Origin of the sequence: Nocardiopsis tropica, from assembly GCF_042660575.1 — a bacterium.
GTDB classification, from domain to species: Bacteria; Actinomycetota; Actinomycetes; order Streptosporangiales; family Streptosporangiaceae; genus Nocardiopsis; species Nocardiopsis tropica.
Genome location: NZ_JBHSUF010000008.1, coordinates 227,586 through 279,391, shown reverse-complemented (window position 1 = coordinate 279,391; position 51,806 = coordinate 227,586). Strand labels below are relative to the sequence as shown.

General features: G+C 69.6%; 65 protein-coding genes, 5 tRNA genes and 2 pseudogenes (2 of these 72 cut by a window edge). 13 read left to right on the top strand and 59 right to left on the bottom strand.

The window, feature by feature from the left end; all coding sequences use genetic code 11:
- The 37 genes from ACFQBR_RS15435 to ACFQBR_RS15255 form a co-directional block, all read right to left on the bottom strand.
- On the bottom strand, window positions 1-314 hold the 5' portion of the coding sequence (locus ACFQBR_RS15435; RefSeq protein WP_344176877.1) for a hypothetical protein. The gene continues 43 nt to the left of window position 1, outside the view; only the first 314 of its 357 coding nucleotides appear in the window; the start codon lies at window positions 312-314; its stop codon lies off the left edge, out of view.
- A 26-nt stretch (window positions 315-340) separates the two neighbouring features.
- Window positions 341-697: a hypothetical protein gene (locus ACFQBR_RS15430; RefSeq protein ID WP_344176875.1), complete on the bottom strand. Its 357-nt coding sequence runs from the start codon at window positions 695-697 to the stop codon at window positions 341-343.
- Entirely contained in the window at window positions 694-1,104 is a 411-nt protein-coding gene (locus ACFQBR_RS15425) for a hypothetical protein (RefSeq protein WP_344176873.1), read from the bottom strand. Before ACFQBR_RS15425 ends, ACFQBR_RS15430 begins: the two co-directional genes overlap by 4 nt.
- Window positions 1,101-1,814, bottom strand: coding sequence for a hypothetical protein (locus ACFQBR_RS15420; RefSeq protein ID WP_344176871.1), 714 nt, complete (start codon window positions 1,812-1,814; stop codon window positions 1,101-1,103). Before ACFQBR_RS15420 ends, ACFQBR_RS15425 begins: the two co-directional genes overlap by 4 nt.
- A complete protein-coding gene (locus ACFQBR_RS15415) occupies window positions 1,811-1,969 on the bottom strand; it encodes a hypothetical protein (RefSeq protein WP_344176869.1) in 159 nt (52 codons plus the stop codon). The genes ACFQBR_RS15420 and ACFQBR_RS15415 overlap by 4 nt, the downstream gene beginning before the upstream one ends.
- A complete protein-coding gene (locus ACFQBR_RS15410) occupies window positions 1,969-2,157 on the bottom strand; it encodes a hypothetical protein (protein ID WP_344176867.1) in 189 nt (62 codons plus the stop codon). The genes ACFQBR_RS15415 and ACFQBR_RS15410 overlap by 1 nt, the downstream gene beginning before the upstream one ends.
- The gene (locus tag ACFQBR_RS15405; RefSeq protein WP_344176864.1) at window positions 2,154-2,504 is read right to left on the bottom strand and encodes a hypothetical protein; all 351 of its coding nucleotides are present in this window, start codon (window positions 2,502-2,504) and stop codon (window positions 2,154-2,156) included. Before ACFQBR_RS15405 ends, ACFQBR_RS15410 begins: the two co-directional genes overlap by 4 nt.
- Window positions 2,501-2,716 carry a hypothetical protein gene (locus ACFQBR_RS15400; protein WP_344176862.1) on the bottom strand — a complete coding sequence of 72 codons (216 nt, stop codon included), beginning with the start codon at window positions 2,714-2,716 and terminating at the stop codon, window positions 2,501-2,503. Before ACFQBR_RS15400 ends, ACFQBR_RS15405 begins: the two co-directional genes overlap by 4 nt.
- Window positions 2,713-3,189: a hypothetical protein gene (locus ACFQBR_RS15395; RefSeq protein ID WP_344176859.1), complete on the bottom strand. Its 477-nt coding sequence runs from the start codon at window positions 3,187-3,189 to the stop codon at window positions 2,713-2,715. The genes ACFQBR_RS15400 and ACFQBR_RS15395 overlap by 4 nt, the downstream gene beginning before the upstream one ends.
- A complete protein-coding gene (locus ACFQBR_RS15390; protein ID WP_465264165.1) occupies window positions 3,186-4,268 on the bottom strand; it encodes a zinc finger domain-containing protein in 1,083 nt (360 codons plus the stop codon). The genes ACFQBR_RS15395 and ACFQBR_RS15390 overlap by 4 nt, the downstream gene beginning before the upstream one ends.
- A 5-nt stretch (window positions 4,269-4,273) precedes the next feature.
- The gene (locus ACFQBR_RS15385; RefSeq protein WP_344176855.1) at window positions 4,274-5,182 is read right to left on the bottom strand and encodes a DUF5131 family protein; all 909 of its coding nucleotides are present in this window, start codon (window positions 5,180-5,182) and stop codon (window positions 4,274-4,276) included.
- Window positions 5,179-5,511, bottom strand: coding sequence for a hypothetical protein (locus ACFQBR_RS15380; RefSeq protein WP_344176852.1), 333 nt, complete (start codon window positions 5,509-5,511; stop codon window positions 5,179-5,181). The genes ACFQBR_RS15385 and ACFQBR_RS15380 overlap by 4 nt, the downstream gene beginning before the upstream one ends.
- Entirely contained in the window at window positions 5,508-5,894 is a 387-nt protein-coding gene (locus tag ACFQBR_RS15375; RefSeq protein ID WP_344176850.1) for a DUF6248 family natural product biosynthesis protein, read from the bottom strand. Before ACFQBR_RS15375 ends, ACFQBR_RS15380 begins: the two co-directional genes overlap by 4 nt.
- The gene (locus ACFQBR_RS15370) at window positions 5,891-6,130 is read right to left on the bottom strand and encodes a hypothetical protein (RefSeq protein ID WP_344176848.1); all 240 of its coding nucleotides are present in this window, start codon (window positions 6,128-6,130) and stop codon (window positions 5,891-5,893) included. The genes ACFQBR_RS15375 and ACFQBR_RS15370 overlap by 4 nt, the downstream gene beginning before the upstream one ends.
- Entirely contained in the window at window positions 6,127-6,309 is a 183-nt protein-coding gene (locus tag ACFQBR_RS15365; RefSeq protein ID WP_344176846.1) for a hypothetical protein, read from the bottom strand. Before ACFQBR_RS15365 ends, ACFQBR_RS15370 begins: the two co-directional genes overlap by 4 nt.
- The gene (locus ACFQBR_RS15360; protein WP_344176843.1) at window positions 6,306-6,575 is read right to left on the bottom strand and encodes a hypothetical protein; all 270 of its coding nucleotides are present in this window, start codon (window positions 6,573-6,575) and stop codon (window positions 6,306-6,308) included. Before ACFQBR_RS15360 ends, ACFQBR_RS15365 begins: the two co-directional genes overlap by 4 nt.
- On the bottom strand, window positions 6,572-7,141 hold the full coding sequence (locus tag ACFQBR_RS15355) for a hypothetical protein (protein ID WP_344176840.1): 570 nt from the start codon (window positions 7,139-7,141) through the stop codon (window positions 6,572-6,574). The genes ACFQBR_RS15360 and ACFQBR_RS15355 overlap by 4 nt, the downstream gene beginning before the upstream one ends.
- A complete protein-coding gene (locus ACFQBR_RS15350) occupies window positions 7,138-8,175 on the bottom strand; it encodes a dihydrolipoyllysine-residue succinyltransferase component of 2-oxoglutarate dehydrogenase complex (RefSeq protein ID WP_344176838.1) in 1,038 nt (345 codons plus the stop codon). The genes ACFQBR_RS15355 and ACFQBR_RS15350 overlap by 4 nt, the downstream gene beginning before the upstream one ends.
- Window positions 8,176-8,260: 85 nt before the next feature.
- Window positions 8,261-8,935 (bottom strand): hypothetical protein, encoded by a 675-nt coding sequence (locus tag ACFQBR_RS15345; RefSeq protein WP_344176836.1) that lies wholly within the window; start codon window positions 8,933-8,935, stop codon window positions 8,261-8,263.
- 425 nt (window positions 8,936-9,360) lie between these two features.
- Window positions 9,361-9,897: a hypothetical protein gene (locus ACFQBR_RS15340; protein ID WP_344176834.1), complete on the bottom strand. Its 537-nt coding sequence runs from the start codon at window positions 9,895-9,897 to the stop codon at window positions 9,361-9,363.
- A gap of 5 nt (window positions 9,898-9,902) precedes the next feature.
- Window positions 9,903-10,418 (bottom strand): hypothetical protein, encoded by a 516-nt coding sequence (locus ACFQBR_RS15335; RefSeq protein WP_344176832.1) that lies wholly within the window; start codon window positions 10,416-10,418, stop codon window positions 9,903-9,905.
- The gene (locus tag ACFQBR_RS15330; protein ID WP_344176830.1) at window positions 10,415-10,723 is read right to left on the bottom strand and encodes a helix-turn-helix domain-containing protein; all 309 of its coding nucleotides are present in this window, start codon (window positions 10,721-10,723) and stop codon (window positions 10,415-10,417) included. Before ACFQBR_RS15330 ends, ACFQBR_RS15335 begins: the two co-directional genes overlap by 4 nt.
- The gene (locus ACFQBR_RS15325; protein ID WP_344176827.1) at window positions 10,723-10,860 is read right to left on the bottom strand and encodes a hypothetical protein; all 138 of its coding nucleotides are present in this window, start codon (window positions 10,858-10,860) and stop codon (window positions 10,723-10,725) included. The genes ACFQBR_RS15330 and ACFQBR_RS15325 overlap by 1 nt, the downstream gene beginning before the upstream one ends.
- A complete protein-coding gene (locus ACFQBR_RS15320; protein ID WP_344176825.1) occupies window positions 10,857-11,348 on the bottom strand; it encodes a RusA family crossover junction endodeoxyribonuclease in 492 nt (163 codons plus the stop codon). Before ACFQBR_RS15320 ends, ACFQBR_RS15325 begins: the two co-directional genes overlap by 4 nt.
- Window positions 11,345-11,605 carry a hypothetical protein gene (locus ACFQBR_RS15315; protein WP_344176823.1) on the bottom strand — a complete coding sequence of 87 codons (261 nt, stop codon included), beginning with the start codon at window positions 11,603-11,605 and terminating at the stop codon, window positions 11,345-11,347. The genes ACFQBR_RS15320 and ACFQBR_RS15315 overlap by 4 nt, the downstream gene beginning before the upstream one ends.
- Window positions 11,602-11,835 carry a hypothetical protein gene (locus ACFQBR_RS15310; protein WP_344176820.1) on the bottom strand — a complete coding sequence of 78 codons (234 nt, stop codon included), beginning with the start codon at window positions 11,833-11,835 and terminating at the stop codon, window positions 11,602-11,604. The genes ACFQBR_RS15315 and ACFQBR_RS15310 overlap by 4 nt, the downstream gene beginning before the upstream one ends.
- A complete protein-coding gene (locus ACFQBR_RS15305; RefSeq protein WP_344176818.1) occupies window positions 11,832-12,281 on the bottom strand; it encodes a hypothetical protein in 450 nt (149 codons plus the stop codon). The genes ACFQBR_RS15310 and ACFQBR_RS15305 overlap by 4 nt, the downstream gene beginning before the upstream one ends.
- Entirely contained in the window at window positions 12,278-12,493 is a 216-nt protein-coding gene (locus tag ACFQBR_RS15300) for a hypothetical protein (RefSeq protein ID WP_344176816.1), read from the bottom strand. Before ACFQBR_RS15300 ends, ACFQBR_RS15305 begins: the two co-directional genes overlap by 4 nt.
- Complete coding sequence (locus tag ACFQBR_RS15295) at window positions 12,490-13,152, bottom strand: hypothetical protein (protein WP_344176814.1); 663 nt, start codon at window positions 13,150-13,152, stop codon at window positions 12,490-12,492. Before ACFQBR_RS15295 ends, ACFQBR_RS15300 begins: the two co-directional genes overlap by 4 nt.
- On the bottom strand, window positions 13,145-13,930 hold the full coding sequence (locus ACFQBR_RS15290) for a Rad52/Rad22 family DNA repair protein (protein WP_344176811.1): 786 nt from the start codon (window positions 13,928-13,930) through the stop codon (window positions 13,145-13,147). Before ACFQBR_RS15290 ends, ACFQBR_RS15295 begins: the two co-directional genes overlap by 8 nt.
- A 207-nt stretch (window positions 13,931-14,137) precedes the next feature.
- Window positions 14,138-14,701 carry a hypothetical protein gene (locus ACFQBR_RS15285; protein WP_344176809.1) on the bottom strand — a complete coding sequence of 188 codons (564 nt, stop codon included), beginning with the start codon at window positions 14,699-14,701 and terminating at the stop codon, window positions 14,138-14,140.
- The gene (locus ACFQBR_RS15280) at window positions 14,698-15,168 is read right to left on the bottom strand and encodes a hypothetical protein (protein WP_344176807.1); all 471 of its coding nucleotides are present in this window, start codon (window positions 15,166-15,168) and stop codon (window positions 14,698-14,700) included. Before ACFQBR_RS15280 ends, ACFQBR_RS15285 begins: the two co-directional genes overlap by 4 nt.
- Window positions 15,165-15,545, bottom strand: a complete 381-nt coding sequence (locus ACFQBR_RS15275) for a hypothetical protein (RefSeq protein WP_344176805.1) — start codon at window positions 15,543-15,545, stop codon at window positions 15,165-15,167. Before ACFQBR_RS15275 ends, ACFQBR_RS15280 begins: the two co-directional genes overlap by 4 nt.
- Window positions 15,545-15,721, bottom strand: coding sequence for a hypothetical protein (locus ACFQBR_RS15270; protein WP_344176803.1), 177 nt, complete (start codon window positions 15,719-15,721; stop codon window positions 15,545-15,547). The genes ACFQBR_RS15275 and ACFQBR_RS15270 overlap by 1 nt, the downstream gene beginning before the upstream one ends.
- On the bottom strand, window positions 15,721-16,275 hold the full coding sequence (locus ACFQBR_RS15265) for a hypothetical protein (RefSeq protein WP_344176801.1): 555 nt from the start codon (window positions 16,273-16,275) through the stop codon (window positions 15,721-15,723). Before ACFQBR_RS15265 ends, ACFQBR_RS15270 begins: the two co-directional genes overlap by 1 nt.
- 98 nt (window positions 16,276-16,373) lie before the next feature.
- Complete coding sequence (locus ACFQBR_RS15260) at window positions 16,374-16,616, bottom strand: hypothetical protein (RefSeq protein ID WP_344176799.1); 243 nt, start codon at window positions 16,614-16,616, stop codon at window positions 16,374-16,376.
- Window positions 16,616-16,897, bottom strand: coding sequence for a helix-turn-helix domain-containing protein (locus ACFQBR_RS15255; protein WP_344176797.1), 282 nt, complete (start codon window positions 16,895-16,897; stop codon window positions 16,616-16,618). The genes ACFQBR_RS15260 and ACFQBR_RS15255 overlap by 1 nt, the downstream gene beginning before the upstream one ends.
- A 210-nt stretch (window positions 16,898-17,107) precedes the next feature.
- On the opposite strand from ACFQBR_RS15255, the gene ACFQBR_RS15250 reads away from it, so the two are divergent.
- Window positions 17,108-17,650 carry a helix-turn-helix domain-containing protein gene (locus ACFQBR_RS15250; RefSeq protein WP_344176795.1) on the top strand — a complete coding sequence of 181 codons (543 nt, stop codon included), beginning with the start codon at window positions 17,108-17,110 and terminating at the stop codon, window positions 17,648-17,650.
- 284 nt (window positions 17,651-17,934) lie between these two features.
- A complete protein-coding gene (locus tag ACFQBR_RS15245) occupies window positions 17,935-18,222 on the top strand; it encodes a hypothetical protein (RefSeq protein WP_344176792.1) in 288 nt (95 codons plus the stop codon).
- A 58-nt stretch (window positions 18,223-18,280) separates the two neighbouring features.
- Here ACFQBR_RS15245 and ACFQBR_RS15240 read toward each other — a convergent pair whose 3' ends face one another.
- From ACFQBR_RS15240 to ACFQBR_RS15215, 6 genes are all read right to left on the bottom strand, one after another.
- Window positions 18,281-19,660 carry a hypothetical protein gene (locus ACFQBR_RS15240; RefSeq protein ID WP_344176790.1) on the bottom strand — a complete coding sequence of 460 codons (1,380 nt, stop codon included), beginning with the start codon at window positions 19,658-19,660 and terminating at the stop codon, window positions 18,281-18,283.
- Window positions 19,661-20,112: 452 nt separating this feature from the next.
- On the bottom strand, window positions 20,113-21,096 hold the full coding sequence (locus tag ACFQBR_RS15235) for a tyrosine-type recombinase/integrase (protein ID WP_344176788.1): 984 nt from the start codon (window positions 21,094-21,096) through the stop codon (window positions 20,113-20,115).
- A gap of 79 nt (window positions 21,097-21,175) precedes the next feature.
- Window positions 21,176-21,249: transfer RNA gene (locus tag ACFQBR_RS15230), tRNA-Phe, on the bottom strand.
- A 25-nt stretch (window positions 21,250-21,274) separates the two neighbouring features.
- Window positions 21,275-21,349: transfer RNA gene (locus ACFQBR_RS15225), tRNA-Asp, on the bottom strand.
- 88 nt (window positions 21,350-21,437) lie between these two features.
- Window positions 21,438-21,510: transfer RNA gene (locus ACFQBR_RS15220), tRNA-Glu, on the bottom strand.
- 107 nt (window positions 21,511-21,617) lie between these two features.
- Complete coding sequence (locus ACFQBR_RS15215; RefSeq protein WP_344177044.1) at window positions 21,618-23,150, bottom strand: metallophosphoesterase family protein; 1,533 nt, start codon at window positions 23,148-23,150, stop codon at window positions 21,618-21,620.
- Between the two features lie 107 nt (window positions 23,151-23,257).
- Between ACFQBR_RS15215 and ACFQBR_RS15210 the strand changes: the two genes are divergently transcribed.
- Both ACFQBR_RS15210 and ACFQBR_RS15205 read left to right on the top strand, forming a co-directional pair.
- The gene (locus tag ACFQBR_RS15210) at window positions 23,258-23,608 is read left to right on the top strand and encodes a metallopeptidase family protein (protein ID WP_267947004.1); all 351 of its coding nucleotides are present in this window, start codon (window positions 23,258-23,260) and stop codon (window positions 23,606-23,608) included.
- Between the two features lie 332 nt (window positions 23,609-23,940).
- Window positions 23,941-25,266: an MFS transporter gene (locus ACFQBR_RS15205; protein ID WP_344176786.1), complete on the top strand. Its 1,326-nt coding sequence runs from the start codon at window positions 23,941-23,943 to the stop codon at window positions 25,264-25,266.
- Window positions 25,267-25,443: 177 nt separating this feature from the next.
- On the opposite strand, the gene ACFQBR_RS15200 is transcribed toward ACFQBR_RS15205, so the two are convergent.
- The 5 genes from ACFQBR_RS15200 to ACFQBR_RS15180 all read right to left on the bottom strand — a co-directional run bounded on the left by ACFQBR_RS15200 (window position 25,444) and on the right by ACFQBR_RS15180 (window position 30,084).
- Window positions 25,444-25,704: a PspC domain-containing protein gene (locus tag ACFQBR_RS15200; protein ID WP_267947006.1), complete on the bottom strand. Its 261-nt coding sequence runs from the start codon at window positions 25,702-25,704 to the stop codon at window positions 25,444-25,446.
- 254 nt (window positions 25,705-25,958) lie between these two features.
- Window positions 25,959-27,596: an MDR family MFS transporter gene (locus ACFQBR_RS15195; protein WP_344176784.1), complete on the bottom strand. Its 1,638-nt coding sequence runs from the start codon at window positions 27,594-27,596 to the stop codon at window positions 25,959-25,961.
- A gap of 53 nt (window positions 27,597-27,649) precedes the next feature.
- Window positions 27,650-28,264, bottom strand: a complete 615-nt coding sequence (locus ACFQBR_RS15190; protein ID WP_344176783.1) for a TetR/AcrR family transcriptional regulator — start codon at window positions 28,262-28,264, stop codon at window positions 27,650-27,652.
- Between the two features lie 145 nt (window positions 28,265-28,409).
- Entirely contained in the window at window positions 28,410-28,796 is a 387-nt protein-coding gene (locus tag ACFQBR_RS15185) for a PPOX class F420-dependent oxidoreductase (RefSeq protein ID WP_330161284.1), read from the bottom strand.
- A gap of 217 nt (window positions 28,797-29,013) precedes the next feature.
- A complete protein-coding gene (locus tag ACFQBR_RS15180; RefSeq protein ID WP_344176782.1) occupies window positions 29,014-30,084 on the bottom strand; it encodes a sensor histidine kinase in 1,071 nt (356 codons plus the stop codon).
- A gap of 327 nt (window positions 30,085-30,411) precedes the next feature.
- Between ACFQBR_RS15180 and ACFQBR_RS15175 the strand changes: the two genes are divergently transcribed.
- Complete coding sequence (locus ACFQBR_RS15175) at window positions 30,412-31,170, top strand: class I SAM-dependent methyltransferase (RefSeq protein WP_344176780.1); 759 nt, start codon at window positions 30,412-30,414, stop codon at window positions 31,168-31,170.
- Between the two features lie 67 nt (window positions 31,171-31,237).
- On the opposite strand, the gene ACFQBR_RS15170 is transcribed toward ACFQBR_RS15175, so the two are convergent.
- On the bottom strand, window positions 31,238-31,693 hold the full coding sequence (locus ACFQBR_RS15170) for an NUDIX hydrolase (RefSeq protein WP_344176777.1): 456 nt from the start codon (window positions 31,691-31,693) through the stop codon (window positions 31,238-31,240).
- Between the two features lie 30 nt (window positions 31,694-31,723).
- On the opposite strand from ACFQBR_RS15170, the gene ACFQBR_RS15165 reads away from it, so the two are divergent.
- Together ACFQBR_RS15165 and ACFQBR_RS15160 are read left to right on the top strand one after the other, a co-directional pair.
- Window positions 31,724-32,503 (top strand): GntR family transcriptional regulator, encoded by a 780-nt coding sequence (locus ACFQBR_RS15165; protein ID WP_344176775.1) that lies wholly within the window; start codon window positions 31,724-31,726, stop codon window positions 32,501-32,503.
- A 274-nt stretch (window positions 32,504-32,777) separates the two neighbouring features.
- A pseudogene (locus ACFQBR_RS15160) lies at window positions 32,778-33,035 on the top strand (hypothetical protein); the annotation flags it as partial.
- Between the two features lie 81 nt (window positions 33,036-33,116).
- Here the strand turns inward: ACFQBR_RS15160 and ACFQBR_RS15155 are convergent.
- Window positions 33,117-33,674 (bottom strand): nuclear transport factor 2 family protein, encoded by a 558-nt coding sequence (locus ACFQBR_RS15155; RefSeq protein WP_344176773.1) that lies wholly within the window; start codon window positions 33,672-33,674, stop codon window positions 33,117-33,119.
- A 60-nt stretch (window positions 33,675-33,734) separates the two neighbouring features.
- Entirely contained in the window at window positions 33,735-34,070 is a 336-nt protein-coding gene (locus tag ACFQBR_RS15150; protein ID WP_344176771.1) for a hypothetical protein, read from the bottom strand.
- A gap of 167 nt (window positions 34,071-34,237) precedes the next feature.
- Between ACFQBR_RS15150 and ACFQBR_RS15145 the strand changes: the two genes are divergently transcribed.
- A complete protein-coding gene (locus ACFQBR_RS15145; RefSeq protein ID WP_344176769.1) occupies window positions 34,238-35,035 on the top strand; it encodes a helix-turn-helix transcriptional regulator in 798 nt (265 codons plus the stop codon).
- 162 nt (window positions 35,036-35,197) lie between these two features.
- On the opposite strand, the gene ACFQBR_RS15140 is transcribed toward ACFQBR_RS15145, so the two are convergent.
- Window positions 35,198-35,286, bottom strand: a tRNA-Ser gene (locus tag ACFQBR_RS15140).
- A 729-nt stretch (window positions 35,287-36,015) separates the two neighbouring features.
- On the opposite strand from ACFQBR_RS15140, the gene ACFQBR_RS15135 reads away from it, so the two are divergent.
- On the top strand, window positions 36,016-38,211 hold the full coding sequence (locus ACFQBR_RS15135; RefSeq protein WP_344176767.1) for a DNA cytosine methyltransferase: 2,196 nt from the start codon (window positions 36,016-36,018) through the stop codon (window positions 38,209-38,211).
- 70 nt (window positions 38,212-38,281) lie between these two features.
- Here the strand turns inward: ACFQBR_RS15135 and ACFQBR_RS15130 are convergent, their stop codons facing one another.
- From ACFQBR_RS15130 to ACFQBR_RS15115, 4 genes are read right to left on the bottom strand one after another with little or no spacing between them, the layout of a single operon-like run.
- Window positions 38,282-40,309 carry an AIPR family protein gene (locus ACFQBR_RS15130; protein ID WP_344176764.1) on the bottom strand — a complete coding sequence of 676 codons (2,028 nt, stop codon included), beginning with the start codon at window positions 40,307-40,309 and terminating at the stop codon, window positions 38,282-38,284.
- A complete protein-coding gene (locus tag ACFQBR_RS15125; RefSeq protein ID WP_344176762.1) occupies window positions 40,299-41,303 on the bottom strand; it encodes a PD-(D/E)XK motif protein in 1,005 nt (334 codons plus the stop codon). Before ACFQBR_RS15125 ends, ACFQBR_RS15130 begins: the two co-directional genes overlap by 11 nt.
- Window positions 41,300-44,125: a Z1 domain-containing protein gene (locus ACFQBR_RS15120; protein ID WP_344176759.1), complete on the bottom strand. Its 2,826-nt coding sequence runs from the start codon at window positions 44,123-44,125 to the stop codon at window positions 41,300-41,302. Before ACFQBR_RS15120 ends, ACFQBR_RS15125 begins: the two co-directional genes overlap by 4 nt.
- Window positions 44,122-45,618, bottom strand: coding sequence for an ATP-binding protein (locus ACFQBR_RS15115; RefSeq protein WP_344176757.1), 1,497 nt, complete (start codon window positions 45,616-45,618; stop codon window positions 44,122-44,124). The genes ACFQBR_RS15120 and ACFQBR_RS15115 overlap by 4 nt, the downstream gene beginning before the upstream one ends.
- A gap of 352 nt (window positions 45,619-45,970) precedes the next feature.
- On the opposite strand from ACFQBR_RS15115, the pseudogene ACFQBR_RS15110 reads away from it, so the two are divergent.
- Window positions 45,971-46,330 (top strand): annotated as a pseudogene (locus ACFQBR_RS15110) (transposase); the annotation flags it as partial.
- A 284-nt stretch (window positions 46,331-46,614) separates the two neighbouring features.
- Here ACFQBR_RS15110 and ACFQBR_RS15105 read toward each other — a convergent pair.
- Both ACFQBR_RS15105 and ACFQBR_RS15100 read right to left on the bottom strand, forming a co-directional pair.
- Window positions 46,615-46,687, bottom strand: a tRNA-Lys gene (locus ACFQBR_RS15105).
- A gap of 407 nt (window positions 46,688-47,094) precedes the next feature.
- Window positions 47,095-48,627 carry a serine hydrolase domain-containing protein gene (locus ACFQBR_RS15100; protein WP_344176756.1) on the bottom strand — a complete coding sequence of 511 codons (1,533 nt, stop codon included), beginning with the start codon at window positions 48,625-48,627 and terminating at the stop codon, window positions 47,095-47,097.
- A gap of 226 nt (window positions 48,628-48,853) precedes the next feature.
- On the opposite strand from ACFQBR_RS15100, the gene ACFQBR_RS15095 reads away from it, so the two are divergent.
- Window positions 48,854-49,690, top strand: coding sequence for an alpha/beta fold hydrolase (locus ACFQBR_RS15095; protein ID WP_344176755.1), 837 nt, complete (start codon window positions 48,854-48,856; stop codon window positions 49,688-49,690).
- A 56-nt stretch (window positions 49,691-49,746) separates the two neighbouring features.
- On the opposite strand, the gene ACFQBR_RS15090 is transcribed toward ACFQBR_RS15095, so the two are convergent.
- Window positions 49,747-50,367, bottom strand: a complete 621-nt coding sequence (locus tag ACFQBR_RS15090) for a TetR/AcrR family transcriptional regulator (protein ID WP_344176753.1) — start codon at window positions 50,365-50,367, stop codon at window positions 49,747-49,749.
- A 69-nt stretch (window positions 50,368-50,436) separates the two neighbouring features.
- On the opposite strand from ACFQBR_RS15090, the gene ACFQBR_RS15085 reads away from it, so the two are divergent.
- Together ACFQBR_RS15085 and ACFQBR_RS15080 are read left to right on the top strand one after the other, a co-directional pair.
- Window positions 50,437-51,015, top strand: coding sequence for a GNAT family N-acetyltransferase (locus tag ACFQBR_RS15085; protein ID WP_344176751.1), 579 nt, complete (start codon window positions 50,437-50,439; stop codon window positions 51,013-51,015).
- Between the two features lie 11 nt (window positions 51,016-51,026).
- Window positions 51,027-51,806 carry the 5' portion of an amidohydrolase family protein gene (locus ACFQBR_RS15080; RefSeq protein ID WP_267947022.1) on the top strand. 603 nt of this gene lie beyond the right edge of the window, so 780 of the gene's 1,383 nt are visible here — the first part of the coding sequence; it begins with the start codon at window positions 51,027-51,029; its stop codon lies beyond the right edge, outside the window.

The following is a 51,806-nucleotide window of genomic DNA, read 5'->3' as shown; positions in this document are numbered from 1 at the left end:
CCGACGAGCCCGAACACGGCGAGCAGCGCGCAGGCAACGGCGGCGAGCGCCCACCACCCTCCGAGGGTGAACAGCCAGACGGCGAGTCCGCCGAACAGGGCGGTGACCCCTGCGCCGAGCGTGACGCCCGCCGGGTCGCGGCGCACGATGCGAGCATCGTCGGCCTGGGCGCGGATGTCGGCGGGGGTGCGGTGGTCGACCCAGGCGCGGTACACGGTGATCCCGGAGTCGTGGAGGGCGTCGACGGCGCGTCGGCGCATGTCCTCGTTGTCGGCTTCGTCGGGCAGGGTGATGGTGATCCACAGTGCGGACACGGGTTCCTCTTTCGGTCGTGTGGTGGTCAGCGGTCTTCCTCGAAGTGGCCACCGGGTGAGAGCCACACCGCGATGTCGTCCTCGCCTGGGTGGCGCGGTTCGGTGATGAGTCCGCCTTCGGCGTGGCGGGGCAGGGTGATTCCGCAGCGTGCACAGGCCCACCGGACCAGGCGCTTGCCCCAAGAGGTGATCTCGATGGTCTCCTCGTGCGAGCACGCTTCCTGGCGGGCCCGTGCGGCGCGGCGGGCGGCGAACTCCACCCCGAAGTCGGCGGGGAGCTGGGCGTCGCAGTCCGGGCACAGGTAGGCGAGGGTGGTGCCGGTGACGGCGGATTCGACCGGTAGGGCGTCGGTGTGCTCGCAGGGCGCTCGTGTGGCGGTCACGGCCTCCTCCCGGTGCGTGCGGGGACGCGGCGGACGCTGATGCGCCGGGGGTCGGGGCCGCGGCGGCGGTGGGCTCGCGAGTGAAGCGCCGGCCTGTCGGTGAACGCGGTCCACGCCTTCGGGTCGGGGTCTTGTGGTGGGTGCGGGCACAGGGCCCACTGGGCTGTGCGGACCTGTCGGTAGGCAGTCCTCACGGCTTCGCGTGCTTGCTCGAAGACGGGCCGCATGGCCTCCCGTGCCTCGGTGATCTGCGTGCGGAAGTGCTCGAAGGACACCTCGACGGACAGGGTCGCCGCCCCTTCCGGCGGGGTGTTGGTCGCGGGGGCGCTGCGCATGGCGTCGGGCCCGACCGTCCAGTCGTTCAGGGTGGTGTCGATGAGGTCCAGGACCTCGTCGGCGCCGCTCATGAGGCGGCCCGCTGGGTGCGGTCGGCGACGATCGCGTCGTACTCGTCGGTGGACATGACCCGGCCGCAGTCGGCGGCCTCGCAGCGGACCAGGTCGCGGTCGATCTCGTGCACGAGCGTGCGGCGGTCGCAGCGCGGGCACGGGACGGGCTTCCTGCGCCCCTCGGGGCGGGCCTTGGCGAGGGTCTGCAGGTGGCGCTGCCACCGCAGGACGCTCTGCCCGAATCCGACGCTGCCGGGGTCGGCGAGGATGTTGTCCAGGTGGGCGCCGAGCCAGGACACGACGATGGTCAACGCCGGGGCCCCACGGGAGCGTTCGGGCCGGGCCCCGTACCCTCGTGCTTCCCGCCACTGGGCTTCGATGCGGGACAGGTACCCGTACAGCTCGTCGAGGACGTCGGCGGCCGGGCTGGGCGAGGGGGCGGTCTGGGAGGTGCGGACCCGGTCGGAGTCGTCGGCGCGGGTGCGGTATCCGTCGGACGTCGCAGCGACCAAGGGTGCGAGGTTGTCCAGGTCGGCCAGGGCCCGGCGGATGCTGCCCGCGCACCCCCGGCACCACACGGGCTCTCCGGGGGTGGGGATGACGTCGGGTGGGATGGGGCGGTCGCCACGCTCGTCGGGGGTGGTCTCCTCCCAGGCGGTCAGGGCAGCGACGAACGTTTCCCTCCCCTGACGCCAGACGCGGTTGCAGGGGCCTTCGCACACGCTCACGTGTGGTCTCCCTTCGGGTTCTCCGAGGTGAGCGGCAGGCCGCTGTGGTCGATGGCGGCGACGGCGTCTGACCGCCACGCCATGGCGTCGCTGCGCCGCTCCCACATCTCCACGGTCGCGTCGATGCTCCGCAGGGTGTCGTCGGGTTCGGGCATCAGCGGGTCACCTCTTCCTCGAACGCACTCGCTGCGGCTTCCGCCATGCGGGTGACGAAGGTTTGGCTACCGGACGCGGACGCGCGCATCTGCTCGTTCTCACGGTCAAGGCGAGTGAACGACACCTCCATGAGGAAGGTGGGCAGCACCTGGGCGGGCCGGTCTTCGAGGGTCGGGTGGGTGCTCATCGGGTTCCTCCGAGAAGTCGGTGCCACCAGCGGGCGGCGGGGGGCGGGTTCAGGGACGCTCCGGGGACCCGGTGCGGCAGGGAAGTGCGGGCCGTAGTGGCCTGGCGGGCAACGTCGGTGCCGAAGAAGAGCGCGAGGGAGTCCGCGTCGACCGGGTGCACGCTGATCCGGGGCGCCGTGGCAGCGGCGGCTGCGGCCCGGCGCGGGCTGTCAGGCGGCGGCGCCCCGGTCAGGGTCGTGTGGTCGCTGGTGTAGGTGTGCCACCCGTAGGGGTCGGCGTAGACGAGGCCGTTGCGGTGGGGGCCGTGGTCGGCCTTGGGCAGGCGGCAGATGCGGCAGTGACTCACGTGTCGGCCTCCGTGCTCGTGTCGGCCAGGCGCAGGTCGATGCCGACCCAGTCGCGGTCGTCGTCGCCCAGCAGGAGGCCGACACCGCCGTCCACGGGTTCGTAGACGAGCCCGTGCCCCTGGTCGTCGATGTCGGTCAGGAGCACCCGCAGGTCGCCTTTGCCCGCCTCGATGACCGCGCGCAGGTCCTCGTACAGCTCATCGGCGGTCATGCGGCATCGCCTCGGGGACCGTCGGGCAGGTCGTCGGCGCGGGCGACGGTGCCGAGGATCTCGCCGAGGGCCTCGTCGTCGCCGAGGAGCGCGTTCTCCAGTGGGCCGGGCTCGCGGTCGGGGTCGGCTGGTTGGACGGGCAGGACCCCGGTCATCCAGGTGCCGCACCGGGTGCAGTGCCCGCAGCCGTTGGCGTAGCCGCGGGCCTCGAACGGGCCGTGGGGCTCACCGGTGCCGTCGCAGTCCCGCCAGGTCAAGTACTTCTTCCAGCAGGCGTCTTCGGCGGCCTCGATGGTGGGCCCCTCCCCGCGCAGGAACGTCCCGAGAGGGAATATCTCGACGAACGCCGTCGTGTAGGGACCGCCTGCGGAGTCGGGGCGCATGACGACGCCGTGCTCCCCGCCCTGCAGGTAGACGTCGTCGGGCCAGGGGTGGCAGGCCGTGGCAGTGGTGTGGTCGATCAGGCGGGTCATGCGGTGGTACCTCCGGTGGTCTCAGGGTCGTCAGCGGCTTCGGCGTCGCAGCGGCGGCAGTCGCCGCCGTGGTCCGCAGGCGGGAAATCGTGTTCGGGCCAGACGACGCCGTGGCGGTCCACGCAGTCGTCGTCGGCGACCTCCCGAGCGCGGTAGGCGGCGGTCCGGTCCTGGTGCACGCTGGTCCGGCGGACGCGCGTGCCGGAGTGGCTGGTGCACAGGTCTCCGGCGGCGGCCCCGCAGTAGGGGCAGGGCACGGCGAGCGCGGGCAGGGTCGCGGCCGGTTCGGGTGTGGCGGTCACGTCAGGGTCCTTTTGGGTGTCGGCGGCCTTGCGGCGCGCGTATTCGGTGGCGGCGGCCTTGATGCGTGGGGACAGGTCGCGGCCCGTGTAGCGGGCTTGGCGGGCAGCGGCGAGTTGGTCGGTGTCCATGTCCGCGGCGAGCGCGGCGAGCTTGGCCTGCAGCTCCTCTTCCGGAAGGTCGATGTCCTCGTCGTCCCACCCGGCTGCGGTGGGCCACCCGGCGGCGCGGGCGCGGGCGCGGGCCTCGCGGACGGCGCGCTTCTGCCGGGGGGTGTCCTGGGGCGGTGCGACGTCCCACAGCTCCTCGAGCAGGTCGCGCACGGCGAGCGCGGTCCGGCACTCCACACGGGTCCGGTGCAGGAGGATCGGGCGCAGGTTGGGTGCCGCCACGCCCAGTCGGCGGGCCAGCTCGGCGGTGGACCACCCGGCGGCGATCAGCGCCCACAGGCGACGGCGGGTGCCCGGGGAGTCGATGACGGCCCCGGGGGCGGCCAGGAACGGGTCTGCGGGGACGGAGAGAATCGCGGCGGCGATCGTCGCCTCGGTGCGGCGCGAGGGGGCACGGCCGGTGCCCCACAGGATGTGGTGGATGGTGGCGACGGGCACCTCGGACAGCTCCGAGAGGCGCTTGGGGCCGATCCCGATGTGCTGGAGCTGCTGGATGTGCGCGCGGGCCGCTGCGGAGTCGATCTTGGTGGTGGTCGGTCGTCCTTCGGCGATGGCCCGGCGGCGGGCGCGGCCTCGGGCGGCGTGGATCCGGCGTTCGGCCGGGGTCATGGGCGTCACACCGCCCTCCCCCGGCCGCCCCGGGGTGGCATCTGCCGGACCCGCAGGTCCTGCGGCCAGTCAGCGGGGTGGGTGCCTTTGCCCTGGGCGCCGGCCTGGCGGGCCCATCCGCTCCCGAGCTGCTTGACGAACACCGCAGCGCTCACACGGCGGGCCTGGTCACGTAGGTCGCGCACCCATTCCAGGTCGAGGGGTCGGGCGCCGGGCCCGGACTCGCCGCCGATGATCACCCAGTCGGGGGTGCGGAGGTCGGAGCACGAGCCCGAGCAGCGTCCTCCTCGGGTGTCGTGGGTCGGGCAGTGGGCGTGGCCACGGTGCAGGCTCAGGGGTCCGATGAGGGGTTCGGCGGAGACGAACCGAACCGCGGCCGGGGTCTGCATCAGGGCGGGGATGCGGATGTCCGCCCACTTCTGATCTTCGGCGGACACCCCGACCCACACGTTCGGGGCGGGCCACAGGGGTGGGAACAGCTCGATGCCCGCGTACTCGCGGTGGGCGGCGTAGAACGCCACCCGGAACCTCTCTGAGGTGAGCACGGACCGCAGGCGGGCGTGCCGTTTGGTGAGGACCTGGTAGGTGTGGCGGGGGGTGGCGGCCATGACCGCCCACACCCGCGCGATGAACTCGAGCGGCACCCGGTCGTGGAACAGGTCGGACATGGAGTTGACGAAGACGGTGCGGGGCGCGGTCCAGTGCAGGGGCGCGGTGAGCGTGTCGGGGTGGACGGTGAGCTCGAACCCGGGCCCGGACGTGCGAGCGTCCCCGTCGGCCTGGTACTTGGGTGAGCCGATGGCCTTGAGGCGTCCGGCCATCGTCAGGGCGTAGCAGCGGTCGCACCCGGGGCTGACCCGGTCGCATCCGGTGGTGGGGTTCCAGGTGACACCGGTCCACTCGATGGAGGTCATGAGCCGCCTCCCCGCCGGTCGAGGTGGGCGTACCAGGCGGCGCACACGGCGGCGACCTGGACCAGGCCGGTGCGCAGCTCCTCAGGGTCGGAGGCGGCGAACACGCGCCAGGCCGCCTCTTCGAGGTGGTGTGTCCAGGTGGTGTGGCCGTGGCGGGCGGCCGTCTCGCAGTCGGCTCGGGCCAGCGCGAGGCCGGTCTGGGCGGCCTGCCCGCCGGTGCCGTCGGGGAGGTCGTGTTCCCCGCGCTGGGCGAGCTGCCGCTGGCGTTCGGCGTCCACGGCGGCGGCGAACGCGGCGAGGTCGGGGGTGTTCAGGGTGGGGTGCGTCAACGGATCTCCTCGGTCAGGTCGAACAGGCTCATCTGGATGGGGCCGGTGTGGCAGGTACAGGGGCAGGTCCAGCGACACACCCGGTCGGCGAGCCAGACCTGTGCAGCGCTGGTCCGGTAGGGGCCGGTGGCGCTGGTGTCCGTGGCGTGGCGGAACAGCTCGGGCAGGTTGGTGACCAGCCCGTCGGGTGTGCACACGTAGGTCTCCACCGAACGGAGGGGGGTGCCGCGCCCGCACGCACGGTGGCGGCCCTGCGAGCAGTGCCCGGTCTGGGCCCCCTCACAGGCGCACCGGGTGTACACGCCCGGGGTGGTCAGGTAGGTGCGGCGCATGGGGGGTGTCCACGCGTGCTCGCGCACCCACGCGGCATGGTCGGGTTTCATCGCCGCCTCCACTGGGCGGAGTCGGTCTCGCGTGGCCGCCAGGCGGGCCACCCGTCGGGGACGGGACCGAACAGGTCGGGGCGGTCGATGTTGCTGACCGGTCGCGGCGGCGGCCCGGCGTGGATGTCGGCCTCCCACGCCTCGATGTCGCCGTCGTCCTCCAGCTCTTCGAGGTACTCCCACATCTCGTCGGGCCAGTCGCCGGGATCCCCGAGGGGTTCGTCGGGGTGGATCACCGGTCCTCCTCGAGCTGGTCGGCGTGGCCCTGGGCGCGGCGGAGGTCCCGGTGGCACGCGCGCAGGTGGGCGTGGTCGCCTGTGCGCAGCGCTTCGGCGAGGTGGCCCATGGCGTCGGCGGCGGCGGTCACCGCTGCGAGCACGTGGGCGGCGGGGGCGGGCTGGTGGTCTGCGGTCATGGCTGCTCGCGTGGGTGGGTGATCTTGCGGCGGGCGGTGTCGGCGTAGGCGCGGGCCTGCTCCGGGGTGGCGGGCGGTGTGTCAGCCCGGCCCGGAGGGCGGAGGGCGGGCACGTACCGGAACCCGATCGCGGCCAGCTCAGCGAGCACGGACGCGGCGAACGGCTCCGCGTCGGCGCGGTCCCCCCGGCCGGCGCGGTCGCGTTCGGAGACCCGGGAGGCGATGAGCTTGACGGCCTGGGCGCGGGCCTGGTCCCGGGTGGTCATGCCGCCCCCGGTGGTGAGGTGTCGGGCCCGCACACGGGGCAGGGCACGCGCACCAGCTGGCGGTCGACGACCCGCGTGCGGGTGCGGGTGGTGTCGTGGCACTTCCCGCACCAGGGCGTTGACGAGGCGACGGTGATGGTCGGCGGGGTGGGTGCTTCCCGGTGCGGGGCGTGCGCAGCGCGGGCGGCCGTGTACTCCTCCGTGGGACCGGTGGTGGTGCGGGCCCCGGGCATCAGGGCAAGCCCGACCTGCTTGCCGTCGGCAAGGGCGCGCAGGTGCCGTTGGAAGCGGGCGGAGTAGTCCTTCGCGTCGGGGTCGACGGCGGGCAGCATCCGGTCGGCGTTGCGCAGGCGTTCGCGGCGGATCATCCGCACGTGGTGGCGGATCTCGGCCGGGGACACGAACGGCTTCTCACGGGCGGCCCGCCACAGGCCCTGCAGGGCGTCGGCGAAGGGCAGGTCGGCCAACAAGGAGAACCAGGCGTCGGGTGTTTCCTCGTTGAACCGCTGCTGCGGGCAGCACGCGGCGGCCTTCTCAGCGAGCGTGACGGCCTCGTCCGGGGTCATGGTGCACCTCCAGGTGTTGCGGCGTTCAGGCGCTGGCGGGCTCGGTCGAAGACCGTCTCGCGGGGTGTTGATCCGGGTGTGCGGGGTTGGCCTCGAGAGGCGCGGCGTTCGTGTTCGCGTCGCATCCAGTTCCGCCAGGTCGCGATCCAGTCGGTTTTCCGGCCGTCCTTGCCGGGCTTGGCCCGCCAGTAGTCGCAGAACGCGGCATGGTCCTCAGAGCCGCACGAGGGTGCCTTCTCTCGCGCCCACGCGGCCATCTCGTCGGTGACGGCGAAGTCATCAGGCAAGCGGGTGCCGCTGCCTCGCCGGGCCTTCTTGGCCGGATCGGGGTCGGCGTGGGGGCCCGGGTCGGGTTCGGGCGCACCACCCCCCGCACCCCCCTGCTCCCTGCTCCCTGCCACCTGCTCCCTGCCACCTGCTAAAGCGACATTCCGCTCGGACTCGTCTGCGTCGCGCGCAAACTCGTCGGGGTCCTCCTGCGTAGGGGCGTTGACCTGGGGTGCCCTCGCTGCAGGGTCAGGTGTGCCCTCGCGTTCCCCTGAGGGGTCCTCAGAGGGCGTGTCAGGGGCGTGAGGGTCCTGCTCGCCCTCGCTCGACGTGCCCTCCGTATCCCCTGCAGGGGGGTCCTGGGCTCCTCCGATGTCCGATTCGCCGCGCGCGGACTCGTCTGCGCGGATCTGCGCGGGGTCGGCGTCGGCCGGGGAGGGGAGGCGGGACGGGACCTTCGCCGCTTCCAGCCGCTGGTGCTTGTCGAGCTTGGGCAGGAACAGGTACGGGTCGCCGTCCACCGTGTAGCGGACGATGCGGCCTGCGGTGGCCAGCTCGTCCAGGAGGTCGTCGACGGCTTCCTCGTCCAGGTCGTCCTCGTAGGGGAAGACCCGGCCCTTCACGAACCTCGGGTCGCCCTGGACGCGGGCGTGCTCGTCGGCGTGGTTCCACAGGCCGATGTAGAGCAGGCGGCCGTCCCTGGACACCGACCGGGCCAGCTTGCGGTCGTCCCACATCTCGGGCTTGACGCTCCGGATACGCGGCATCGGGGTTCCTCCTCGATGAGGACGGACGGGTGGGGTGGTCGCGTCGAGGCGCGGGCTCGGTGGCTCGCCGCGCCCCGGCGCGGGTCTATGCGGCGGGCTGGGCGTCCCAGCGGGTGACGGTGTAGCGGCCGAAGCCCTGCGAGCGGGACGCGCCGATGCCCTGCTGTTCGCCGGTGAGCCAGATCAGCGCCCACTGCTCGGCGGTGAAGTCGTGGTCGGTGATGACGGTGAAGTCCACACGCGCGTCGGAGACGTACTCCTCGTACTGGATGCCGGTGCCACGGAAGGTGTGGACAAACCGCTGCATGATCCCGGTGGCCTCGAAGGTCCCGAGGTGGAGGCGGTCTTCGACAACGACCACGTGCTCGGCCAGGTACGACAACAGGCCCTTGTTGGTCTTGCCCCAGCCCCGGGCGGTGAGCTTGCCGCTGGCGACGGCGACGGACGCGGCTTCCTTGAGGGCGGCCTTGAGCTGGCGGCCCTCGATGTAGAGGCCGTTCTCGTCGCGCTTGAACCCGTTGAGGTGCTTCAGGGTGTCGACCTCGCGCGCGGCCTCGTCGGCGGTGATGCCGCGCTCGATCATCACCTCGGCGACCTTCTCTCGGATCAGGTCGTCCTTGTCGGCGAGCTTCGTCTTGAGCCACCCCTCGGCAACCTTCGGGTCTGAGGGGGTGCCTCCGGCGATGGTGGTGATGCGCAGGCTTCCAGCGAAGCGGTACGGCCACGCCTTGTCGGCGTAGGAGGCGAAGACGCTGGTCATCGGTGGTCCTTTCGGTCAGTGGGTTGTCGGGTCGGGGCGGGGGGAGCGGGGATGGGTAGTCGGGCAGGCTCGGGCAGACCAGGGGCAGGCGGGGGTTGGGTAGTCGGGTGGTTCGGGCTCGGGCGGCGCAGGTGTGGATCGGGACGTCGGGCAGGGACGCGGGTGGGCAGGCATGGGAAGTCGGGCAGGGACGCGGGTGGGCAGGGAGGGGAAGTCGAGCGGGCAGGAGAGCGCTGACAGGCACAGGGCTGGGGTGAGATGGGCAGTCGGGCAGGGTCGGGGAGGGCCGGTTGGCGGCGGGGTGGGTAGTCGGCCCCGGGTCGCTACGGGGTGGGCTGGGTAGTCGGTGTGCACTGGGGAGCTGAGGGCGTGGCTTGGATGGGATAGTCGACGCGGGTCGGATGGGGCAGTGCCAGGGCGGGTAGTCAGGCGGCGGCAGCCTCCGGGGCGGCGGGCGGGCGGGCGATAGAGCGAAGCAACCGGTCGTACTCGGCTTCGCTCATCACGTCAGCGGTCCGGCGACTGCCCACCTTGCGGGCGACCACCTCGTGGAACGTGGCGAGCATCCGCGCCCGGTTCGCCGACTGGGCGTAGGCGTCGGCGACGAACCGGTGGTCGGCCCCCGTCATGTCGGCGACCCGGCGCCTGGTGTGCTGCTCGTCGACGGCGTAGGTGATCGCGAACGACCGCAGCTGCTCGTCGTCCCCGGCCGCGGCGGCATCGGCGAACTCGTGCGCCCCTGCCCGACGTCGGGACGTGGCGCGAAGGCTGCGCTCGCGGGTGGTGATCATGTCGGTCACCAGGTGCGGGGCCATCGTGTGAAGCCACCCCGACAACAGGTCCGGGTCGGACGCCTGCAGGTGGTCGACGAGCTGGGCGGCGACCAGGGCCGGAACCCAGTCGCTCCCCCGCGTCTGTGCGTCCACGGCGGCGGTCATCTCCGCCACGTAGTCACGGTTCATCGCGCTCACTCCCCCTCGGCCGGGGCGTCGAGGGCGTGCCCCTGCAGGGTGGTCAGCCCGTCCGCGACGGTGTCCAGTTCGTGCCGCATCTCCGTGAGGGTGAGGTCGCCGCTGCGCATCAGGCGGCGCATGTACCCGGCCCAGTGGTCCAGGCCGGCGCGCAGCCGGGCGGTCTCGACGGCGTGGAGCATCCCGGCCGTCAGGCGCAGCGTCTCGTCGGACAGTTCGATGTGCCCGTCCTCGGTGAGGGTGCCGCGCGCGGTCCGCTGTAGGTACAGGGCGCGCATCGCCTCGCGGATGATGCTCTCCTGCTCCTCCCCCGGCACCTCGAGGTGCGTCACCTTCACCTTCACCCACCGGGCGGCGTCGGAGTCTGCTGCCGGACCGTTCTTGTCGTCCTGCTTCAGCTCGACGATGGCCATCATGCGCAGGCCCTCGGTGGCGTACAGGCGGGGGATGTGCGGCTCGAGCGCGGCTTCGGCGGCGGCGCCCACCTTCGAGATGATCTTGAGTTGGATCATGCTGCGGTGGTCCCTTCGTGCTGCGCGCGCCGGACGGCGGCGAGCTGGTCGTCGGTGAGGCGGGTACGGGCGAACATGTCGTGGGTGGCCGCACCCGTTGTTTCGGTGGGCTGCACGGTCACGGACATGCCGACGACGGCGGCGTAGTCCTGCATGACGTCGATGGACGGCGAGGTGCGCCCCTTCTCCCAGTACAGGAGGGCGCTCGTGGAGTAGCCCATGCGTCGGGCCATCTCCGCGCGGGTGAGCCCCAGGGCTTCGCGTGCTTCGATGAGCTGGACGAAGAGCGGATTTGGGGCGGACATCAGGGCCTCCCGAACTGCAGGGTGACGGTGGGCAGGTCTGCGGGTGCGCATCCCTCCGTGACGAGGAGCGTGACGGTGAGGGACAGCAGGGCCCACATGACGAGGGCTCGGGGGCTGTCGGGGTGGAAGCGGGTCACGTCGCCTCCCGGGGGTCCCAGGCGCGCAGCAGCACGCCGGGGCGGTCGAGGGAGTCAGAGAGCTGGTCGGGGTAGGTCTTGCGGACCCGCCCGTCGACGATCTGGGAGTCGTCGGCCCACAGCACCCCGGACAGTGCGTCGGAGAGGGCGCGGCCGTGGTGGTCCCAGTCGAAGCTGCTGCGGGTGAGCGGCCAGGCCCGGTCGGGGTCGGAGGGCACCGGCGGGAGCGTGACGACGGCGGCGAAGGCCACCGGCCCCAGGAACACGGCGTGCTCGCGGGCCCGGATCCCGCACCGTGCGCACGGGGCCTTGGCGGTCTTCCACGCGGCGTGTAGGTGACGGCCGGTCGCGTGCAGGGTCACGTCCCGCACCGTGTCGCGCCAGGTGTCGAGCACCCGGGCGTTGCGGTGGTAGCCCTTGCCCTGCTTGTTGTAGGAGATGGCTCCCTGCCCCACGGGGGTGCCGTACACGGTCACGGTGACGGTCATCGCGACCTCCGCAGGATCCGGAACTGCTGCTGCAGGCGGTCGACGACGGCCGCCGCGGCGCCGGGGTCGAGCCCGCACCCGGTGACGGCGGCGACCAGGTCCTCACGGTCGACGTACCCGTGGCGGCTGATCAGGTGAAGGCGGGCCTGCGCGACGGCGTCCTCGGGGCTGAGCCCGGAGTACCTGAAGCACCCGGAGCAGACGAACCCCTTCGTGCCGACCTTGATGTGGGCGGGCCACTCGGGCGGGGCGGTCACCGCGCCCACCCCGTGCGCAGCATCAGGTAGAACAGGCGGGCGTCGAGGACGTCCATGCACAGGTCGTCGAACTCGTCTTGCGCCTCCGGGTCGATGTCGCGGATCTGCTCGGGGTGGCCCGGCATGTCCTCGTGGATCGCCGTGCTCAGCAGGTGGCGGCGCAGGCGGGCGACCCGGTCGTGCACGGCGATCTCCACGACCACGACCAGAGCTTGCAGTCGGGTGCTCATGACGGCCGTCCTCGCAGGACGGCGCAGGTGCCGTCGCAGCGGGGGCAGTGCCCGTCCGTGGGCTGGTGCTGGGCGCGGTCGATCTCGTCGGCGACCACCCACAGCAGGCGCAGCACGGTGGAGTCCATGGGCTGGGCGTGCGCGACGAGCACGGTGCCCACGTGCGAGGCCATCGCCAGGAGCGTGGTCGACGCCTCGTCGGCGGCCACCCCCGCGTCGCCGACGATCATCTCGGCGATGTGGCGGGCGTGGTCGTCCATGTGCTCGTCGGTGCGCCCTTCGGCGGCGTCGCGGGCCCGCTTCTCCCTGACGATGTCGAGGGCCCGCTCAGGCGTCCACTCCTCAGAGGTGAGGACGACGGCGCTGTGAGCGTCGGCCCTCTGTCGGAACAGGGCCTCGAGCAGGGCGTCGGCCAGGGCGTCGGATTCGGGGTCGAACTCGGTCATCGGGGGCCTCCGGGGGCGGGCAGGGCGCGGGCGGTACCGCAGTGTCCGCAGTGCTGGGACAGGCGGGCGTTCTGCTCGCGCAGGGTCGCCACCTCGCGGTGGATGTGGAATTCGTGGAGCTGACCGACGTCCTCACGGCGAGCGGCGACCATGCGGGTGGCGACGACGCCAGCGATGACGCCGACCACGGCGGCGGCGATGGCGGTGATCACGACACGTCTCCCTTCTGGGGGGTGATGTCGGAGGGCGGGGGACCGGCCTCCGATGCGGCGGTGACGGGTTCGGGCTGGTCGTGTTCGAGCGCGGGCACCAGGGAGCTGCCGACCCCGGCGAGCTCTCCGGCGTGCCACGCCTCCAAGACGGCCTCTTCGGCCCGGTCGCCCGGGGCGAAGGTGAAGCTGCCGGTGGGCGGGGTGATCTTCACGTCGGCGACCTTGACGATTTCGCCGGTCGTCGAGTCGGTGAGGGTGCCGTCGGCGGACAGCAGCTCGGCGAGGTTCTTGCGGTGGGCGGGCTGCACGGTGCGGCGGATCAGGTCCGGGCGGGTCTCCTTCAGGACGGCGAGCAGATCGCGGTCCGTGAGGGCGGCCGGGGCGATCTCCTCGACCAGCTCGGTTGGGGCCACCCGTTCGACCAGGTCGACGAGCGCCGGTTCGTCCCAGGTGATCGTGCGCTTGGGGCCGGTGATGGACAGGGATCCGGCCGACTCCCCGGAGGGCATGAGCACGTCCAGGGACTTCACACCCAGGGTGGTGCGCATCTCCTTGAACGCCTGCTCAGCCTCCCTGCGGGCGGCGGTGTACTCAGCGCCCACCCGGTCAGACAGGACTCGTAGGGCCGCTACCTTCGCGGCGGGTGTCAGTTCAGGCACGTCGGCCTCCTCTGATGTGGGGTGGGATCTGCGGTGCCTCGGCGGCGGCATCCTGCTCAGCAGCGACCTGTTCCGGGTGGGGGTCGCGCGGCAGTGCCGCGTACCGGTGCTTGGCGGCGGCGTGGAGCTGTTCAACCCACTCGTCAGCCAGGCCGGCGCGGGCCTCGTCGTTGACGCGCCGGGTGAGGGCATTCAGCTCTTCGGCGCTGTCGGCGGAGGCAATGGACGCCATGAGGCCGGTGACGAGTGCGTCGTCGGTCGTGTTGTCGTCGACGGGGCCGGTGTCCTCGGGGAGGTCCGTGTCCTTCGGCGGGTGGGCGGCGGACCACAGGACGACGGCTTCGGCCTTCTGGTTGTCGGCGACCTTCCGGTAGAGGCTGATACCGAGCTGGTCGCCCAGATTCACGGCGGCCCGCTTGAGCGCCCCGGTGACCGCTGCTTTCGCAGCGAGGTCATGGGCGGCCCCGTGGGTGGTCTGCTTGGAGGCTTCCTCCACGGCGACGTCGTCCCAGAACCCCAGGGTCTGGCCGTCGATGGCGCGGACGATGAGCCGTACCTGGGCCCGGTAGGTGACCCACCAGCGGAGCCCGCCTTCGGACGTCTCGGACGGGGGCACCACAGCGGTCTGCTCACGTAGGCACGTCAGCTCGAGCACCTGGTCGGACCACCCACCGAACCCGAAGATCCGTGTCAACGCCCGGCGCGTGTCCCACCCCTGCAGGTGGGCGTGGCCCCGGTGCAGGCGGACCCGGCGCGTGTCGAGCTTCCGGTAGAGCACCGTGAGCTGGTGTTCGGTCAGGTCGGCGGGCCCGGCCGTGACGTGGGGGGAGGCCGGGGCGGGAGGGTGAGCGAGAGTGCCCCCCGCCCCAGCCGGGGAAACGGACGCAGGTCCGACGGGGCGGCCCCCCTGGACACCCCGTGGTGCCTTGGCCCCCGCTGCAGGCCCCCCGGTCTCAGCGGATGGCCGTGACGTCCGTGTCATGGTCTATCTCCCGGTAATGAGGTTCAGGGCGTCGCGAGCCACCCCGGTGGTGATGGTGCGGATGCGCAGCGGGGCGGTCGGCCACACGAGGACCACGCCCTCGTCGGCGAGAGCCAGTTCGTAGTCGGTGCCTCGTGCCCACACCTGGAAGTAGGTGTCGGCGGGCCGTCCCGCTCGAGCGGCGGTGTCCGGCGCGGACACCAACCGATGGCCTTCCGGGGAGGTCCGCTCGGACAGGTCTGCCGGGCGGGCCCGGTAGTGGTCCAGGTCCCCGGAGAGCATCGGGCACGCCTTCGCCGAGTAGGCGGCGCACTCGGGGTGCATGGCCGGTTCGACCACGTACCCCCGGGCCCGGCCAGCGGTCCGCCCGAACACCACGAACTTGTCGCGGTCAAGCGGGTCACCGCAGATCTGGCACAGCCGGGTGTACAGGGCGCGCTCCCGCTTGGGCTCGGCCACCTGTCCGAAGTGATGGCCACGGTCTGTCTCGAGCGACACCCACGGGACCACTCGCCCGCCCACGGTGGGCCGGTGGGCGAGCCGGACGGGGATCGGCGGGGCGCTCACCACGGCCTCCTGATCATCTGGATGGTGGGGGCCGGGGCAGTGCGGACTGCGTCGGCGTGCGCCCGCAGTCCTCTCGCCCACGGCGTGTCGTGGATGACCCCGGTCGGGTCGGGGTCGATGGCGAGCGCGATCCGGACCGTGTCGATGGCGTTCTCGATGCGGGCGGCGTCCACGTCGGTGATCTCGTCAACGGGGTCCCACCCGGTGATGAGGACCGGGCCCGCGTAGGGCAGGGGTGCGGCTCCCAGGGTGGCGAGCACGCAGCTCCCGAACACGTTGCGCGGGTACGTCTCCGGCTTGATGTGGCCCATGTCGTTGACCCATCCGCGTGCGGCGAAGTCGGCGCGCAGGCGCACCTGCGCGGGTCCCTCCTCCCCCAACTCGGCGGTCAAGTCGAGGTCGCGGTCATGGAGCATCCACGTGCCCTGTTCACTGGTGTCGATGACGACGAACTCCACGAGGCTCACCGGTCCCGTCGGGAGGACTTGCGGGAGCGGCGGCGTCCCGTGGGCTTGGGGGCGGTGGTGCGCAGCAGGAAGTCGGTCCGCACCCACACCACGTCGTGGGTGTCGAGCTCCACCGCAACGGCGGCGCCGCGGCCGGGGATGCGGGACTGGCTGCTGCCGATCTGCCAGTCCCCGGTCACCTTCGAGGGGAGGAGGCACCACGCGGACGCTTCCCCGGGCAGGGCGGTGCCGAGTACCCGGTCGGGGTCGACGAGGGCGACCACCCCAGAGGTCCCGGTCTCGATGTGGGTGACGCGAGTGCCCAGCGGCCACAGCTCGCGCAGGCGGGTGATGGACTCGCGCACGGTCGGCACGGTCTTGGTGGCGATGGGGATCATCAGCAGGTTCCTTCGGGGGACAGGCACTCGTCGATGCCGGAGAGGACGTCGTCGGTGTCGGCCAGGACCTCGGTGGTCTGCTCGTCGACCTCGACCTCGACGGCGGCGGCCTGTTCGGTCTGCTCGGCGTGCGCGGTCTGCTCGCGGCGGGTCCGGTTGGCGTGGATGCGGCGCATCAGGCGGCGCTCCTCTGGGTGCTGGGCGAGGTGGTGGAGGAGGCAGGGGCGGCGTCGGCGTCTCGGGGGCGGTCTGCGCGCAGCCACACCCGGACGCCCTCGACGTCGATCACGACCCGGTAACTGTCCCGGCCGGGGACGGGCAGGACCGTGTCCTCCTCGACGGGGGCGTTGTACGCGGCGGCCCACGCGGTCAGGGCGTCGACGGCATCGGGGCCCCAGAAGGTCCCGGCGAGCTGGTCGGTGCTGGGGGACCACGTCGGCTGGGGCAGGCCCGGATGGGCGGCGACGATGCGCGCGCCGACCCGGAAGATGTCGGCGAGCTGGTCGGCGTCGGAGCGCTGAAGGCGGGGCAGCTCGGTGCCGGTGGCGAGCGCAGTGAGGATGCGCCAGTCCAAGGCAAGCGCGTCTTGGCGGGCGGCCTGGCCCCTCAGTTCGGCGGCCTGCTGCTCCAGCTCGTATGCCCTGGTTCGGGCCTCTTCGGCGTGCTGGGAGAAGGTCTCGGCCTGTGTCTCCAGGTGGGTGGCGGTGGTGCCGCTGATACCGTGATGCACGGTCTCGTGCTTTCTCTGGGAAGGGATGAGACAGGAAGCCCTTCGCCCGGTGACAGCGGGCGGGGGCTTTCGCATGGCCGGGGTCAGGCGGTCACGGGTCAGGCGGTCTTGCGGCGTGCCTTCGCGCTGGCAGCGGCCAGGCGGAGCATGTAGGCGCGGTGGGCCTCTTCGCCTGCCTTGCGCCTCTGGTGGGGGTCGGTGATGGCGTCGTCGACCCGGTCGATCCAGTAGTCGACGGATGCCGGTGACGCCTTGCGCGCCTTGGCAGTGCGGGCAGCGCGGTCCGTTGTGCGCGACCACGACTCGAGTGCGCCGATGCGGCCGTTCAGCTCGTGGCCCATCACGCCGCGTCCTTGCGGGGTGGTGCGGGGTCGGCGGGGACTCTCAGCGATCCTTCGCCGAGGCGCAGGTGGGTGATGATGATCCGGTACACGTGGGGTGAGGGCTGTCGGGTGCCGACGGCGATCTTGCGGAGACCCGAGTACGAAAGTCCGGTGAGTTCGGAGAAGTCGAGGATCGAGAGACCCTTGTCGTCGAGCAGCTCCCGGAACGTGTGCCGGTCGAAGACGCGACTGGCGGGGCGTTTTCTTGGGCTGGTCGTCGGTGACCTTCGCTCCTTCATGATCCCACTTTACCCCGCAAGACCCCACTTTGTACACGCACTTGCGGGGTACTTGCGGTACACAACTGCATCCCCAGCACCACAAGGCAGCCTTTACCAGGACTTATACGACAGCAGATGTGGGATTCGAGTTGGACGCCCGTTCAAAATGGGGTCTTAGTGGGGTCCAAGTGGGGTCCCTGTGGGGTCCACAGGTGTACCGTGGTGGCCATGTCTCGGCACCTTCCCCACGACGACCCAGAGCAGCCGCCCGAGCGCGTGGCGCTGCGGACCCACATCGACGAGCGCGTCGACGAGCGCGGAATGAACCTCGACGAGCTGGCCGACGCCTCCGGCCTGCACCCGGAAACGATCCGGCGCGCCCGGAGGGGGACCGCCCGCATCAGCACCTCCACCCGCAAGAGCATCGAGACGGCCCTGGCCTGGGCCCCCGGCTCGATCAACGCCATCCTGGCCGGCGGTCAGCCCATGCCCCTGGCCGAGGAGAGCCCGCAGGCGCACGTGCGCACGCTTCCCAACGGCGCCCACCAGCTCTGGCTCAGCGTCCGCAGCGCGGACGGGCAGCCGCAGCAGATGATGATCCCCCTGGACCTGGAGTCGGTCCCCGGCCTGGACGGGCTGTCACCCTCGGAGGTGGACATGCTCACCCACCAGATGCTCGGGGTGATGGTGCACGCGGGCAGGGCGTTCCTGGAAGAGCAGGGCCGCCAGCGCACTGCGAGAGCCACGCAGGGTGATCCTACGATCCGGTAGAAAATCGGTCGACTCAATTTGTGGCATGAGTCACATAAGGCACGTACGATGTGTTCCCCGCCTCGACTACCAGGTGAAACGTACGTCAAAGGGGATGTGCGATGCCCCCATCCGAGCCCGAAACCCATGCGCCACAGGGGATTCCCCGCCCGCGCACCGGGCGATGCCTCACTGACCGCACCGGCTACCGACACACGGCCCCAGCCCCGGCCGCCCATTCCGCCCCCGAGCGGACCCGCTACCGTCTGTACAGGCCCGGCCTCGACGAGCCCACGATGTCAATCGTGATCGACGACACCCCCCAGGGCCCGTCCGGCTTCACCCTCTACCCCACCCCCACCGGCTACCTCATCACCGTCTGGGAAGCAGCCACCAACCTCGGCGTGATCCGGGGGTACGACCGGTACCTGTGGGGTGAGCCCCGAGACCTCATTCTGCAGGTCTGGGGCTACCGGACATGGGAGGCACTGCCCGACGACGGCACAGGCTTCTGGGGCGAGGGAGACGCCCCGGTCGACCACCGTGTCGTGCGCGGCCTCGAAGCCGCCGGGCTGCTCGTGCCCCACCACTAGCCGCGCACACGAAAAAGCGCCTCGGCGGGAGGGCCGAGGCGCTGTCGTGTGGAAGGGGTTAGACGGGTGCCGTCTCCTGCTGCCCCTGGCGGGCCGCCTCGAGCGCCTCGGACGTCAGACCCGGGAACAGGTTCGGGTCGGCTTCCTCCAGGCTCTGCGCACCGGCCGCGCTGCTGTCGATCACGGTGACGGGGTTGGAGGACAGCGGCGGGTAGGCGCGGCCCACGTAGTTGTTGGTAGGGAAGGCCAGGCCGGTGGTGACCACCACCGATCCGTCGCCGCGGATGGGGATGAGCTCGTGCTCGTCGGTCCACAGCGCCCCGGCGTGGTTGGCGGGCACCTCATACTCAACCGTTACGGTGCGTTCGCGCATGGTGGCCACGTTGTAACGGCTGCTGTAGCCAGTCTCGATGGACTGCGAGGTGGTGGTGCTGGCCGAGGCCGAGGCGCCGATCCCGAAGATTCCGGCCGAGGCCTCCACGCCCACCGTCTCGCTCACGGTGATCCCGGTGGTCTCGGTGAAGGTCTCCTCCTTCTCCTCGGTGACGCCCTCGCTGACGGCCTCGGAGATCTTGCCGCTGCCCGCTCCCTGGTAGTCCACGTGCTTGACCAGCTCGAAGTGGCGCTTGCGCTGGAGCTTGTAGAAGGGGGAGTTGGCCACCTTCCACGCCTCGTCACGGCCCGCGTCCTTGACCATGAAGTACGGGATGGTCACGGTGCGGTCGATAAGCACCTGCTCCTGGGGCGGTGGGGCGTAGGAGGTCAGCTGCGGGGTACCGGGAACGTCCAGCTTGTCCACCACGGCGGGCAGGTCCAGGGTGTAGGTCGAGGCAGTGGGGGAGGGCTTGTCGGCATGGCCCACCACCGTGAAGGTGCCCACGGGCAGCAGGAGCCGCTCGCCCTGGTCGTCACCGGGCAGCAGCGGCGCTCCGATCTCCCACATGCCCACGGCACCGGAGGAGAAGTTGGCGTCCTGGGAGTGGATCCTGCTGGCGATCTCCGAGGCGCGCACGTAGGAACGCCCCTGGTAGGACTTGGACACCACCGCGATCCGGCTCAAGTCCGGTGCCGGAACGTCCGGGTAGAACATGGAGCTGAGGTTGGTGAAAAAGTCGCCCATGGCGGCGTAACCGCTCGGCGCGACGGGCCGCACCATGTCGTACAGCTTCATGCTGCCAAAGGATGCGGACCGGATGGTTTCGAGCTGGGTGACCGGTTTGAGGATCTGCCCGCCGGTCAGGTCGCGGGCGATGACCGCGCCGCGTTTGCCGTTGGGATCCTCGAAGCTGTGGGTGGCCATCTCACCGAAGCAGAACCAGCCCTGGGGGACGTTGGGCCGCCACACGGCGGGCCAGGAATTGTCCTCTACCTTGTTGAAGACCTTGGTGAAGCTGGTGGTGAAGGCAATCTCCAGATCGCCGTACTGCTGGGTGATCAACACGTGCTCCTGTCAAGGGGAACCCGGGGCCGGGAAGAGCGACCCGGGTGTGCCTACCACGCCCGGGGGCGGCGCGAAGGCGGTTCGGGCGAACCGGTTCGCAGCCAGGGCAGCGGTAGGCGGACAGGTCATGGCCCCGCCCGGAGGGCACCAAACCCGTGTGATCGAGAACGGGTGAATCCGGGGGCACACGCAGGGGCAAAAGCCACACAAGCCCTGGATCGATGCACGTTACGGTCTGCCGCGTCCGCCGGTGGCGGCAGAGTAGAAACCGAACGTTAGAAGACAGCTCCTGAGGCACGCACGAACCTGCGGGGTGACCAAGCAGAAAGGCGCCCGGCGGAGAAGTCCCAGCCGAGCGCCTCGCCAAGCCGCTCAAAGTGAGCAACTGACCTAATGCGTTGCCGCGCCCCTCAGGTTCACCGGAAGGCCAGGGGACTTCATGTGTCGGGTCAGTTCCCCATGATGCGGTCGTAGGAACGGCGGGCGCGGGCGCCGGCCGCGGAGCGTCCGTACCGGCGGAGCATCTGGTCGGAGGACCAGCCGTTCAGCTCTTTCAGGTCGCCCTCCGCTCCTCCTTTGTCGAGCCAGCGGTGGGAGAAGTGGTGCCGGAACTTGTGCGGGTGCACCTCGACACCGGCCTCCGAACCTCGCCGGGCGACCATCTGGTAGACGCCGTTCGCGGTCATCGGGGGGCGGTTGCGGATGCCCAGCCACACCTGGGGGCGGCGGGACTCGCGGTGGCGGGCCCTCTCGCGCAGGTACCGGTCCAGGGCGCGGGCGGCGTCGTAGGAGAACCGGACGGTGCGCTGCTTGCCGCCCTTGCCGGTGACCAGGGCCTCGCGCGCCTTCAGGTCGATGTCGTCGAGGGTGAGACCCGCCAACTCGGACAGTCGGACTCCGGTGTCGCAGAAGAACATCATGATGGCGGTGTCGCGGCGCTGCTGGAAGGTGCGGCCCCGGCAGGCAACGATGAGCGCGGCCAGCTCGTCGTCGGTGAAGATGGGGACGACGGTCTCGTCGATCTTGGGCGGCTTCATGCCGACCATGGGGTTGGGCAGGTCCTCCTCGGCGGCGTACCACTTGAAGAACTGCTGCAGCGCGCGAAACTGGTTGTTGGCGTAGGAGTCGGAGTAGTGCTGCAGGAGCCAGACGATCCAGCGCTGGATGTCCATGCTCGTGACGTCGGCCCAGTCGTCCTTGCCGACCCCGAGGCCGGTGGCGGGCTTGGCCCGGCCCTTGCCCTTGGGGGTCTTGGCGGCGGGCGCGAGAATGTGGGTGGCGGCCATCCATGCTGCGGCTTCGCAGTACGTCCGGATGGTCTTCGGGGACTTCTTCTCGGCGTTCAGGTGGAGCTCGAAAGAGCCGATCTCGGGGGCCAGGGGCCCGGCATCGAGATCCTTGGGGGCGCGAGAGGCCCGTTGGGGAGATCCCATAGTTTTCCTCTGATCCAGCGGTGTAGCCAAAGCTACGCAGTGGTCCGCTTGGGCGCTACCGCTGGTCAGAGTGGATTTGTGGCTAGGGGCGGGGTCGAACCGCCGACCTTCCGCTTTTCAGGCGGACGCTCGTACCAACTGAGCTACCTAGCCGCACTCGCCGATCGCTCGGCGACGGCGGTCCTGACGGGATTTGAACCCGCGGCCTCCACCTTGACAGGGTGGCGAGCACTCCTAACTGCTCCACAGGACCTTGTTCTGTTGTCGCGCCCGGTACGTGCCCCGGCGCGTTGTCGCGGTTCTTATTCTGCCAGACGCCCGGCAGTGCTCGAACCGCGTCGTACCCCCAACGGGATTCGAACCCGCGCTACCGCCTTGAAAGGGCGGCGTCCTAGGCCGCTAGACGATGGGGGCCCGTGTGACAGGTCAAGCATAGGGGAGATTCCCACCAACACCAAAGCGATTCCCCCACCCGGGCCAGACGTCCGCCACCTGCGGGAACGCCGATCCTGGCCCGGGCGCTACGGTGTGCGGCCGTCCCCGTCGCCCTCCGTCGCCGGTACCTGCGGGGGGTCCCCGACCGGGCGGTCCGGTTCTCCCTCGATGTGCCGTTCGACCTGGGCCGACGTGAGGCCGATGCCGCCCAGGTCGATGTCGTCGCGCGCCTGGAGGCGCCCGCTCTCGGCGTCGAAGTACAGCACCGACGCCTGGTAGGGGGTCGGCCGGTCCGGACCGTGATCAAGGCCACGCAGCCCCGCGCCCCCGGTGGAGCCCTGGACGAGGAACCTCGTGCCGAGGTCGGTCAGCTCGGTGGATCTCAGGTGGTCGCCGCCGGTCAGCACGAGGGGCGCCACCCCGTCGAACGCCTCGGCCTGCGTGCGCGTGTGCATGAGGACCACGTCCACGTCCTCGCGGGAGCCGATGACCTCGCCGGCCTCCTCCTCGCCCTGCGCGGCCACCCCGGCGGCGTCGGGGTTGAGGCGGGTCGCGTCGGGGGAGAACCGGGGGTCCCCCGAGCCGTAGAAGGTGAGCCCGCCCACCTCCTCGACGGCGCCGTCGAGGACCACGCTGTTCGACTGGGCCTCCACCGCGCGCTGGGTGCCCATGGAGTCGTGCTGTCCGCGCACCCACACGTACGGCACGTCGAGCTTGCCGATCTCGTCGGCGAACACGTCCTCGGTGGCGCTGCCCCGGTCGGTGATGTCCCCGGAGTCGACCACCATGTCCACCCCGTACTGCTCCCGGAGGGTGCGGATGATGCTCCACGACGCGGGGTTGAGCTGGATGTCGGACACGTGCAGCACCCGGATCACCGTCTCGTCCTCCTCGTACACGGGGAGGGTCGAGGTGGCCTCGTAGAGCATCGCGACGTTGCCGACCAGGCCCGCGAGCTGCTCCTGGTACTGGCTGAAGCGGCCCACCACCTCCTCGGCGCTGCCGACCACCTGCGGGGCCCCCGCGATGAGGCCGGTGTAGCGGGGCTCGGCGATGGCGCTGGGGTTGAAGGTTCCGGCGGCGGCGGCGCCCGAGGCCACGAGGACGGCGAGGGACGCGGCAGCGCTGCCCGCGGCACGCCCGGCGCTCCTGAAGAGCAGGAGGCCCATCAGGGCCGCGCCCAGGGTCGCCGCGAGGGCCGCGCGGACCAGCAGCGCGACCACGCCGTCGCGCAGGTCCGATCCGATGCCCGCGGCCATCCGGTTGATGGCCTCCGGGTCGGCGAACATCTCCTGGGCCGCCGACAGCCGGATGTCGGAGATCGTCGCCTCCAGCTTCAGGGGCGCGCTGTGCGTGTCGAAGGCCAGCTGGCCCAGCGGGGCCACGTCGACGACGGTCTCGCCGCGCCACTGGGGGGTCAGACCCAGGGTGACGTCGGCAGGGCCGATGGGGGTGACCACCTGCCCGCCCAGCGCAAGGCCGAGCCACCCCCCGACGAGCCCGGCGGCGACGACGCACCCCCACCGCCACGCGCGTCCGGCGCGCACCCGGTCGAGGGCGGCGCGGAGCCGCGCGAGGGCCCCACGGAAGTCGTGACCGCGGATCGCTTCCCAAGACAACACACCACCATCATGCCGCTGACGGGGGTCGATCCCAATATTTCCTCCCTTTCCAGAGTGTTATGCCGCCCGGGGGCCGCTTCCCTCCCCCACCGGCAGGCAGCACAATGGCAGGCGTGGTGGAACTGACACGCAGGGCCTTCGAGGAGCTGGTCGCCGACGCCCTGGACGAGATCCCGACCGAGTTGTCCCGGCTGATGGACAACGTGGTGATCAGCGTGGAGGACGAGTCCCCCGACGGCCTGCTCGGCCTGTACGAGGGCATCCCGCTGACCGAGCGCGGCGACACCTACTTCGGCGTGCTCCCGGACCAGATCTTCATCTACCGTCGCAACATCTGCGCGATCTGCGAGACCCCCGAGCAGGTGGTGGAAGAAGTCCTGGTCACAGTGGTGCACGAGATCGCCCACCACTTCGGGATCGACGACGCCAGGCTGACCGAACTGGGGTGGGGCTGAGCGGGGCCGCCGGAATCCGAAACTCCGGCCGCTTTTTTCGGTACGGGGTCCCATTTTCGGTGCTCTGCGTACACATCCGGGAACGACTCGCCCGCGCCCGACACGCCGGGCCGCCACGGGGATCGCCTGTGTACATATTGTCACCAGCAAAAACGTTCCGTACACGACTTGGCCGGGAGATTGCTGAATCCACCCGTCGTTCATTACCCGCAGCAACGAATCAGACACGAATTTGCCCAAGTGGCTTGCGAGGAAGCCCGCCTTCCGGAACGGTTGGTTATTGAGACACGACACAGCGTGATTTCAACCCTGTAACAGTAAGGGAGTGCCGGGTGGCCAATCCGCGCCTCGACAACACACCTGACAACGGAGACCACGAGTCTTCGAGCGCCCCCGACAACGCGACCCCCGCCGGCCCGGGCAAGGACGACTGGCGGAGCAGCTACCGCGACGTCATGGCGATCGGCGAGTTCCGCGCCGTCTGGCTCGCCCACGCACTCTCGATGATCGGCAGCAACCTGCTGAACATCGCGACCAGCATCCTCGTCTTCCAGGTGACGGGCTCCGCGCTCGCCGCCGGCGTCACCCTGGCCCTCACCTTCCTGCCGCCGATCATCAGCCCCCTGATCGCGGGGCTCGCCGACCTCTTCCCGAGGCGCAGGGTGATGGTCATCTGCGACCTCGCCCGCGCCGCGGTCATCGTCCTCATCGGCATCCCCGGCATGCCGATCTGGGCGATCTGGCTCCTGCTGTTCTGCTCGGTGCTGCCGTCGATCCCCTTCGCGGCGGCACGCGCGGCCATGATGGCGGAGATCATCCAGGGCGAGCGCTACGTCGCGAGCACCGCGATCATCCAGCTGACCTCGCAGATCGGCATGCTCGCCGGGCTCGTCGCCGGCGGTGTGATCGTGGCGCACGTCGGGCCCAACATCACCGTGATGTCGACCGGGATCCTCTTCGTCCTGTCCGCGACGGTCGTGCTGATCGGCGTGAAGGCCCGCCCGGCGCCCCGGGGCGAGAAGGAGGAGCGGCCCGGGTTCGCGGCCATGACGCGCGACGGGGCCAAGCTCGTCTTCGGCGACCCGCGGCTGCGCACACTGGCGCTGCTCGCGTGGCTCGCCGGCCTCTACATGATCCCCTACGGGCTGGCCAACCCCATGGCCGCCGAGATCGGGGCGGGGGCCGCCGCCGCGGGGTTCATCATGGCGGGCTCGTCGATCGGCGCGTTCCTCGGCGGGTTCGTCCTCACCCGCCTGGTCCCGCCGCCGACCCGGATGCGCCTGCTCGGCCCCCTGGCCGTCCTCACGTCGGTACCGCTGCTGCTCTGGCTGTTCGACCCGCCGCTGTGGCTGATGGTGACCGCACTGGCCCTGTGCGGCGTCGCGGGGTCCTACCAGTTCGTGGCCAACGCGGCGTTCGTGCTGTGCGTGCCCAAGGAGGGCCGGGGACTGGCCTTCGGGCTGGTCGCGTCCGGGCTCCAGGCCGCGCAGGGCGTCGGCATCCTGATCGCCGGGTTCTTCGCCGAGTTCTTCGGCACCGGCGTCGTCATCGTCTCGGCCGGTGTGCTCGGGGTGGGCTTCGCCGTGCTCCTGGCGATCCCCTGGTCACGGCTCTCGGGGGAGACCATCGCGCGGATGGACGCCACCGAGCGGCCCTAGGGCGTCCTCCGGCGGGTGCCGCCCGTCTCTCTCGGCGGGGCGGGCGTCGGCCGGACGCGCCCTAGCGCTCGCCGCAGCTCTCCACGGAGGGTTCGCGGGCCTCCTCGGCCTCGCGTTCCTCCCGTGGGGTGCGGAGCTCACGTCGTTCCCAGCCCGGGTGTGCCCTGAGGGTCCACATCAGTTCTCGCTCGGCTTTCCTTGGAAGTTGCGGATGATCTGCTCCAGCATGGAGCGCTGCTCGTTCGCGGCCGGCATGACCAGCCAGGCCAGGATGTACACGAAGACACCGCTGAACCCGAAGAAGGTCAGTACCACGAGGACCAGCCGGACGAGGTTGGAGTCGACCTTGAGGAACTCGGCGATACCGCCGCAGACGCCGGCGAGGTAACGGTCGGTCCCGCTGCGCCGGAACCGCTTGCTCTGGTAGTTCTCGTTCATGTATCCACCATGCCCGCTCCCCACGACGATTCCCATCGGGGACAGCCCTGGCCCTCCCCTGACATCCCCCCGACCCCCTTGGAGGGGCGGCCGGGGGTGTCCGGACACCCCCGTGAAGGGTTCGACGGGACGGAGTCCCACGGCGTTCCTGAGGCGTGGGGCACATTCGGCCCGAACGGGGCCGGGCCGACCCGTACGGCGGCCCCCGAGTGCGGCGCGGCCGCCCCGGGGAGAGACCGGGCGTTCCCCGGAGGTCAGTCCCTGCCGGTGGGCAGCTCCTCGGCGGTTCCCTCCGCCCGGCCGGACGTGCCGGGATCCCCGGCGCCCGTGTCCCCGCCGTCCCCGGCCCCGGCGTCCGGCCGGGGCCCGACGGACTCCGCGGGGTCGTGACCGGGAAGGCTGGTGCCCAGGGGCTTCTCCGAGATGAACCAGGAGAGCACGAAGCCGGCCAGGGCCACGGGCACCGCGTAGAGGAAGATCGGCGGCAGCGCCCCCGCGAAGGCGTCGACGATGAACTCGCGCTGCGGCGCCGGAAGGCCCCGGAGCAGCTGGGGGGTCATGGAGCTGATCCCGGCCTCCCCGCCCGCGAACTCCACGCCGCCACCGGGCGCGCCCTCCATCCGCCGGTCGAGGCGGGACACGAAGACCGAGCCGAACACGGCGATGCCGAAGGACGCGCCGATCTGGCGGAAGTAGTTGTTCGCCGACGTCGCGGCCCCCAGGTCGCGGCGGGGGGCGGTGTTCTGGACGATCAGCACGAGGTTCTGCATCACCATGCCCACGCCCAACCCCAGGACCAGCATCGCCGTCCCGTTGAAGGCGTAGGGGGTGTCGGCGGTCATGCGGGACAGCAGGACCAGGCCCACCGTGATCAGGGCGGTGCCGATGACCGGCCAGTGCCTGTAGCGGCCTGTCCTGGAGATGAGTCGTCCGGTGGTGATGGTGCTCGTGAGCATCCCGGCCACCATCGGGAGCATGAGCAGGCCGGACTCGGTGGCCGACGCCCCGCCGACCATCTGGAGGAACGTGGGCATGTAGGCGACCGTCGAGAACATGGCGATGCCGACGGTGATCCCCACCAGTGCCGTCAGGACGAAGTCCCGGTCCCGGAAGAGGCGCAGCGGGATGACGGGGTCGGCCGCGCGCCGTTCCACGAGGACGAACAGCAGGCCCGCGACGAGGGCGCCCGCGCCCAGGCCGATGATCTGCGGGCTGAGCCAGGCGTAGGCGTGCCCGGCCCAGCTCGTCGCCAGCACCAGGCAGACGCTCGTGGCCGCGAGCAGTGCCGTGCCCGCGTAATCCAGGCGGGGCCGGGGGCCGGCCGGCCGGGGCAGGTGGACCACCGCCAGCGCCGTGACCAGCGCCACCGCCCCGAGCGGCAGGTTGATGTAGAAGATCCAGCGCCAGTCGAGCTGGTCGGTGAAGAACCCGCCGAGCAGCGGTCCCGCGATGGCGGAGACGCCGAACACCGCGCCCATGACCCCCATGTACTTGCCGCGCTCGCGGGGCGGGACCACGTCGGCGATGATCGCCTGGGCACTGATGATCAGCCCGCCCCCGCCGATGCCCTGCACGGCGCGGAAGACGATGAGCTGGGTCATGTCCTGGGCCAGGCCGGACAGGACGGACCCCAGCAGGAACACCGCGATCGCGAAGACGTACACGTGGCGGCGGCCGAAGACGTCCCCGGCCTTGCCGTAGACGGGCATGCCGACCGTGGCCGCGAGCATGTAGGCGGTGACGACCCAGGAGAGGTGTTCCAGGCCGTCGAGCTCTCCGACGATCGTGGGCAGGGCGGTGGCGACGATGGTCTGGTCGAGCGAGCCCAGCAGCATCGTCAGGATGATCGTCAGGAGGATCCAGCGCAGCCGGGTGGGTCCGGGGGTGGCCATAGAGGGTTCCGTTCGCCTTCGGGAGACCTGGGAGGGACGGCTCGCCCCGGAGCTCAGTCCTCGCGCGACGGGGGCGCGAAGGCCTCTCCGAGGTGGCGGAGCGCCTCGCGGATCTTGGCGCGGACGTCCGCGGGCTCCTCGCTCTCCGAGTAGTGGAGGCGCTTCATGGTGTGGCGCATCACCGCCATGCCGGCCGCCGCGAGGAGCTGCGGCCGGTCGTCGTCGGGGCCGGCGCCGGTGCGCTCGGCGATGGCCCCGGCCAGTTCCACCTCCACGTTGTGGAAGCGGGCGAGCAGCCCGCGCACGAGCTGCGGTTCGCGTTCGGTGAGCTTCTTGCGCAGGAGCATGTCCGCGCGCTGGGTGGCGAGGTCCTCGGTGCTGACCAGGAACGTGATCAGGACGGTGATGAGGTCCTCGACGAAGTCCCCCGTGGGACCGCCGTCGACGAACGCCTGCCGCACCTGCTCGTCGGGGGTCGCGGGGACGTCGCCGAGGAGGGCCTCCTCCTTGGTGGCGAAGTAGTTGAAGAAGGTGCGCGTCGAGACGTCGGCCTCCAGGGCGATCTCCTCGACCGTCACGTTCTCCAGCCCGCGTTCCAGGGTGAGGCGTATCCCCGCCTCCTGGAGTGCGCGGCGGGTCGCCTGCTTCTTCCGTTCCCGAAGTCCCATGGTGGTCCTCCCCGTACACGGCCAATCCTTGCGGACCGTGCAATATTCCTCAACGAGTGTGCTCCTGGGCGGCGCGGACGCCGCACGCGTCGGGGAGCGCGCGACCCCGCCGGAGCGGGGCCGCGCCCGTGTCCTGCCGACCGCCCTACCGGCCCACGAAGCGTTCGGGCCGGACGTAGACAATGACACGTTTCTCGGAGGGGTCGCCCCAGGGGTACGGGGTGCCCATGTACTTCTGGGACATCTCGTCGATGAAGGCCTTGTCCGTGTCCTCCTCGATCCGCTCCACCTCGCCGCGGACCTCCACGTACATGTAGGGGTCGTCGGGGTCGGTGGCCGACACCGCGATCCGCCCGTCGCGCCGGAGGTTGTGCAGCTTCTGCCGGGTGGTGGTCTGGCTGAACCTCAGGAACTCGCCGTCCCAGTCGATCCACACCGGGCTCGACTGGGGCTGCCCCTCGGGGCCGAGTGTGGCCACGTGCCCGAACGCGGGCTTGCGCAGAACCGCCTGCTGCTTCTCAGAGAACGCCATGCCGCTCCTTGGTCGTCGATGCTCGGCAGGTCTTCCGACTGTCCGAGTACACCAACAGTGCCCGTCCCGCGCGCGGCGACGCGCCCGGGACGGCGGGTCCGCGCCCCGCCGGAGGGCGTCACCGCCGGCCACGGCGACGTCGGCCAGAATGTCCGGGGCCGCGCCCGACCCGGATCGGACGACCGGCTCGCCGTCCTCCACGGCGACGCCGGTCCGCTCAGGCGTCGGCCGTCTCCAGAGGCACCGCGGCCAGGACACGGAACCCGCCGTCCGCGGTCGGTCCGGCGTCCAGCTCCCCGCCCAGCGCGTCCGCCCGGGCCCGCATGCCGACCACGCCGAGCCCGGTCCCCGCCCCCGCCGCGCCGGGCCGCGTACCGGGTCCGTTGACCACCTCCAGCAGCAGCCGCCCGGTGTCGCGGTCGGCGGCGACGGTGAGCCGGACCGGCGCCCCGGGCGCGTGCCTGCGGGCGTTGGCCAGGGATTCCTGCACGACGCGGTAGACCGCCGCCTGCACCGGCCCCGGCAACTCCTCCGGCCCCGCGTCGACGCGCGCCTCGGCCGTTCCCCCCGCCGCCCGGTGGCCGTCCAGCAGGGTGTCCAGCTCCCCGAGCCCGGGCAGCGGGCACAGCGGGACCGCGTCCGCCGGGTCACGCAGCATCCGCAGCATCTCCCGCAGTTCACCTCCGCTCCGGCGACCCGCCGCGGCCAGTCCGTCGACCTGGGCGCGCGCCCATGCGGGGAGTTCACCGCCGCGGGCGCGCAGGGTCTCCGCGTGCACCACCAGCAGGGTCAGAGAGTGCGCGGCCACGTCGTGCATCTCACGGGCGATCCGCGCCCGCTCCCGCAGCGCGGCCTGCTCCTCCCGCAGCCGCCTCGCGCGCGTCGCCTCCGCCGCCCGCTCCCCGGCGGCGGCCAGCAGCTCGCGACGGGTGCGCGCGGCGAAGCCCGTCGCCCACGCCAGCGGCATCAAGGCCAGCACGGAGAGGACGTCGAAGCCGCCGGCGCCGACCGCCAGCCGGTCCACCGACAGGCCGGCCAGGACCATCACGCTCCCGGCGCCCACCGCCAGCACCGTGCGCCTCCAACCGGCGCAGCGGCTGCCCAGGCCGTGGAGCAGCACCGCGAGCGGCAGGAGGACCAGCGGGGTCAGCTCGACGCCCTCGAGCGAACTCCCCACCAGCGCCGCCACCAGCGTGCCGAGGGCGGCGACGAAGGCGGTGGCCGGCAGCCGCCGCCCCGCCACCACAGAGGCCCGGCCACCGCCCCGCAAACGGCGAACCAGGCCCACGCCGCGTCCGTCGTGTCCGTGTACACCTGCGACACCAGCGGCGGCGCCAGCGCCAGCACCACGAGACCGGCGTCGGCGCCCCACGTCGGCCGGCGACCGAGTATGTGCTTCATCCCGCGACTGTAGAACGCGGCACGGCCGGATCCCGTGACCCCTCGCAAGGGCTTCCGTCCCGGTGTCGTCCCCGGGTACGGGCCACCGGGGGCGGGGACCGGGCCGCGCACCGGCGGCGGGCCCGGGGCGGCCCCGCCCGGAGACCGTGTCCGGTCCCGGCCGAACCGCGGACAGGACCTGTCCGACGGGTCGGGGGACCACTAGGCTCCGGCCATGGACCGAGGAACCGGCACCCCCGAGACCCCCGCCCTGCCCGGTGTTCCGGGCAGGGCGAACGACTACGACGGCTTCGCCGAGGCGTACGCGGCGGAGAACGAGAACAGCCTCCAGAACGCCTACTACGAGCGGCCCGCGATGGTGGCCCTCGCCGGAGACGTGGCCGGCCGACGGATCCTGGACGCCGGCTGCGGCGCGGGCCCCCTGTCGGCCGCCCTGCGCGACCGCGGCGCCGTCGTCACCGGCGTCGACGCCAGCGCCGGGATGCTGGCGCTGGCCAGGCGGCGACTCGGGGACGGCGTGGACCTGCGCGTGGCGGACCTGGGCGACCCCCTGCCGTTCGACGACGGCGCGTTCGACGACGTGGTCGCGTCGCTGGTGCTGCACTACCTGGAGGACTGGGGGCCGACGCTGGCCGAGATGCGGCGCGTGCTCAGGCCGGGCGGCCGGCTGATCGCCTCGGTGCAGCACCCGTTCGTGGACTACGCGATCCAGGACCCCCGGCCCGACTATTCCGCGACCACCAGCTATTCCGACGAGCTCTCGTTCAGCGGGCGGACCGTCACGCTGAAGTTCTGGCGCCGACCGCTGCACGCGATGACCGACGCCTTCACCGCCGCCGGCTTCCGCCTCTCCGTCATCAGCGAGCCGCAGCCCGACCCGGCCGCCCGTGAGCTGTTCCCCGACGACTTCCACGCCCTGTCCACGCAGATCGGCTTCCTGTTCTTCGTCGTCGAGGCGCCGCCGTCGCCCTGAGACCGGTCGGCGACCGCCCCCGGGTGAGTTCCCGCCCGGGGTGGCAACAGGCCCAGCTCTCGCAGAATCACCTGGTCGGGATCAGGCGGTGGCCGTCGTGGCTGCGGACGTGGGGGGTGTTCGGGTCCAGGGCGTCGAGGAGGCGGATCGCGTAGACCTCTCCCATGCGCTCGGCCACCTCGCCCGGGGTGAGCCAGACGACATCGGTCGACTCCGGGGACGGGCGCTCGGCGCCGCCGGAGGGCTTGCAGCGGAAGACGAGGGCGACGACTCCCCGGGCGGTGTTCTTGTAGACGCCGGTGAGCCGGTCCACCTCGACGTGGATGCCGGTCTCCTCCCAGACCTCCCGGCACACACCGTCCTCCGGGGTCTCGGCGAGTTCCAGGACCCCTCCGGGGAGTTCCCAGCGTCCGTTGTCGGCGCGGCGGATCACGAGGAACCGGCCGTTCTCGTCGAGGACGGCTCCGGCGACGGACACCGAGTGCAGCGGCGTTGACGGCCTGTCTCCGGTGCTGTTACTCATATACAGGAGCATAGGAGGCAGAGAAGGACCATGGCGAGCACTGTAGGAGCGCGGTCCGGTAAGCCCCGGTATCTCCAGATCGCGGACGACATCGAAGAGCAGATCGCGACCGGCCGACTGGCACCCTCCACCGAGATCCCGAGTGAAACGGCGCTGGTGGAACGCTACGGCGTCTCGTCGGGCACGGTTCGCAAGGCCATCGCCCAGTTGCGGACCGTCGGGTTGGTGGAGACCTTCCAGGGCAAGGGCTCGTTCGTGAAGTCGCGCCCGCCGGTCACCCGCAAGTCCTCCGACCGGTTCCGGCGCTCCCACCGCCGCGCCGGCAAGGCCGCCTACATCGCCGAGACCGAGCAGGCCGGGGTCGAGCCCACCGTGCAGGTGCTGTCCATCGGCCCGGTGTCCGTTCCCGCCGAGATCGCCGAGCGTTTGAGCGTGGACGAGGGGGAGAAGGTCCTGGCCCGTCGCAGGCTGTACTTCAGCGACGGCACGCCCACCGAGGAGGCCACGTCGTACCTGCCGTGGGATGTGGCTCGGGACATTCCCGAGTTGTTCGAGGAGAACCCCGGCGGTGGCGGGATCTACGCACGGCTCGAAGAGCACGGCCACGAGTTCGCCGAGTACACCGAGACGGTGCGGGCGCGACTGTCCACCAAGCAGGAGGCGAGCGCGCTGGGTCTGAGCCCGGGATCCCCGGTCTTCCACCTGACGCGCAACGCCGTGACCACCGCCGGCCGGGTGGTGGAGGTGTGCGACACGATCATGGCGGCGGACCAGTTCGTGCTCGACTACCGCATCCCGGCAGTGGACTGAGGGTTTCCGCGTTCTTCACCCACAGGGTTGACTCATGTACATGGGTGAGGCAACCTGATCACAGTACTCATATATATGAGTGTATGAGCCAGTCATATATATAGGTGATGGCTCTTCGTCCCCACGTCCCCCTGGAGCGTGTTCCGTGAACGCTGTTGCCGTCCCGCTGCCGGAACCGATCGTCACGGGCGAAGACGTCCCCAGGCCGGCGCCGGAGGGCGACAGAGGCGGTACGGCAACGCGTGCCCCACACGGGTCGAGTGAGTTCGGTCCGTTGCTGCCGCCGCCCCGAGCCGATGACCCGGTGGGGCACGGTTATACGGCCTTCCAGGTGGTGCGGTTGGCGGTGTGGGCGGCGCGGGAGTGCCGGTGGGTGGACGCCATGGATCCGGTGCACCGCGCGGAGACCGCGTGGGAGGCCATCACCAAACACCTCCAGCTCGCCCCCGAGCGGCCCCAGGAGACGGAGCTGATCGCCGTCGGATGGAAGGCGATGAAGACCCGGTCCCCGCCTTCCCTGCCGCCGGGAGGCCAGGCGTGTTCCGGGGCCGGGCCGCCCGCACCCCCGGGCCGGACCCGCGCGGACAGGGGCCGCCCGCCTGGGGCGGGAGGCTCACCGGCCCGAGCGGGCGGAGAGCCGCGGCGAGAGCATGCGGCCGACCGCGCGCAGCAGGGAGCGGAACTCGGCCCCGTTCGGGCGCACGCCCAGCCCGGCGTACATCAGCGCGTTCCCGTACTCGGCCATGAGGACGATCCGGCCGTCCTCGACATCGAACCGCGTCACATAGGTGTTGCGGTAGGGCTGTCCCGTGCGCGCCACGACCATGTCGCCGACGCCGTGGAAGAAGAGCTCGCTGCCGCCGGGCGAGACGACCCACCTGTGGTCGCGCCAGCGCAGCGGGGAGAACTTGTCGAACAAGGCGCCCGTGTACGCGAGAACCTCGCTCCTGCCCTTGACGTCGGCGACGCAGACGCCCCGCTTGCGGCCCGCGACGATGTCGGCGACACCCTGGGGGGTCGTGGCGCCCCCGGCGTGCATGAACAGCTGCCGTGCCTCGCCTGCCAGGGTCCGGGCCACGGCGTCGATGTCCTTGGCCTCGACGGCGCGGATGAACTCCTGGGCCACGGCGAGCCCGGTGTGGGTGGCGGGAGTCGTCTTCTGGTCGTCCATGAGGTTTCCGATCGTCGTGCGGGTGTGCGGGTGTGCGGGGGGTGTGCGCGGAGATCCGGTTCAGGCGTCCCAGGACAGCAGGGGCTCACCGAACGTCGTGGGGATTCCGAAGGAGGCGAAGCGGGGCGTCCACCACCGCGTGAACTCGGACTCGTAGGCCAGGAGCCGTTCGGAGAAGGCGGCCAGGTCGACGCCTTCGTCGAACTCGAGGTAGACGATGAACTCCGCGCCGCCGTCCTCCCTCGGCTGGAGCCACATCCGCTCCCGGTGGTAGCCGACCTCTCGGGCCCGGTTGTCCAGGCCGGGCAGGTAGTCCCTGTTCAGGTCGGCGAGAAGGTCTCGGAACTCCTGGACGCGACTCCGGGGGATCGTGAAGGTCCACGCTGTACTGGTCATGCCCTCTCCTCGGCCCCGGGAGGTCCGCCGCATGCGCGGGGCGTTCCTGGTGAACCCGGTTCGTTTTCGATGATCCGGGAGGACGGGCGGGGCAGGAAGGCCGAGCCGAGGGTGGTATCGGCAGGACCAGGCTCGCCCGCCGACACGGGGCGGGGACAATAGGGGGCATGCCGAGCAGCGATCGAACCGAGTTCGGGGCGTACCTGAGGCGCCGCAGGGCCGCGATGAGCCCCGCGGACCCGCGGGGCGGCGTGCGGACCTCCCGCCGGCGGGTTCCGGGGCTCCGCCGCCAGGAGGTCTCCGACCTGGCGGGGATCTCGGTGGAGTACTACACACGCCTGGAGCAGGGCAGGGCGCCCCGCCCCTCGCGCGAGATCCTCGCCTCGCTGGCACAGGCGTTCGGTCTCTCGGACGCCGAACGCGCCCACCTCTTCCGGCTGGGCGGTGAGCCCCCGCCCGAGCCGGCCTCCCCCGCCTCGGTCATCCGCCCCGGGCTGCTGCGCCTGCTGCGGGGCCTGGACGAGACGATGCCGGTCACCGTGCACGACGGGCGCCTGGACCTGCTGGCCCGCAACAAGGTCGCGCAGGAGCTGCTCGGGACCTCGTTCGGCGACGGCCCGTTCGAGCGCAACATCGCCTACCAGGCCTTCACGACCGACACCCTGGCTCGCCTGCTCGGAGACGAGGGCTCGGAGCGCTTCCTGCGGGCCGCGGCCGCCGAGTTCCGGATCGCTCTGAGCCGGTACCCCGACGACGCCTACCTGCGGTCCCTGCTCGCCGAGCTCACCGCGACCAGCCAGAGCTTCCGCGACCACTGGGAGGAGGGGGAGGTCGGCGCTTCCAGGTCGGCGGTCAAGCGGATGCGCCACCCGACCCAGGGGTGGGCCCGCTTCGACATCGAGGTGCTGCACGACCCCGAGCGGGACCACTGGATCATGCTCTACACGCCGCAGGAGGACGAGTAGCCCTGCGCACCGGACAGCAGGCCCGGCCACGGGACGGAGCAGGAGGGGGAACGGGCACGCGCGCGAGGCAGGCGCGGCGGGGACACAGGAGCGGGCTCCCCAGGCCCCAGGGAACGACGAAGGGCGTTCCTTGCAGAAAAGGAACGCCCAGGTGGGGAGGGGTAGGCCCCCAGGGGCTCGAACCCTGAACCCACGGATTAAAAGTCCGCTCCGGCCGGGCCGATACGCCCCGCTATACACCGACAACTCCCCCACCATCCCGAAACACCGACTCCGCCTAAGACCGCCCGGCACCACCGGAGACCACCCCGTCCTCCAACAACGGAGCAACCACCGAGCAACCGCCCCACCTCCCGAGCCACGGATCAAATCCGTGGGCCCGGTTAGGTGTCCCAGAAACCAACAGCCTGACTCCATCAAGAGCGGTACACACCACACCCGGCACGAGACAGCTGATCAAGCCGCGCTGCCTGTGGAAAACATCGGGCGGGGTCGAGATCGCCACCGCCGATTGGGAGACTTGTGCAACCACATCCGGCTCCACGGTGAGATCAGCCACGTCCCACCGGTGGAGTACCAGGCCGCCTATTACGTCCGAAACATCCGAGAACCGCAGTTCACAGCACAGATAGAGAGTCCCAATAACCCGGGGGATTCACACTGACCACCGGCCTGAGAGACCTCCTCCCCGGGGGCTTGGTGAGGCCCAGCAGTGGCAGAATCTCAGGAGGTGGTCAACAAGTTGTTCCTGGTCGAAGAGTAAATCAAGGCGCTGCGACCTGCCCTGTTGCGTGACTCGGTACTATTTGACCTTCGGAAAGTCGTTGCGCAGCCGTGCCTGGTCACAGCGCTCTGTGGCCCTGATTAGGGCTGCGGTCCGATCTCACACCTGGTCCAGTATCCGGTCTGCCAGGCACTCTTCGTGTCGGTGGTTGGGCGGGCTCTGGCGCGGCATCAGCCCCAGTCATACGGAGGAGCACGTGGTCAGGAAGTCATCTGGGTACGGCGTACCGCTCAAGCGATCGGAGTACGTGCACCTCGAACCGCATCACGACCACGTCGCGACCGAGGACGATTTTCAGGGATGGGCGGCAGCGAAGGTCACTGCGGGCAAACTACTCGCCGTGGACCTGTTCACCGGTGCCGGCGGCCTGAGCTACGGCATCAAGGAGGCCGGCTGGACCATCGCCGCTGGCATCGACTTCGATGACCGGGCCGTCGAGACGCACGCGCACAACTTTTCCGGCCTGAGTCTCATGCGGGACCTAGGTGACCCCAAGATCCGTGACGAGCTCGTGGCGCTGCTCGGTCAGGTCGAGATCGACTTGGTCGCAGGAGGCCCGCCCTGTCAGCCGTTCTCTCTCGCCGGACGCAACAAAATCCGCGACTTGGTGCGTAGGCACGGGCGCAACCCGGAGGACGCGCGCAAGGAGCTGTGGCAGGCCTACCTCGATATCGTCGAGCAACTCAACCCTCGTGCCGTCCTGATGGAGAACGTCCCCGACATGGGGCTGCAGGACGACTTTGCCGTTATTCGCATTATCGAGGAGAGGCTCGAACGGCGGGGTTATGCGGTCGAGACCCGAATCGTGCCCGCCTGGCAGCACGGCGTGCCCCAACAGCGTAAGCGTCTGATCCTCCTTGCCCGTCGGGACGTCGAGGCGTTCCCGTGGCCCGAGAAGCAGCCGCGAGTGACCCTCAATGAGGCGATCGGGGACTTGCCCAGAATCACCGTCGTTCCTCTGTCCGGCTGGGAGGGCCGCACCGACCGCCCCAAGAATGTCCCGTCTTTCGAGCTGCACCGGGACATGGAGCACCTGCCCATGCAGTACGTCGCGAAGCGACGCCCTTTCACATGGGTCACGGCTCCGCGCGGAGATGTTGGCGCAACCGTCATGCCCTACAAAGACCAGGGAGAAGACGCTCCCGACTTCGTAAGGTTGATGCGTCAAGACGTTCCTGATGCCGACAGGGGTTTCGTGCACGACCACTACTCACGGCGTGTTCGAGAGGACGACTTCAACGTCTTCGAAAAACTGACCACGGACCTGACCTACGCGGATCTGGACGGCACAGTCGAACTCCGATACGACACTTCGAAGTTCAAAGACAAGTACCATCGGCTGCGCGGCGATGACCTTTCACGCACCATCACCGCGCACTTAGCCAAGGACGGGTACTGGTACATCCACCCGGCCGAGCACCGCACCCTCACTGTTCGTGAGGCAGCTCGGGTGCAGTCTTTTCCCGACTCATTCCGTTTTGCAGGCACCCGGTCGGACGCCTTCCGGCAGATCGGTAACGCTGTCCCTCCCCTCCTAGGAAAGGCAGCGGCCACAGCGCTGCTTCCCTTGGACAACTGCCAGCCCATCGACGGTGCGACCACGGAGGCCGGGCGCCTCAGGGAAGGACTGAATGCCTGGGCCCGTCAGCAGCGGGAAGGCGACATGTGGTTCTACTTCCCCGGTAAGAAGATGGGACCAATCCAGGCGGCCGTAATGTCGATACTGGCCGGCAGTAAGCTGTCCCACGAGCAGCTGGTTTCGATGCTGGCCGTGTTGGACGGCGTCAGCACCCTCTCAAACGAGTCCCTCGAAGAGCTGCTGGCTCTGGCTCCCACCGCCTCGGCCCGGAAGAAGCTCGAGCGGCTCCGCAGGGGTGTGGCCCAAACTGCTCTGTGGGCGGCTTCCCAGAGGGAGAAGGACACTCCGGAGGAGATCCAGCGGGTCGCCGTCGGCATCTCGCTGCAGCCGACCGAGATCAAGATGTACACGATCCTGCGCAATGGACCCGACCTTCTGCTCAGTTCTGCCCCCTCCCAACGGGTCGCAGCTCGTGTGGCCGGGACACAATCTCACCTGTTCAACAAGGGCACAGAGGGACGCGTGGATCTGTCGCGCCTGATCGGGGCCGACGACAACGCTTCTTTGCGCATGGCAGCCGTGCACCGCATTGGGCAACAGCTGTGCGAGACCAACCAGGTGGACTGTAACAACTGCCCTCTGCAGAAGTTCTGCGTCACCGCCAAGGACCCTGCCGAGATCCAAAAGATCGAGGATTTGCGGGCCGAGCAGATGAAGAGCAAGTCCACGGGGTCGAAGCGTGCATGGGCTGCTCGCACCGCACGCCAGCAGGAGGGAATCGACCTGTTCTCCGTGTTCTCCCCTGAAGGCTGAGCGGCTGGGGTGAGGGGTCTTCCGACGCCACTTGGCGTCGGAAGACCCCTCACCCCAGCCTGATGTGTTCCTACTCCGGTTCAGGATCGAATCCTGCTTGCAGAGCCTTGTCGTAGGCTTCCAAAGCTCGCAACGCGCGCGTATCCGAGACGGCCTCACCACGCTCCAGCAGGTTCACCACGGTGTCCAGCGCCGCAAGTTCGACGGGTTCGAGGCGGTCGGTCTCCTGGCCCCACTCATACGCAGACTGCCAGTCATCGGCGGCAACCTCTTGGAAACGCTGGCCCAAGTCTTCGCTGGCCTGCGCCTCGTCTCGCTCGAGCTTGAGCATGGTGGGGCGCAGCTCGCCCTCGAGGGCAGTCGGTATTTTCCAGTTGATCTCCTGTACCTTGGTCCAGCACTCGGGCCTCTTGGCCCACTCGATCGGGTGACTGCCTCCGTTGAGAATGACCTTCATGACGGGGGCGCACAAGCTTTTGATGGCCTCCACCAAGGCAGGACTGACCTTGGGATCCTTCTCCCCGTAGTTCGCCTGCTCGCGCCAGATACGGTCGAGGTCGATTCGGTGGCTGGTTGCGTGGCAGAGCATTGCCGTTGTGTACGCGGTCACCGCAGACTTGTTGGAGCCCGCCCCCTGTGCTCGAGCGACCGAGTCGACGGCGGTGAATAGCATCTTCAGGGCGATCGTCCGCTGTACGTAGGTGGCATCGATCAGCGGCGGATACTCAGTCACATGCGCTTGGAAGTCCACGAAGTTCTTCTGGGCTCCCAGAGCAACCTTGTAGGGCTTGCCCATCCAGCAGTTGACGTACTTGGCCAGCTCCGCCTTGTCGAACTTCTGGGCAGGCGGGTTCTCAGCCTTGAACTTCCGTCTGGTCGCGGTCGTCGTGTTCTTGTTGAGTTCGACCTCATAGGCTCCCCTGGTCCGCACGTAAAACCATCGAGTGTCCAAGAGAGAGTTGCGCACAGGCGGAGCCCATATGTTCCGAGAGACGGCCTCGAACTTGACGTGGAACTTGTCATTGGAGGAGAAGTCCACCTGGGAGATGCGGTTCTGCGTGTTGGAGTACTCGGAGATCTTGCGCACTACCTCGCCGCGCTTGTCCGGGGGTACCAGAGTCAGCTTCATCTGCACATCCACCCCTTCCAACGTGTTCTTTTCTTTGCTGAAGACGTGGTGGAGGGTCGCGGTCGTCTGCCCGCCATTAACAATCTGCAGGTCGGTCAGGCTCGTGATGGCTATCTCGCGGCCCGACTCGTCGCACTCGAACTCCGCGTCCGAGGCGGTTGCGGTGATGCCGTTGTTGTAGGCCAGGAACCAGGCCGGGTGCCTGATCGCAGTGTCGCGGATCCCCTTGTTCACCTTGCCACGTGCCTGCAGGAAGGCTCGCACGTTCAGCTGCAAAAGGCGGGTGCGGTATTCGTCGTACAGCTCGGCGAGCACTCGGCCAGGGATGACAGCCAGGTAGACCGAGTGGTCATCGTCGTTGGCCTGCGCTGGCAGGCATCGCAGGGGTGGGTCGAGCTTGACCTCGATCTGCTCGCTGGCAATTCCGGCCTTCTCCATCTTATAGATGCGCGGCAGGTCGTACAGGTGGTACTCGACCGGGACGCCGTTGAAGTCACCCGGCTCTGGCATCGAGGAGGTACCACTGCTGCTCGAGGTCACGAAGAAGACCCTGATGCGTGTCAAGGCCGAGTTCTCCAGCGCGGCGAGTACCACCTCGCACATGCGGTAGATTCCCGTCTTGGGATCGCTGGCAGCCTTGATCTTCTCTGCTTTCTTCAGGAAGGCGATCGCACGCCGGAAGTACCTGTCGAGAAGGCCCTTGTTCAGGCGGGGACGGTCGTACGAGAACGCGCTCGTGTACAGCTCTAGGACGAGACCGTCATCGGTGTATCCGTACCCGTGCAGCAGAGTCCCGGGCTTCTCGAGGTATTCGACCTTGGGGTTGTTGACAAATCCGCCCTCGTGTAGCAAGTCGAGGATCCGCTGTGCGAAAACGTCACGCTGCGACTCCCCGTTGTCAGAAGCAGTCTCGAAGACCTCGCCGGTCAGCTGTGCGGCGTAGTTCTCGAAATCTTCTTTACTGCTCACTTCCGCTCCTCAGTGCACTGTGGAACTCGTCCACATCACACGCATACTCTGCCAAGACCCGGGTGTCAATCTTGTAGGTGCACCCGCTGATTCCGGCGGGGACATTCTCAACGGTCAGACACGGAAACCCATCGCTGACCTCCCACACGTCAGAACCGGTCACCGTGTAGCGCGGCTCATCGTACTTTTCAGCGTGAAATCCCAGGTAGCCGGTCTTCGCCAGACGCTGCTCGAAGTCGGCCTGGATCACGACGGGAAGCTGGTCGCGCACCTCCTCCACTATCGCTCTCAGGCTCGCCCCCACCCCTCCTTGACGTTCATCGACGACCACGGAGCTCAGGAAGAGGTGGCCCGCTCCCGCACGGTCGAGCTGCTTCTCGCTGCTGATCGTGAGGATGATCGGGTTGCGGTTGGTTGTGCACTTCGTCTCGACAGCACACCCGGGGAGCTGGAAGTCCTGGTTCGTGCCGTCCGGCCCGGTCCAGGCTTCTACAGCGTCCGCTGCCCCTACTGCAGGGAGCAGGTGGTGGCGCAGCGTGTAGAGCTCGCCGAAAAGGCCACGTCTTGCCTCCCCGCCCAAGCCGCTCCGGCCTACCTCCTTCAGCATCTTGCGCCAGAGGGCGTATTGGTCGAGCACGTCGTCCACGATCTTCGCAGTAGTGCTCCGTGAGGCGCGCTGAGCCAGGTCTGACGCCAACGCGGTGAAAGGTTCGGCGAGGTCTAGACTGTTCAGGACCACGTGCAGGGTCGATGCCGAGATCACGTCCAGCTTGATGCCGGCGACATCATCAAGGGCGCGCAGGCGCTTGGCCACCTTGAGGAAGGCCGGGCGAGGAGCCCTGATCGTGAGCCGACGCCGACCATCGAGACGCGAGACACCGATCCAAATGTTCTGCTCGCTGTCGGGGTACAGGCGGCGAGCGAGCCACCCTCCCGCACCACCCGTTCCGCCTTCCTGATCGAGTTCCCGCCACAATGCTTCGGTGATGGTCACGCCTCGATCTCCGCCTCGTCGCTCGGCTCTTCGAACCACTTGTTGTTGACCGTGTAGTTGACACCGACCGCACCGGCAGATGTCGGGAATGCCACGGCAAAGCCGACGAGGTAGGGGTTCATCTCCGGATTTTCACGCAGCTCCTGCTCCATGCGCCCGCTCTCGTTGAAGTCGGGTCCAGACTTCTCCACGGGGTAGTCGATCGGGTAGATGAGCAGCAGAGCTTGCTGCGGGTTCCGCTGCTTGCGCAAAGGCTTCCCAGTGGGAACTCCGAAGGTCTTTTTTCCCGCGCGCCGCCCTGCTTCCTTCTGTTCCTCGGTCATATCGAAGGACTCGTGCGCAGGGCTCAGAACACGCTTGATGACCTTGCGGTCAGGAGCGGATCGCTCAAGTTCAACGCGGTGCGTGACCCAGAGCTCGTCTTCACCCACTTTGATCTTGTACTGGCGAGAGTCGATCCTATTCTCGTCTCTAGCCTGTTTGTTGACCACCCGGACGGTCCAGCTCGCCAACTCGTCCTTCTCGGCGCACTGCCGGATGTAGTTGGCGATCAGGTCAGGCTTGACTCGGTGAGCCTCGGGAGAAGTCTCGTATCTATCGAAGAACATCGCGGCGACGTCTTCAGCCGAGACATTGCGCCAGACCATCCCTTTGCCGGTCGCCTTGACGCTGTGATCACGCCTGTACAGGGAGTCCAAGTGCTGGACGAATTCCGTTAGGACCTTCCTGTTTCGCTCCGGAACTTTGTCGGTCAGGTCGAAGACCGTGGTCTCAGCAAGTTCCCCAGAGAACGACAGCCGGACAGGGGTGCCGTCCCGCCGTTTGTTCGGTGCGGTGATCGCAAGACCGAGAGGGCCGTCCATGACCTTCATCCCGTAGCTCTTGGGAGACTCTCCGAGCACTCCCATCTCGTCGATGTCTCGACGGAGCTCGCCAGTAGCCTGAGTGATCCACCGGTACCGGCTCACCAGTGTCTTGGTGGTGTAGAGGCGGCACAGGTCCTCGTAACCGGGTCGGTATCCGAACCAGCGTCCCATCTGCAGCAGCGTGTCATAGGTGCTCGAGAGCCTGAGGTAGTACGAGACCGTGAGCCCTTCCAGCGTGAGGCCTCGGGAGAGCTTCTGCCCACCGACTGCGATGACGGACCAACCGGTCCCTTTGCGCTGCTCGTACTCGAGGGCGTCCTTCGCGTCACCGTTGACCTTGCGCACCTCGATCTTGTCAACTGCTTCAGGCAGGTGCTCCTTCACCTGCTTCCACTTGAGGCGTTTGGCGTCTTCGGCAGGGAAGTGCTTTGTCGTCGTCTCGAAGTCCTTCTCCCAGAGCTCCTGCAACCGGTCGAGGCGGCGCTGAGCGTTGGTGCCGAACCTGGTGGCGAGATCTTGTTGGGTCTCGAGCAGGTAGCCCAAGACCTGCTCTGCCACCTGCTCCTGCACCTTCTTGAAACGGGTGACATGGACGAGCATCGACTTGATATCGTCCTTCTTCCCCCGTGCTCGTCGGGCAGCACAACCCAGGACGAAAGCGTCAATGGCCTTTCTCAGGCTCTCGGGCATCGTCTTCCCGATTACGAGCGATGCCTTGTGGCCGTCGGAAACCCACGAAACGGCATCGTTAACGTCGCGAGTCAGGGGCAGCGGCTCCTTCTCGTCATCCCCGTCGTCTCCGACCAGGCCGAAGAGGCGCTCGGGACCGAAGTAGTTCGATGGGGAGTGCAGCGTCAGGGCGAAGCTCTCCGGGAAGAGATCCTTACCGTGTTCAGGGTCGTCGACGTCAGGGTCGATGAAGATGTTGGCATATGGGGTCGCCGTGTACCCGACATACGAGGCTTTCTCGAAAGCGTTCAGCAACCCTCGGATGGACTTATTGATCGAGGTGGGGCCGTCGCCAGCCTTGTTGGTGTTGATGCTGGCGTTGTCCGCTTCGTCATCGATCAGGAGAAGCGGGACGTCGCGAACCTTGCTCTTGCCGTCTCCGACCTCCTCACCGTGCATGCTGCTCATCCATTCGGTGACGTGGTTGATGATCGACTGGTGCTTTTTGATGACGAGCACCACCGGAGTTCCGCCGATCTTGAAGCCGAGCTGCTGAGCGAAGTTCTTGTTGAAGTCCCCCTTCAGTTTCTGCGTGGTCAGAGAGTTGATGTCAGGATGCTTGAAACCGCGCATCTTCCCGACGCCGATCTTGTGCCGGCCTCGAACCTGCTGCTGGCGGCTGGTGTCGTACCCGAGTAATCCCTTGTCGACGCGAGTCTGCGTCTGAGCCCGAAGATCGTCCAGGACACCCGCGAGGATCACGATGAGCTTGTATCCGGCATCGGCAGCCTTCGCAGCGAGCCCGATGAACTGTCCGGTCTTGCCGGACTGGACGTCTCCGATCACCAGTCCTCGGCGCTGCCACTCGCCTTCACGGTTGGGGCTCTCGAGCTCACCCAAAACCTTGGCGGTGGTGTCGTCCAAGACTTGCACGACTTGGAGCGGAAGCTTCTGGTGTTTCTTCATGTACTCGGCGTAACGATCCCAGAATGGCCACTCCTTGCTGGAGTCAGCCCGGAGCTCGTCGAGCCACCTCACATGGGAGGTCGGGTCATCGTCGACAAGGCCGCCGGTTTCCTCCTGAGTGACGGTGACAATCGACTCCACCTGTCGGCGGACGACATCGCTGTCGACGTTGTTGCCCAGCATGTCCTGCACGGCGAGCACCGCGTCCACGGCCGTCGCGATCTGCTCCACCGTCGGATGGTCGTACTTGTCGAGCGCGCTCAAGACCATCTTGATGGCTTCGTCAGTGTCCTCTGCCGAGATATCCATCTCGTCACTCATGCGCGTCCTCGATCTTCGTTGTGATCTTGATTCCAGAAGCCCTTGAGCTCGTCGAACGGAGCCATGCGGCTGATCATCACGAGGGCTTCCCGCTCGCTGATGCCCTTGCGGACGAGCACGCCCACCATGTTTCGCGCAACCTGCTCCATATCGCTGTCAGGGGATCCGCCATCGAACGGCTCGGGGTCGTCTGCAGCGTCGGTCTCGTGGAGCACGCGCAGGCCTGCGATAGGCAACGCTTCTTCCAGTAGCCGTAGGAGGACACCAATCTGGGTGGCCTGGAGTGCTTCGGCCTCGCTCAGGAGTGCCTGGATCACGCTGTGCTTACGGTTGATCCTGCAGGTGATGGTGCCATCGCCCCGCTTATCGAGTTTCCATGCGAACTCGAGACAAGAGTCGTGCCGCATCGCCGCGACCCGCCCCCGGGTACGCATGCTGGTGGCTGCCTCCTTGCATACTCGGTCCGCGATGCTCTTCAGGGACCGCCGCAGAGATACGGGAGGCCAGGCCGTGGACTTCTTAACGTCGACTTTCCATTGCTCGTCCGTCTCTGCGGGGACTTCCACCGCGATCCGCGCCTGATTGAACTTCTCTTCCCGCTTGCGCAGCCTGTACCAGCCGCCAGCCGCGATCAACCGGTCTCTGCGGTAGATGTAGAGGCCCTGCAGCTTCAACCAACCCCGGTCTCGACCGGCCGCCTCACGCTCCTCGTTCGTCAGCCGGTGAGGAGCAGGTAAGACGAAAGGAGTGACCTTCACCAGATGCCCGCCGAGGAGGAGCTCTTCGGTCGGCATTCTCACGGTCGACAGATGGCCCTGGAGGAACGGGTCCCAGGGCTGCACAGGAGCACTGTTGACCCTCAAGCGGACCGCCCGTGGCCCGTCGAGGAAGCGATGGAAGGTGAGGCCCAGATGTTTCCTCACGTTCCCCGACTCTAGAAGGAACTGATGTTTCACCCTGGAGTCCTGCTCAGGAACTCCCTGATAGGCAGACAGGCGCTGCCACAGCACCACGGTGCCCGGACCATCGATCACCTCGAGCACCTGCATAAGGGGTCCCTCGGCTTCCGCCGTGGCTCCTTCGAGCAGGAGCCACTTGCCCTTCTCACTGATGAGATCGAGGTCCCAGGTGCGGACGTGCCAATCTTCTCCGGCTTTCCGGCTCGCGACGGTGAGTAGGCGGGCGTGGGCGAAGGACGCGGATTTGAGTCCCATGCCGAAGCGACCCAGGTCAGCTTTGTCGCGCTTCGCGCCCCAGCGGGCAGCGACGGTCATAGCGGTGACCAGCTCGCCCTCGGACATCCCGTTGCCGTTGTCGCTGACCGCGACCCACGAGTCAGCCCCCTCCCAGGTCAGATCCACGTCGACCTGTGTCGCACCAGCAGAGATCGAGTTGTCGACGAGGTCCGCGACAGAGGCTTCGACGGTGTATCCAAATGCGGCCAGAGACACGACCAGGCCGGCAGGCTCTGGCACTACCTCTTGGACCTGCATTAAGACCTCCTGCCTACACCGATACGGCTGGTCTGCCAAGGCTCGGATGCTATCCGTCAGATACGGACAATTGCGACCCTTGTACGGATGAAACCATCATCATTGTCCCCTGGTTCTGTTCGTCAGAGTTGGCTCTGGCCCAGTTTCTGTGGGCCAGTCACACAAAGTGGCGGTTTTAGATGATTTCTGGGAATCCACCGTCATGGCCGTCTTCCCTCGGCAGGGTCGAGCATCATGGACGAGGTCTGCTCATGGATCAGCCGAGCGCTGTTCCCCGGAGCCATCGACATCGCGGTTGCCAGCGTGAACACCGCAGAGAACGGGATGCCGATCGAGGTGAGAGCAGTGGGTGATGGTGCCCGCTGTCCCGGCTGTTCCTAGTGGTCGTAGCGTATCCTCGGCTCTTACCAGCGCCACCCCGCCGACCTGTCTCGTACCGGGTATAGCGGAGGCGCCATGTACCGGCTTCGGTGGAGCCGTGTTTCCGGATTCTCAGTTGTCTGTCTCGTACCGGATGACGGTGGAGGCTCGCAGGGACGCGGCCACCCGCGACGGGGCCATCGCCCGTACCGCCGACCAGCTCGGCGTCAACCGCGAAACGCTGCGCAACTGGGTCGCCCAGGCCGAGGTCGACGCCGGCCACCGGCCCGGCACCACCACCGACCAGGCCCAGCGCCTGGCCGAGCTCGAGCGCGAGAACCGTGAGCCCAAGCGGGCCAACGCGATCCTGAAGTCCGCGTCGGCTTTCTTCGCGTCAGTACAGGTCAAAGCCAGTCCGGGTGGGCCCTTCCCAATCCAGAGGCATACCCAAGTGGGCAGTTCCTCTTCACGTAGGGCGGGGCGGCGCCCAGGTGCGAAGGTCCTGCCCCGCTCTCGGAGAAGTGGGAGGCACGAGCGAGACAAAAGAGCGAGCTTCGAGCGAGCAGCGGGTGTCCAAGATAAGAAAAGCCCAGGCCAGGGACCTCCAGAAGGACCTCTGACCTGGATTTTCGTGGGTAGGCCCCCAGGGGCTCGAACCCTGAACCCACGGATTAAAAGTCCGTTGCTCTGCCAATTGAGCTAGAGGCCCTCGGCGACTCCCGGGCATGCTGCCGCCCGTCGCCAGAGGCAACTCTACCCCAGTGGTAGCCCCTTCGTGCTGCCGATGGGGCCCGCGCGCAACACGCCTGATCACCGTGCCGACACACGGGTCCCTCCGTCGCGGACGGGCGCGGAAGCCGCCCGTCGGCGGCCACGCCGATGGGCATCCGGCGCCAGGTGGTGCGGCGCACGCCGAAGGCGCTCAGGGAGTGGATGCGCGGCATCGCGGCCGCGGAGCCGCCGCCCCGGCGGCTCCGCGCGGCGGATCTCGCGCCCGGCACCCACAGCTGCTAGATTCGTACATGCGTTCTAATCGTGGTTGGGGAAGACCACGACGGACACGCGGGGGCGTCACCGGTCTCTCGGCGGGAGAGCGGTGACGCCCCTTCTTCCGCCTCAGGACCGCGACGCCTGTCCGGGTACGGCCCCGGCCCGGTCCCGCGCCGCCCCGGCCCGCCGCGCTCGGACGTCGGCCCACGTGCGGAGCACGGCCGAGGCGACGCCGGCCGCCGCGGCGACGGCGAGGGAGAGGGCGACGTCGGGCGCCCACGCGAGAGCCCCGTCGACCCCCGTCACCGCGAGGAGGACGGCCCCGGCTCCGACGGGGAGCAGCCCCGGGAGGATCCGGAACGCGGTGGCCGTCCTGGTGGGCGGAGCGGCCGGGGTACGCGGTCGGCGCAGTGCCGCACACGCCCCGGCGGCCGTCGCCGTCAGCCACACGGCCAGGCCGGTGGCGGCGGCGACGGTGAGCAGGTAGACGGTGCGGGACGGGCCGCCTTCCGGCTCCGGTGCGCCCGCGAGCATGGCGGAGGCCCCGAACAGGACGTCCGTGCTCGCCGCGTCGTGCAGGAGCCCGTGGGAGTTCTGCTGCATGACGAGGGCGAGACCGCGCTCGGGGAGCAGGAGCAGCACGGCCGAGTAGCCGGGTGCGGCCCCGCTGTGCCACACGGCCCCGTCCAGCGGGGCGTCGAGTCCGCCGACGCGCCACCCCAGGCCGTAGCCCGTCCCCGCCCCGTCGTCCGTGGTCTGCTCGCGGCTCATCTCCCCGAAGGAGTCCGCCGACAGGACGTCCCCTCCGCCCCGGAGGTAGAGGGAGGCGAGCGCCGCGAGGTCGTCGAGGTCGCCGCCGAGGTAGCCGTACGCCGCCCCGTGGGGGTCGAGGCCGGTCGCGGCCGGCGCGGTGGCACCCCAGAGCGGGAGGTGCCCCGGGGCCAGAGCGCGGTCACGGGCCGAGGCGGGGTCGGTGATCGCACCGCCCGCACCCGCCGGTTCGAGCACGGTGTCGCGGACGTGGTCGGAGAAGGGGACGCCGGTGACGGACTCGACCACGGCGGCGAGGACCAGGTAGTTGGCGCTGGTGTAGGCGTACTCACCGCCGGGGGGCGCGAGGGGCCGGATCCGGTCCAGCGCCGGGAGGCGGTCGGCGGGCCGCGGGCAGTCCCCCCGGCAGTCGGAGACCGCGAAGGCCGACGAGGGCGGCAGGCCCGAGGTCTGGGCGAGCAGGTGGCGGACGGTGGTCTGCGGGGCGTGCGCCCCTCCGAACCGGAATTTCGGCAGGTGGTCGGCGACCGGGTCGTCCAGTCCGAGTGCGCCGTCCTCGGCCAGCGCGAGGACGGCGGTCGCGGTGACCGGCTTGGCCACGGACCCCCACAGGAACGGCGTCCCGGCCGTGACGGGGGCCCCGTCGCCGTCGGTTCCCCACGCCGCCCGGTGGAGGGGCCCGTCGGGTCCGACCACCGCGTAGGACAGCCCGGGTGTGCCGGTCTCCTCCATGCGCCTCTGCACGTAGTCGTCGATCGCGGCGTAGGGGTCGGCGGGATCCCGTGCGGCGGCGGCCGCGGCGGGGGCGCCGCCGGCCGGGGCGAGGAGCAGTGCCGCACAGAGGGCGGCGGCCCATCGCGGGGCGGGGCGGGCGGGACGGCGGTTCATGGGGGCCTCCACGGGTGCCTTGATAACCGTATGGGCGTACGACAATAACCGTATATACATACGGTTAACAAGGCCGGCCGGGTGCCCGGAGGCCGGGAGGCGCGCCCGAGGACGGGCGCCCGCGCCGAAGGGCCGGACCGGTCGCCGCCGTGCCGATTCCTTTTCCGGCGGACCGCCGTCACACGGTCGGACACGACGGAGCAGCACCCGGATCGGAGCAGGACACATGGGCTCGAACAGCAAGAACGGAACCGCGGCGGACTCCGCGGTCGTCTCGGCGGACGGGACGCGGATCGCCTTCGAGCGCCTCGGCGAGGGGAGTCCGGTGGTCCTGGTCCCCTCGGCCCTGGCCGACCGCGGGGACACCCGCGGGCTCGCCCGCCTGCTCGCCCAGCGGTTCACCGTGGTCAACTACGACCGGCGTGGCCGGGGCGCGAGCGGCGATGCGAAGGCCTACGCCGTGGAGCGCGAGATCGAGGACATCGCGGCGCTGATCGCGCACGTCGGCGGCTCGGCGTCGGTGTTCGGCAGCTCGTCCGGGGCGGTTCTCGCGCTCCGGGCCGCCGTCGCCGGGACGGGCGTCGACCGGCTCGCCCTCTACGAGCCGCCGTTCTCGGTGGAACCGGGCGGCTTCGGCCCCCCGCCGGGCTTCCCGTCGCGCATCGACGCCCTGCTCTCCGAGGGACGGCGCCCGGACGCGGTGCGGGAGTTCATGACCGGGGCGCAGGGCATGCCCGGGTTCGTGGTGGGACTGATGCGGATGATGCCCAAGCAGTGGGCGGCCCTGACGGCGATGGCGCACACCCTGCCCTACGACATCGCGGTCATGGGCGACACCCAGCGGGGGGAGCCGCTGGACGCGGACGCGTGGTCGACCGACGCGCGGACACTGGTGCTGACGGGCGGCAGGAGCCCGGCCGGGTTCCACAGGGCCGCGGAGGAGCTGGCGGGGGTGCTCGACGCCGCCGAGCACCGCGTGCTGCCGGGTCTGAACCACGGCTCGGTGATGACGGCGCCGAAGCGGCTCGCGCCCGTGCTGGCGGAGTTCTTCGGCGGCCGGTGACCCGCCGGGGGCCGGGCCGGGGCCCGCCCCCGGGAGCGGAGGGAGGCGGGCCGGGTTCAGGCGCGGCCCGGGACCGTGTCGCCCTCCGCCTCCCCCGCCGATCCGGGCGCCTGCGGCAGCAGCGCCCGGATCGCGGCGGCGAGCCGCGTCCCGTCCGGCGTCTCGCCGGGTGAGACCAGGCTCTGCGCCATCACGCCGGGCACCAGCGTCAGCATGAGCGAGCCGACCGTGTCCTCCTGCTCGTCCGTCACCTGTTCCACCGGCACGCCGAGCACGACGGAGGCCAGCCCCCGGCGTGCGAGCCGGTGGGCCCCGGCGAGCTGGTCGCGGAGTTCGGGCATGCGGTCGAGCTGGGCCAGCACCTCGAAGTTCGCGGCCACCATCGTGCGGACGTCGCCCAGGGAGCGCACGAGCCGGTTCATCGTCTCCTCGAACCTGTCGACCGGCGCGGAACCGCCGTCGGCGGCGGAGAGCACCGCGAGCACGCGATCCGACCACTCCCCCACGACGGCGATCATCGCGGTGGTCAGCAGGACCTCCTTGGACCCGTAGTGGTAGCCGATCGACGCCAGGTTCGCCCCCGAGGCGGCCACGATGTCGCGCGAGGTCGTGCGGGCGTAGCCCTTCGTGTACAGGCACTGCTTGGCGCCTTCCAGCAACTGCTCCTTGTGTCCCATGCACCCACTCTAACCTCTTTATATACAAGCGTATTGTACAAACGTCATATACATACGTATGATCGCTCCATGATCGAGATCCGCGAACTCCCTCCCTCCGACGAGGAGCGGGCGGCCGCCGTCATCGCCGAGGCGATGGACTCCGACCCCGTTATGGCCTGGATGATCCCCGACGCCGAGGAGCGCCGCGCACTCCTCCCCGCCCTGATGCGCGAGTTCGTCGCCACCGCGCTCGCGACCGACCGTGTGCTGGTCGACGGGACCGGGAGCGCCCTCGCCCTCTGGTCCCACCGCTCGGGCCCCGCCCGATCCCCGGGCGAGGAGGGCCTCCGGGCGCTCCCCGCGGCGTACGCGCCCCACGTGCCGCGGATCGCCCTGCTCGGGCGGACCATGGAGGACCGGCACCCGACCGTCCCCCACCTGTACCTCTCGACGATCTGCGTGCTGCCACGCGCCCGGGGCCGGGGACTGGGCTCTGCCCTGTTGGGCCACCGCCTCGACGGGGCCGGCCTCCCCGCCTACCTGGAGGCCAGTACCGAGCGGAGCGCGGCCCTCTACGCCCGGCACGGGTTCGCCCCGCTGGGCGACCCGGTCACCCTTCCCGACGGACCCACCGTCCACCCGATGTGGCGCGAGCCCAACCCATGAGGAGAAGACCCGTGCAGGCGTACACCCATGTGACCGTGATCGACTCCACCGGCGGCCCGTCCGCCCCGGACCGCACCGTCCTCGTCGAGGACGGCGTCATCACCGCGGTCGGACGCACCGCGGAGGTCCCCGTACCGGAGACCGCGTCGGTGGTCGACCTCACCGGGAAGTACCTCATCCCGGGCCTGGCGGACATGCACGTCCACAGCGACATCGAGGACGAGCGGATCATCCCCGCGCTCTACCTCGCGAACGGCGTCACCACCGTGCGCGAGATGTGGGGCGGCCCCCGGGTCCACGACTGGCGGCGGCGCATCGGGGCCGGAACGATGTCGGGCCCCCGCTGGGTCGTCGGCGGCAACCTGGTGGACGGCTCCCCCTCCCTCTGGGAGGACATCCCGGGCCCCGCGGCGCCCACCGTCGTCAAGGGCGCCCAGGACGCCCGCCGCGCCGTCGGCGAGACCCGCGACGCCGGGGCGGACTTCGTGAAGGTCTACTCCCGGCTGGACCGCGAGTCCTACCTCGCCCTGATGGAGGAGGCCCGGCGCCAGGACATCCCCGTCGTCGGCCACCGCTCGGACCTGGTGCCCTTCGTGGAACAGGTCGAACTGGGCCAGCGCTCCTTCGAGCACGTCCACGGCCTGTGGCCCGCACTCTCCCGGGACGCGGCGGAGATGGAGGCGTCGATGGCGCGGATCTCCCTCGAACCCGACACCTACTACTCCAGCTGGTTCCGGCAGATCAACGAGGTGGAGTGGGAGTCCGTCAACTCCTACGACTCCGCGGCGGCG

Excerpts from the sequence above, each read along its gene's own strand:
- ACFQBR_RS15155 (WP_344176773.1), bottom strand. The coding sequence starts at position 33,674 with ATGGACGACCAGAAGACGACTCCCGCCACCCACACCGGGCTCGCCGTG.
- ACFQBR_RS15170 (WP_344176777.1), bottom strand. The coding sequence starts at position 31,693 with ATGAGTAACAGCACCGGAGACAGGCCGTCAACGCCGCTGCACTCGGTG.
- ACFQBR_RS15320 (WP_344176825.1), bottom strand. The coding sequence starts at position 11,348 with ATGACCGTCACCGTGACCGTGTACGGCACCCCCGTGGGGCAGGGAGCC.
- ACFQBR_RS15365 (WP_344176846.1), bottom strand. The coding sequence starts at position 6,309 with ATGACCGCAGACCACCAGCCCGCCCCCGCCGCCCACGTGCTCGCAGCG.
- ACFQBR_RS15360 (WP_344176843.1), bottom strand. The coding sequence starts at position 6,575 with ATGACCACCCGGGACCAGGCCCGCGCCCAGGCCGTCAAGCTCATCGCC.
- ACFQBR_RS15250 (WP_344176795.1), top strand. The coding sequence starts at position 17,108 with ATGTCTCGGCACCTTCCCCACGACGACCCAGAGCAGCCGCCCGAGCGC.
- ACFQBR_RS15085 (WP_344176751.1), top strand. The coding sequence starts at position 50,437 with ATGATCGAGATCCGCGAACTCCCTCCCTCCGACGAGGAGCGGGCGGCC.
- ACFQBR_RS15410 (WP_344176867.1), bottom strand. The coding sequence starts at position 2,157 with ATGAGCACCCACCCGACCCTCGAAGACCGGCCCGCCCAGGTGCTGCCC.
- ACFQBR_RS15385 (WP_344176855.1), bottom strand. The coding sequence starts at position 5,182 with ATGACCTCCATCGAGTGGACCGGTGTCACCTGGAACCCCACCACCGGA.
- ACFQBR_RS15345 (WP_344176836.1), bottom strand. The coding sequence starts at position 8,935 with ATGACCAGCGTCTTCGCCTCCTACGCCGACAAGGCGTGGCCGTACCGC.
- ACFQBR_RS15400 (WP_344176862.1), bottom strand. The coding sequence starts at position 2,716 with ATGACCGCCGATGAGCTGTACGAGGACCTGCGCGCGGTCATCGAGGCG.
- ACFQBR_RS15425 (WP_344176873.1), bottom strand. The coding sequence starts at position 1,104 with ATGAGCGGCGCCGACGAGGTCCTGGACCTCATCGACACCACCCTGAAC.
- ACFQBR_RS15355 (WP_344176840.1), bottom strand. The coding sequence starts at position 7,141 with ATGACCCCGGACGAGGCCGTCACGCTCGCTGAGAAGGCCGCCGCGTGC.
- ACFQBR_RS15310 (WP_344176820.1), bottom strand. The coding sequence starts at position 11,835 with ATGAGCACCCGACTGCAAGCTCTGGTCGTGGTCGTGGAGATCGCCGTG.
- ACFQBR_RS15200 (WP_267947006.1), bottom strand. The coding sequence starts at position 25,704 with ATGAACGAGAACTACCAGAGCAAGCGGTTCCGGCGCAGCGGGACCGAC.
- ACFQBR_RS15275 (WP_344176805.1), bottom strand. The coding sequence starts at position 15,545 with ATGATCCCCATCGCCACCAAGACCGTGCCGACCGTGCGCGAGTCCATC.
- ACFQBR_RS15335 (WP_344176832.1), bottom strand. The coding sequence starts at position 10,418 with ATGATCCAACTCAAGATCATCTCGAAGGTGGGCGCCGCCGCCGAAGCC.
- ACFQBR_RS15415 (WP_344176869.1), bottom strand. The coding sequence starts at position 1,969 with ATGCCCGAACCCGACGACACCCTGCGGAGCATCGACGCGACCGTGGAG.
- ACFQBR_RS15100 (WP_344176756.1), bottom strand. The coding sequence starts at position 48,627 with ATGAACCGCCGTCCCGCCCGCCCCGCCCCGCGATGGGCCGCCGCCCTC.
- ACFQBR_RS15255 (WP_344176797.1), bottom strand. The coding sequence starts at position 16,897 with ATGAAGGAGCGAAGGTCACCGACGACCAGCCCAAGAAAACGCCCCGCC.
- ACFQBR_RS15150 (WP_344176771.1), bottom strand. The coding sequence starts at position 34,070 with ATGACCAGTACAGCGTGGACCTTCACGATCCCCCGGAGTCGCGTCCAG.
- ACFQBR_RS15340 (WP_344176834.1), bottom strand. The coding sequence starts at position 9,897 with ATGAACCGTGACTACGTGGCGGAGATGACCGCCGCCGTGGACGCACAG.
- ACFQBR_RS15350 (WP_344176838.1), bottom strand. The coding sequence starts at position 8,175 with ATGCCGCGTATCCGGAGCGTCAAGCCCGAGATGTGGGACGACCGCAAG.
- ACFQBR_RS15395 (WP_344176859.1), bottom strand. The coding sequence starts at position 3,189 with ATGACCCGCCTGATCGACCACACCACTGCCACGGCCTGCCACCCCTGG.
- ACFQBR_RS15185 (WP_330161284.1), bottom strand. The coding sequence starts at position 28,796 with ATGGCGTTCTCTGAGAAGCAGCAGGCGGTTCTGCGCAAGCCCGCGTTC.
- ACFQBR_RS15095 (WP_344176755.1), top strand. The coding sequence starts at position 48,854 with ATGGGCTCGAACAGCAAGAACGGAACCGCGGCGGACTCCGCGGTCGTC.
- ACFQBR_RS15195 (WP_344176784.1), bottom strand. The coding sequence starts at position 27,596 with ATGGCCACCCCCGGACCCACCCGGCTGCGCTGGATCCTCCTGACGATC.
- ACFQBR_RS15190 (WP_344176783.1), bottom strand. The coding sequence starts at position 28,264 with ATGGGACTTCGGGAACGGAAGAAGCAGGCGACCCGCCGCGCACTCCAG.
- ACFQBR_RS15090 (WP_344176753.1), bottom strand. The coding sequence starts at position 50,367 with ATGGGACACAAGGAGCAGTTGCTGGAAGGCGCCAAGCAGTGCCTGTAC.
- ACFQBR_RS15375 (WP_344176850.1), bottom strand. The coding sequence starts at position 5,894 with ATGAAACCCGACCATGCCGCGTGGGTGCGCGAGCACGCGTGGACACCC.
- ACFQBR_RS15305 (WP_344176818.1), bottom strand. The coding sequence starts at position 12,281 with ATGACCGAGTTCGACCCCGAATCCGACGCCCTGGCCGACGCCCTGCTC.
- ACFQBR_RS15145 (WP_344176769.1), top strand. The coding sequence starts at position 34,238 with ATGCCGAGCAGCGATCGAACCGAGTTCGGGGCGTACCTGAGGCGCCGC.
- ACFQBR_RS15175 (WP_344176780.1), top strand. The coding sequence starts at position 30,412 with ATGGACCGAGGAACCGGCACCCCCGAGACCCCCGCCCTGCCCGGTGTT.
- ACFQBR_RS15165 (WP_344176775.1), top strand. The coding sequence starts at position 31,724 with ATGGCGAGCACTGTAGGAGCGCGGTCCGGTAAGCCCCGGTATCTCCAG.
- ACFQBR_RS15120 (WP_344176759.1), bottom strand. The coding sequence starts at position 44,125 with ATGAGTGACGAGATGGATATCTCGGCAGAGGACACTGACGAAGCCATC.
- ACFQBR_RS15390 (WP_465264165.1), bottom strand. The coding sequence starts at position 4,268 with ATGACCCCGGCCGAACGCCGGATCCACGCCGCCCGAGGCCGCGCCCGC.
- ACFQBR_RS15270 (WP_344176803.1), bottom strand. The coding sequence starts at position 15,721 with ATGCGCCGCATCCACGCCAACCGGACCCGCCGCGAGCAGACCGCGCAC.
- ACFQBR_RS15210 (WP_267947004.1), top strand. The coding sequence starts at position 23,258 with ATGGCAGGCGTGGTGGAACTGACACGCAGGGCCTTCGAGGAGCTGGTC.
- ACFQBR_RS15115 (WP_344176757.1), bottom strand. The coding sequence starts at position 45,618 with ATGCAGGTCCAAGAGGTAGTGCCAGAGCCTGCCGGCCTGGTCGTGTCT.
- ACFQBR_RS15260 (WP_344176799.1), bottom strand. The coding sequence starts at position 16,616 with ATGGGCCACGAGCTGAACGGCCGCATCGGCGCACTCGAGTCGTGGTCG.
- ACFQBR_RS15235 (WP_344176788.1), bottom strand. The coding sequence starts at position 21,096 with ATGGGATCTCCCCAACGGGCCTCTCGCGCCCCCAAGGATCTCGATGCC.
- ACFQBR_RS15330 (WP_344176830.1), bottom strand. The coding sequence starts at position 10,723 with ATGTCCGCCCCAAATCCGCTCTTCGTCCAGCTCATCGAAGCACGCGAA.